The following is a 57671-nucleotide window of genomic DNA, read 5'->3' as shown; positions in this document are numbered from 1 at the left end:
GTCATGGTTGCTTCCTCCTGAATTCAACATGTCCGAATAGTAATTAAGGGTTATCGGCCTCACCTTAAATTTTTGACGCTAAAGCGCGCAAACATGGTCTTTTTTTCAAGAAAAGGCGGGAAAAAGCGGGAAATGCGGACGACATCACACCGGCCTATTAGTAGAAACTGTGAACGCTATCACGTTCATCTTTGCCTTGTTGCCAGCGGCTCATTTTCCTGTCAGTAACGAGAAGGTAGGTCTTTGAGGGCTTTTTTAGACTGTGCGCAATGACTCTAAGAAGGACCTGATTATGACTTTTCGCCATTGTGTCGCGGTTGATCTCGGCGCATCCAGCGGGCGCGTGATGCTGGCGCGTTACGACAGCAAACACCGTACCCTGACGCTACGTGAAATTCACCGTTTTGTGAACTGCCTACAAAAAACAGACGGGTTTGACACCTGGGACATCGACAGTCTGGAAAAGGATATCCGTCTTGGTCTGAAGAAAGTCTGCAATGAAGGCATTCTTATCGACAGCATCGGCATCGACACCTGGGGCGTCGATTATGTCCTGCTGGATAAACAAGGTCAGCGTGTCGGTCTGCCGGTCTCCTACCGCGATAACCGTACCACGGGCATCATGCCGCAAGCGCTGGTCCAGATCGGCAAAAGCGAAATCTATCGCCGCAGCGGGATTCAGTTTCTGCCGTTTAACACCATCTATCAGCTACGCGCGCTGACGAAACAACAGCCTGAGTTAACGGCGCAGGTCGCTCATGCGCTGCTGATGCCCGATTATTTCAGCTACCGCCTGACCGGTGAAATGAACTGGGAATACACCAACGCCACGACCACCCAGTTGGTCAATATCAATACCGATGACTGGGACGATACCCTGCTGGCGTGGACTGGCGCGAAAAAGAGCTGGTTCGGCCGCCCCTCGCACCCTGGCAATGTTATCGGCGACTGGATTTGCCCGCAGGGCAACCGTATTCCGGTGGTAGCCGTCGCCAGCCACGATACCGCCAGCGCCGTTATTGCCTCTCCGCTGGCAAATAAACATAGCGCTTACCTGTCTTCAGGCACTTGGTCGTTGATGGGTTTTGAAAGCAAAATGCCCTACACCACTGACGAGGCGCTGGCTGCCAATATCACCAACGAAGGCGGCGCAGAAGGGCGTTATCGGGTACTGAAAAACATTATGGGTTTGTGGCTGCTCCAGCGTGTGCTGAAAGAACGGCGCATTACCGATCTGCCTGCGCTTATCGCCCAAACAGAAGCGCTGCCGGCCTGCCGTTTCCTGATTAACCCGAATGACGATCGCTTTATCAATCCTGACGATATGCACGCCGAAATCCAGGCCGCCTGTCGCGAGACCGACCAGCCCGTTCCCGTCAGCGATGCCGAACTGGCGCGCTGCATTTTCGACAGTCTGGCGCTGCTGTATGCCGACATTCTGCACGAACTGGCAAATCTGCGCGGCGAAAAATTTACCCAACTGCATATTGTCGGCGGCGGATGCCAAAACGCGCTACTCAACCAGTTGTGCGCCGATGCATGTGGCATTCGCGTGATGGCCGGGCCGGTTGAAGCCTCCACCCTTGGCAATATTGGTATTCAGCTTATGACCCTCGACGAATTAAACAACGTCGATGACTTCCGTCAGGTCGTCAGCGCTAACTACGACCTGACAACCTATATCCCTAATCCTGATAGTGAAATTGCCCGCCACGTTGCGCAGTTTCAACCCAAACGACAGACAAAGGAGCTTTGCGCATGACCACTCAACTGGAACAAGCCTGGGAACTGGCAAAACAACGTTTCGCCGCAGTAGGTATTGATGTCGAGGAGGCGCTGCGCCAGCTCGATCGCCTGCCGGTTTCCATGCACTGCTGGCAGGGCGACGATGTTGCCGGATTCGAGAACCCGGAAGGTTCGTTGACGGGCGGAATTCAGTCGACCGGCAACTATCCGGGCAAAGCGCGTAACGCCACCGAACTGCGCGCCGATCTGGAACAGGCGCTGCGTCTGATCCCAGGACCAAAACGGCTGAACCTGCACGCCATTTACCTTGAGTCGGATACGCCGGTTGCTCGCGACCAGATCAAACCGGAGCATTTTAAAAACTGGGTGGAGTGGGCGAAAGCGAACCGGCTGGGGCTGGATTTCAACCCCACCTGTTTTTCTCATCCACTGAGCGCTGACGGTTTTACCCTCTCTCATCCAGACGCGAAAATTCGCCAGTTCTGGATCGATCACTGCAAAGCCAGCCGCCGCGTCTCGGCATACTTTGGTGAGCAGCTCGGTACGCCGTCGGTGATGAACATCTGGATTCCGGACGGCATGAAAGACATTACCGTCGACCGTTTAGCCCCGCGCCAGCGCCTGCTGGAAGCGCTGGATGAGGTCATTAGCGAGAAATTCGACCCGGCGCACCACATCGACGCCGTTGAGAGCAAACTGTTTGGCATCGGCGCGGAAAGCTACACCGTCGGCTCCAATGAGTTCTACATGGGCTACGCCACCAGCCGTCAGACCGCGCTGTGCCTTGATGCGGGCCACTTCCATCCCACTGAAGTGATTTCCGACAAAATTTCCGCCGCCATGCTCTACGTGCCACGGCTGCTGCTGCACGTCAGCCGCCCGGTACGCTGGGATAGCGACCACGTGGTGCTCCTGGACGATGAAACCCAGGCAATTGCCAGCGAGATCGTCCGTCATAACCTGTTCGACCGTGTGCATATCGGCCTGGATTTCTTCGACGCCTCTATCAACCGTGTCGCCGCGTGGGTTATCGGTACCCGCAACATGAAAAAAGCGCTGCTGCGCGCTCTACTGGAACCCACAGATCAACTGCGTCAGCTTGAGGCCAGCGGCGATTACACCGCGCGTCTGGCGCTGCTGGAAGAGCAAAAATCTCTGCCGTGGCAGGCCGTCTGGGAAATGTATTGCCAGCGTCACGACACGCCGGCTGGCAGCCAGTGGCTGGACAGCGTTCGCGTCTATGAAAAAGAGATCCTGAGTAAACGTAGCTGACAGCGACACCTGATCTGTAGGCCGGATAAGACGCCCGCGTCGCCATCCGGCAATAAATGAAACACGATTGCCGGATGGCGCTGCGCTTATCCGGCCTACGTAAGACCCGAATAACCTTCGGGCAATAAATGGGAACACGAACATGCAAAATATTACCGATTCCTGGTTTGTCCAGGGCATGATTAAAGCCACGTCTGATGCGTGGCTGAAAGGGTGGGACGAACGTAATGGCGGTAACCTGACGCTGCGTCTGGATGAAGCCGATATCACACCGTTTGCGGCTAATTTCCACGAAAAACCGCGCTATATCACGCTAAGTCAACCCATGCCGCTGCTGGCGAATACGCCGTTTATCGTTACCGGTTCCGGCAAATTCTTTCGCAACGTGCAGCTCGATCCGGCAGCCAATTTAGGCGTGGTCAAAATCGACAGCGACGGCGCAGGCTACCACATTCTGTGGGGCTTAACCCACGACGCGGTACCCACCTCTGAACTCCCGGCGCATTTCCTCTCCCACTGCGAACGCATCAAAGCCACCCACGGCAAAGACCGCGTCATTATGCATTGCCATGCGACTAACCTGATCGCCCTCACCTACGTACTGGAAAACAACACTGCGCTGATCACCCGCAAACTGTGGGAAGGCAGCACCGAATGCCTGGTGGTATTCCCGGACGGTGTCGGCATTCTGCCGTGGATGGTGCCAGGCACCGATGAAATCGGCCAGGCCACCGCGCAAGAAATGCAGAAACATTCGCTGGTACTGTGGCCGTTCCACGGCGTGTTCGGAAGCGGACCTACGCTGGATGAAACCTTCGGTTTGATAGATACCGCAGAGAAATCCGCTGAGGTATTAGTCAAAATCTATTCGATGGGCGGTATGAAGCAGACCATCACGCGCGAAGAACTGGTCGCCCTCGGCAAACGTTTTGGCGTGACACCGCTGGCCAGCGCCGTAGCGCTGTACTAATACCTCCCAACTCAACGCCGGATGCGGCTTTGCCTTATCCGGCCTACAGGTCGGTGCGCATTTTACCGTAGGCCCGATAAGCGTAGCGCCATCGGGCAACAGGGAATTTTTTTAAGGAGAATAGTGATGAGCTTTATGTTGGCACTGCCAAAAATTAGCCTGCATGGCGCTGGAGCGATTGCCGATATGGTGAACCTCGTGGCGAATAAGCAATGGGGCAAAGCGCTGATCGTTACCGATGGTCAACTGGTAAAGCTGGGCCTGCTGGATAGCCTGTTTAGCGCACTGGATGAACATCAAATGTCTTACCACCTGTTTGATGAGGTGTTCCCAAACCCGACAGAAGAGCTGGTGCAGAAAGGTTTTGCGGCGTATCAGAGCGCAGAATGTGACTACATTATCGCCTTCGGCGGCGGCAGCCCGATCGATACCGCTAAAGCGGTGAAAATTCTGACCGCCAACCCAGGCCCATCTACCGCCTACTCCGGCGTCGGCAAAGTGAAAAACGCCGGCGTACCGCTGGTAGCGATTAATACTACGGCAGGTACCGCGGCAGAGATGACCAGCAACGCGGTGATTATCGACTCTGCCCGAAAGGTCAAAGAGGTGATCATCGACCCGAATATCATCCCGGATATTGCCGTGGATGACGCCAGCGTTATGCTGGAAATCCCGGCTTCTGTGACCGCCGCAACCGGCATGGATGCCCTGACCCATGCGGTGGAAGCCTATGTCTCCGTTGGCGCGCATCCGCTCACCGACGCTAACGCGCTGGAAGCGATTCGCTTAATCAATGTGTGGCTACCGAAAGCGGTTGACGATGGTCATAACCTCGAAGCCCGTGAGCAAATGGCATTCGGCCAGTACCTGGCGGGTATGGCGTTCAACAGCGCCGGTTTGGGGCTGGTTCACGCGCTGGCGCACCAGCCGGGCGCAACCCACAATCTGCCGCACGGCGTCTGCAACGCTATCCTGCTGCCAATTGTCGAGAACTTTAACCGTCCGAACGCCGTCGCGCGTTTTGCCCGCATCGCACAGGCGATGGGCGTGGAGACGCGCGGTATGTCTGACGAAGCCGCAAGTCAGGAAGCGATTAACGCTATCCGTACGCTGAGCAAACGCGTCGGCATTCCAGAAGGTTTCAGCACGTTGGGCGTCACAAAAGAAGATATCGAAGGCTGGCTGGATAAAGCCCTCGCCGACCCGTGCGCGCCGTGTAACCCGCGCACCGCCAGCCGCGATGAAGTTCGCGAGCTGTACCTGGAGGCGTTATGATCCGCAAAGCCTTTGTGATGCAGGTAAATGCCGACGCGCACGAGGAGTATCAGCGTCGTCATAACCCAATCTGGCCGGAGCTGGAAGCCGTATTAAAATCTCACGGCGCGCATCACTACGCGATTTATCTCGATCAGGAGCGCAATCTGCTGTTCGCCACCGTTGAGATTGAATCCGAGGAGCGCTGGAACGCCGTTGCCAGCACCGACGTTTGCCAGCGTTGGTGGAAACATATGCGTGACGTTATGCCCGCGAATCCGGATAACAGCCCGGTCAGCGCAGAGCTAAAAGAGGTGTTCTATCTGCAGTAAGTCGTGTGCCCGGTGGCGCAAGCTTACCGGGCCTACGGTTTTATTTTTTGTAGGCCGGATAAGGCGGTTACGCCGCCATCCGGCAATTTCAATTCTGCTCCGCTACCAGGATAGCCTGAGTATCCGGTTCCAGCGCTTTAAAGATATGCGCCTGGTCGCCGGGATAACAAATGTAATCGCCCTCCGCCAGCTCTTCCGGCGCCTCGGTTAAGCCGACGAGGGCTTTTCCCTGCGTAACAATAATATGTTCCACCGACCCCGGCGGATGCGGATGAGAGATCCGGTCGGCCCCCGGCTGCGTCAACAGCAGATAGATATCACGCCGCGCGCCGGGCGGACACGCCGCCAGTAATATCGCCTGATAATGCGCCTGCTCCGCCACCACTTTGGTGCCTTCTCCGCGGCGAATCACCTGCGTTTTTTGTACCTGCGGCTCCAGCAGCCTGGCAAAGGGAATGTCGAGCGCGACGCATAGCGACCATAACGTCTCCAGGCTGGGGTTGCCGTTCCCTGCTTCCAGTTGTGAAAGCGTAGATTTAGCGATGCCTGCGCGCCGCGCAATCTCCGCCAGCGACAGTCCGGTTCGCTGGCGTTCGCGTACCAGACTTCTGGCAATGACGCTGATAGGTTGTGTCATAAAGCATCCAACGTTCACTATAACGAACGAAATGTTCGTCTTGTAAAGCAAATCTGTTCCGTTCATTATAATGAAAATTCGTTCGATATGACTAAAGAAGATGAAACACTATTTTTCCTGTCTCAAGGGAGACACGATAAAAGCGATATTTTTAGTGTGCCTGGCCGTGGGCGTCGTCGGCATGTCCTATGGCTCACTGGCGATGGCCTACGGTTTCCCACTGTGGGTGCCGTTTGTCCTCTCTATTTTTGTACTGGCGGGCGCGTCCGAATTTATGTTTATCGGCATTGTTGCCAGCGGCGGCAATCCGTTAGCGGCGGCGGCGGCAGGACTGCTGGTGAATGCGCGCCACGTGCCGTTTGGCGTAACGGTGCGCGATTTGGTTGGCACCCGCGCCGCCAGCTTTTTCGGCTGCCATATTATGAATGATGAGAGCGTGGTGTTCGGCCTGTCGCAAAAAACACCCGAACAACGTAAAGCCGCCTACTGGCTATGCGGTCTGGGCGTCGCCCTATTCTGGCCGATTGGCACACTGATTGGCGCAGGTGTCGGCAAACTGCTCCCGGCCCCAGAAACCATCGGTCTGGATGCCGTATTCCCGGCAATCTTACTGGCGCTGGTGATCCCGGCGTTTAAAAACCGCACCACATTGATTCGTGGTTGCAGCGGCGCCGCGCTGTCGCTTGCCGCCGTTCCCTTTGTGGCTGCCGGATTGCCGGTGTTGCTTTCGCTGCTTGGCCTACTGGCGAGAAAAAAATAATGGGCAATATGACGCTATTTATTATCGGTATTGCTCTTTTATCTGCGGGAACCTATTTGATGCGCCTCGGCGGCGCGAAACTTGGCAGCCGTCTGGCGCTGTCTGAGCGTTCACAGGCGCTGCTCTCGGATGCGGCAACGGTGCTGCTATTCTCCGTCGCGCTGGCGACCACCTTTTACGAAGGCGAACATTTTGCCGGAATGGCGCGCGTTCTTGGGGTTGGCTTCGCCGTATTTTTAGCCTGGCGTAAAATGCCGCTTATTGTGGTGATTATCGCCGCCGCGGTAGTGACCGCGTTATTACGAATGGCGGGTATTAATTAACGTCTTACAGAACAGTTGGACGTGACACCCTATAAGTGATGAAGGCTGGGCCGCCCTATGCTGAAGTGGCCCAGAACTTTCGCATCAGCGGGATAAATGCTTTCCATATAAATGCCGATCCTCAATGACACTACCAGTACCTTCCAGCGTGACGTCAACATCTTGTGATAGCTTCAGATTACTGGTTTTTCTAATAGCTCTCTTTAGTTAATGTTTACGTCAGCTATTTTTACGGATATTGCCTGATGAAGAATACATAAACGAAAAAAGCGCCTGATCGGCGCTTTTTATTGGCGTTATAGCGTAATTTTATAGGCACTTGCGCCAGCCTGCGCGCAGTTAATGTGCCGTCACTCAACGCAGGCGGTTATAATCATCCACCATCTCGTTATAACTTCTCAACGACGCCGGATAAGAATCCGCAACCATCCATCCTGTTGCAGGGTCCTGCACCCGTTTCTTTTCAAAATCAGAATACTCAACATTGTCTCTGATGCGACGAATATATTTTTTAGCTTGTAGCTGATAATCAGCCGCAGAGCTGATGAAAGAAGAATTACGGCCATCAGTATTCACTTCTTTCAATTGCGCAATCATTGTTTCCAGTTCCGCGACTTTTTTCATCATCGCTTCGGCATCAAAGGTATCGGCAGAAATAACCTTGTTGATCTGCTTTGCCGAAATCATGACAGCCAGAGAATAATAGTTAAATGTTTTACCTTCCGCTTCTTCTATTCTCTTCAACTGTGTCAATTGCCGCCTGTCATTTATTTCCTGAATAGCCTCATGATATTTTTCCGAGACGGGTTTAAAATCCTCGATATTCTTCAGTAATGTCTGATGCAGCGCCTTACCTTTAGCAAAGGCATCATCTTTATAGTTTTCCTGGGTATAATATTTTTCCATTTCGTTAATGGTATTACCCAGCGCGGCGGCGCTATCAATATAGCTAACGGCAACGCCATCAATAGGCTCAAGTAATGGCGTTAAGGCGGCCACCTGTTTCATCTCTTTCTGGCAATTCGTTATGTAAGACTCCGTAATACCATAAATGCCATAAACCAGGCTCTCTTTCCCTGTCGGACCTTTTTTAAAGTCTTTCACCCAATCCGCGTAACGCGCCAGACTGCGCTGAACGGGCAATTGAAGTTTATTAAAACAATCGATATAGACATCCATTTTTTCACTATAAACTTCTTCAGCGTCAACCTCCGGCTGAGCTGGCGTTTCTGGCTTCGCCGCCGGGGGCTGAGTTGCCGTTTCTGGCTTCGCTGCTGGGGGCTGCGCTGGACTTTCGCCAGATTGCGTTTCCGGCGTCTGAGAAGGCGCTGGCGTCGCAGGCTGACTGCTGGCGGCCGGCGTCGCCTCGGTTTTAACATTATTGTCATCACATCCTGTTGCGCCCAGGGTCATTAGCGCAATGATTATCGCTGAGGATAATAAATTCCTTTTCATTTAATTGCCTTTTGTATATTTACGTTGGGGTCCTCTTATTTTAACGAACACATTGATATTGATAATGTTAATTATAATGAAATATGGATTAAGTATTTTTTGTGTTGAATAAATCACATACCTGTTTTTTTTCATTAAAATGAATCTGTAAATTTCAATGATATTATTTATAGGTTATTCTAATGAAAAAGGATTTGTTATCATCAATTATTATCGCTATGCTGATGACTGCCGGGCTAAGCGCTTGTGATGAAAAAAAAGCGGACGAACAACCTGTAGCTCAGAGTGCGGATTCATCAGCGAGCAATACACAATCCACATCAGCGGAAAGCGCAGATGCGAACGATGTTCTTAACCAAAAGCTGAATGTTTACATTGATTGTTATAATAATCTCCAGGCAGATATTTACCGTGCTGTAAATCGTTATGCTAACACATTCGACGATTTCCGCACCGGTCCTACCGGTAAGGAAGATGATCCCTCTCCGCTGGTTCCTGTGTATCCTGCATTTATCCAGGACTGCCGGAAAGACATCAAGGCGGCGGCTGAATTAAAGCCGGCGTTTGCCTCTCTGGATAGTGCTGCTCTGGCATTTATTAATGCGGCTGGGCCACTAGCTGAAACAATCAATAGTATGAATAAATACTATGATCAAGATAACTTCAAGGATGATGCCTTTGCTGGCGCTAAAGCGTTCCATAAAACGTTTATAAAACAGTTCGATGAGTTTGATCCCATTGCGAAGAAATATATCGCCGAGATTACCATTATGAGTGGGCAGCATGCGGCTAATGAAATTAAGGCGACCGAGAAGAAAGAAGGTAAATCCATTAAGTACTATACGCTTTTGACGATGCAGGAAGCCGAGACGCTTAATGACGCTGTAGCTGATGATTCTTTTGATGTGGCGGCAGTAAGCAAACAGCTCGCTGATTTTGAAGAGCATACTCAGAAGCTAAACGAGAAGATCAACGTTGATATAGATAAACATCGTAGCTTCCCTGGTTTTATTTCTGAGCTGGAAAAATTCCAGGGCAAGGTGAAAAAACGCATTCGGCGCGTGCGCGATAACGTGGCGTATACCTCGCATGAGCAGGACTACCTCAATAGCGGCAGCGGCGATATGGTAGATGGTTCTTATGAGGCTGTGGTTAAAGCTTATAACGAGCTCATCGATACCTATAATGGCTATCATCTTGAGCGTGAGTTCTAAGCTTTTCACGCTGCAAATCGCGTGCATATGACCGCTGAACTGAGCAAATAAGTCGTTAGCGACTGCCGAAAGAGCGCCCCAGGGGCGCTTTTTTCGTTCGAAGTATTACCGGGTAGCAAGCGCCTCGTGAATGGCTGGAATAAGCTGCGGCCCAGCATAAAAACGATTAAAACCTGTATGGCCTCGCCACTATACGTGATTCCGTTATCAAGAGAGGCTGTAAAATTGAGAAAATATATATTTTACGAAAATGTAGAGGGTACTATTTTAGTCTGCGATTAACCGCTGCGGATGGGTATAAATCGTCGCCCGACCCGGCTTACAGAACCCCACCAGCGTCAGATTGCAGCGTTCAGCCACCTCGACCGCCAGCGTCGTTGCGGCAGAGACGGCAAACAGAATTTCCACACCGCACATCGCCGACTTCTGCACCATTTCGTAACTCGCACGACTGGAAACCAGCGCCGCGCCTTGCCGCCATTCCTCACCCTCCGTGGCGCGGCGGCCGAGCAGTTTATCCAGCGCAACGTGGCGTCCGACATCTTCATGGCCCCCCGCCAGTTCACCCGACGGCATGACCCACGCCGCAGCGTGCGTACAACCCGTCAGCTTACCCGTCGGTTGAAAATCATTCAGATGTTTTAACGCGCGATCAAGGTTACCGAGATTAAACGTTTGGCTAAACGGCAGCGGTTGCACCGGCTTACCGATGTCATTGAGCTGTTCCACGCCACATACGCCGCAACCGGTACGTCCGGCCAGCGCGCGACGACGCGCTTTCAGCCCCATAAATCGACGGCTGGAAAGATCAATCTGCACTTCAAGTCCGTTACAGGACGGTACAACGTCCATGCCATAGATTTCACGCGGGCTGTCAATGATCCCTTCCGACAGAGAAAACCCTATTGCGAAATGCGTCAGATCTTTCGGAGAGGCCATCATAACGACATGCGAAATGCCGTTATACACCAGTGCCACTGGCACTTCCTCGGCAACATCATCAAGTTGGGGGGACTGCAAATCCTCGCGTTTCCAGAGAGTCAACTGGCGTGAGGTTGTGAAATCAGTCACATTTAGGACTTCTTCAGACAGTATATTGTTCACTTTCTTTTAACCATATAAGAACACACACACCAACATTATGGTATTCTGTTACAACTCCTCCCGGATGGAGGAAAATTTATCCAATTCTGAACCTTTGCGGGCCCGTCCGCAAAGAAAAATAACAACCACTCCCTGAGCGTTTCGGATAGAGAAATGTGAAAGAGAAGTGACAATGTCGAAACAAGGAGCAAACCATGCAGGTCAGCAGAAGGCAGTTCTTTAAGATCTGCGCTGGCGGTATGGCAGGCACCACGGCGGCGGCACTGGGCTTCGCGCCCGGCGTAGCGCTAGCGGAAACACGGCAATATAAACTGCTGCGCACCCGCGAAACCCGTAACACCTGCACCTACTGTTCCGTTGGCTGCGGGCTGTTGATGTACAGCCTCGGCGACGGTGCGAAAAACGCCAAAGCATCTATTTTCCATATCGAAGGGGACCCGGATCATCCGGTAAGCCGTGGCGCGCTGTGCCCGAAAGGGGCCGGTCTGGTGGACTTTATCCACTCTGAAAGCCGCCTGAAATTCCCGCAATACCGCGCGCCGGGTTCAGATAAGTGGCAACAGATCAGTTGGGAAGAAGCGTTTGACCGCATCGCTAAACTGATGAAGGAAGATCGCGACGCCAACTATCAGGCGCAGAACGCCGAAGGCGTTACCGTTAACCGCTGGCTCACCACCGGGATGCTGTGCGCTTCCGCATCCAGTAACGAGACGGGTTATTTAACGCAAAAATTCTCCCGCGCGCTGGGTATGCTCGCGGTCGACAACCAGGCGCGTGTCTGACACGGACCAACGGTAGCAAGTCTTGCTCCAACATTTGGTCGCGGTGCGATGACCAACCACTGGGTCGACATCAAGAACGCCAACCTCGTCGTGGTGATGGGCGGTAACGCCGCAGAAGCTCACCCGGTCGGGTTCCGCTGGGCGATGGAAGCCAAAATTCACAACGGCGCGAAGCTGATTGTGATCGATCCGCGCTTTACGCGTACCGCGTCGGTGGCCGATTTCTATGCGCCAATACGCTCTGGTACTGACATTGCCTTCTTGTCAGGCGTGATGCTGTATCTGCTGACCAACGAAAAATACAACCGTGAATACACCGAGGCCTATACCAATGCCAGCCTGATCGTGCGTGAAGATTTTGGCTTCGATGATGGTCTGTTCACCGGCTATGACGCAGACAAGCGGCAGTACGATAAAACCAGTTGGCACTATGAGCTGGACGAAAACGGTTTTGCCAAACGCGATACGACACTGCAACACCCGCGCTGTGTCTGGAATCTGTTGAAACAGCATGTCTCACGCTATACGCCGGACGTGGTAGAAAATATCTGCGGTACGCCGAAAGCGGACTTCCTGAAAGTGTGCGAGTACATTGCAGAAACCAGCGCAAAAGATAAAACCGCGTCGTTCCTGTACGCGCTGGGCTGGACGCAGCATTCCATCGGCGCGCAGAACATCCGTACTATGGCGATGATCCAGCTTCTGCTCGGTAACATGGGGATGGCGGGCGGCGGCGTTAACGCCCTGCGCGGTCACTCCAATATTCAGGGGCTGACCGACTTAGGACTGCTGTCGCAAAGTCTGCCGGGCTACCTGACGCTGCCGAGCGAAAAACAGACCGACCTGCAAACCTATCTGGCTGCCAATACGCCGAAGCCATTGTTGAAGGATCAGGTCAACTACTGGGGCAACTATCCGAAATTCTTCGTCTCAATGATGAAGGCCTTCTTTGGTGATAAAGCGACAGCGGAAAATAGCTGGGGCTTTGACTGGCTACCGAAGTGGGATAAAGGGTACGACGTGTTGCAGTACTTCGAGATGATGAAACAGGGCAAGGTCAACGGCTATATCTGCCAGGGCTTTAACCCGGTGGCCTCATTCCCGAACAAAAACAAAGTGGTCGCGTCGCTTTCCAAACTGAAGTACCTGGTGACTATCGATCCGCTCAACACCGAAACGTCCACCTTCTGGCAAAACCACGGTGAGTCGAACGACGTTGATCCCGCAAAAATCCAGACCGAAGTGTTCCGTCTGCCTTCCACCTGTTTTGCCGAGGAAAATGGTTCCATCGTTAACTCCGGTCGTTGGTTACAGTGGCACTGGAAGGGCGCGGACGCCCCGGGAATTGCCATGACCGACGGCGAAATCCTCGCCGGTATCTTCTTACGCCTGCGTAAGATGTACTCTGAACAGGGCGGCGCCAACCCGGAACAGGTGCTGAATATGACCTGGAACTACACCAAACCATACGAACCTGCCTCTGAAGAAGTGGCGATGGAAAGTAATGGTAAAGCGCTGGCCGATCTTATCGATCCGGCAACCGGCGCGGTGGTGGTGAAGAAAGGCCAACAGCTCAGTTCGTTCGCGCAACTGCGCGATGACGGTACGACGTCCAGCGGCTGCTGGATTTTCGCCGGTAGCTGGACGCCGGAAGGCAACATGATGGCGCGTCGTGATAACGCCGACCCGTCTGGTCTCGGCAACACGCTGGGCTGGGCATGGGCATGGCCGCTTAACCGCCGCATCCTCTATAACCGCGCCTCCGCCGATCCGCAGGGTAATCCCTGGGACCCGAAACGTCAGCTACTGAAATGGGAAGGCGGAAAATGGGCCGGATGGGATATTCCGGACTACAGCGCCGCCGCGCCCGGCAGCGACGTCGGACCGTTTATCATGCAGCCGGAAGGGATGGGCCGCCTGTTTGCTATCGATAAGATGGCGGAAGGGCCGTTCCCGGAACACTACGAGCCGTTTGAAACGCCGCTGGGCACTAACCCGCTGCACCCGAACGTTATCTCTAACCCTGCCGCCCGTATCTTTAAAGACGATGCCGACGCGCTGGGTAAAGCGGATAAGTTCCCGTATGTCGGAACCACTTACCGTCTGACCGAGCACTTCCACTACTGGACCAAGCACGCGTTGCTTAACGCTATCGCCCAGCCGGAACAGTTTGTGGAAATTGGCGAGAAGCTGGCGAATAAGCTCGGCATCGCGCATGGCGATACCGTGAAGGTCTCCTCGAACCGCGGCTATATCAAAGCCAAAGCGGTGGTGACCAAGCGTATTCGCACGCTGAAAGCGGACGGCAAGGATATCGATACCATCGGTATTCCTATTCACTGGGGCTACGAAGGCGTGGCGAAAAAAGGCTTTATCGCCAATACGTTAACGCCTTTCGTCGGTGATGCGAACACGCAAACGCCGGAGTTTAAATCCTTCCTTGTGAACGTGGAAAAGGTGTAACGGAGACGACCTATGGCTTATCAATCGCAAGACATCATTCGTCGTTCCGCCACTAACGGTTTCACCCCCGCGCCCCAGGCGCGGGACCACCAGGAAGAGGTGGCGAAACTCATCGACGTCACCACCTGTATCGGCTGTAAAGCGTGTCAGGTGGCGTGCTCCGAGTGGAACGACATCCGTGATGAAGTGGGCAATAACGTCGGGGTGTATGACAACCCGGCGGACTTAACCGCGAAATCCTGGACGGTGATGCGCTTCTCGGAAGTGGAACAGAACGACAAACTGGAGTGGCTGATCCGTAAGGATGGCTGTATGCACTGCGCCGATCCCGGCTGCCTGAAGGCCTGTCCGGCGGAAGGGGCGATCATTCAGTACGCTAACGGTATTGTCGACTTCCAGTCCGAGCAGTGTATCGGCTGCGGCTACTGTATCGCTGGCTGCCCGTTCAACGTGCCGCGCCTCAACCCGGAAGACAACCGCGTCTATAAATGTACGCTGTGCGTTGACCGTGTGGTGGTCGGCCAGGAACCGGCCTGCGTGAAGACCTGTCCAACCGGCGCCATTCATTTTGGCTCGAAAGAGGATATGAAAACGCTGGCGGGCGAGCGGGTAGCGGAACTAAAAACCCGTGGTTATGACAACGCGGGTCTGTACGATCCGGCGGGCGTAGGCGGTACGCATGTCATGTACGTGCTGCATCATGCCGACAAGCCGAATCTGTATCACGGTCTGCCGGAAAACCCGGAAATCAGCGAAACCGTTAAGTTCTGGAAAGGCGTCTGGAAACCGCTCGCCGCGTTCGGTTTTGCCGCGACCTTTGCCGCCAGCGTCTTCCACTATGTCGGCGTCGGTCCGAACCGCGCGGAAGAGGAAGATGACAACCTGCATGAAGAGAAAGACGAGGTGCGCAAATGAAACGACGTGACACCATCGTGCGCTATACGGCGCCGGAACGCATCAACCACTGGATCGTCGCCTTCTGCTTCGTGCTGGCGGCGGTGAGCGGGCTGGGCTTTTTATTCCCATCCTTCAACTGGTTGATGCATATCCTGGGCACCCCACAACTGGCGCGAATTCTGCACCCGTTTGTGGGCGTGGTTATGTTTGCCTCGTTCATCATCATGTTTTTCCGTTATTGGCACCACAATCTAATCAATCGGGATGATATCTTTTGGGCGAAGAATATTCGTAAGATCGTCGTCAACGAGGAAGTGGGTGACACCGGGCGTTATAACTTCGGTCAGAAATGCGTATTCTGGGCGGCGATTATCTTCCTGGTGCTGCTGCTGGTGAGCGGGGTAATTATCTGGCGTCCGTACTTTGCGCCTGCTTTCTCAATCCCGGTGATCCGATTCGCGTTAATGTTGCATTCTTTTGCCGCAGTAGCGTTAATTGTGGTTATCATGGTGCATATCTACGCCGCCCTTTGGGTGAAAGGCACCATTACCGCGATGGTGGAAGGCTGGGTAACCCGGTCGTGGGCGAAGAAACATCACCCGCGCTGGTACCGAGAAGTCCGCAAGACAACGGAAAAAGAAACTGAATGAGTATTCGCATAATCCCGCAAGATGAGCTGGGGTCGAGCGAGAAACGTACGGCGGATATGATTCCGCCGTTATTGTTCCCCCGACTCAAAAACGTCTACAACCGCCGCGCCGAACGTCTGCGCGAGCTGGCTGAAAATAACCCGCTGGGCGATTACCTGCGCTTTGCCGCGCTTATCGCGCACGCGCAGGAAGTGGTGCTGTACGACCATCCGCTGGAGATGGATCTGACCGCACGTATTAAAGAAGCGAACGACCAGGGCAAGCCGCCGCTGGATATCCACGTGTTGCCGCGTGATAAGCACTGGCAAAAACTGCTGCATTCGTTGATTGCCGAGCTAAAACCCGAGATGAGCGGCCCCGCGCTGGCGGTGATTGAGAACCTGGAGAAAGCCTCAGAGCAGGAGCTGGAGCAGATGGCCAGCGCGCTGTTTGCCTCGGATTTTGCCTCCGTCAGCAGCGATAAAGCCCCGTTTATCTGGGCCGCGCTCTCCCTTTACTGGGCGCAAATGGCCAACTTGATTCCAGGCAAAGCCCGCGCGGAATACGGTGAAGCGCGCCAGTATTGCCCGGTGTGCGGTTCGATGCCGGTCTCCAGCATGGTGCAGATCGGCACCACGCAGGGGCTGCGTTATCTGCACTGCAACCTGTGTGAAACCGAGTGGCACGTGGTGCGCGTGAAGTGCAGCAACTGCGAACAGAGCCGCGACTTACACTACTGGTCGCTGGAAAATGAGCAGGCTGCGGTGAAAGCCGAAAGCTGCGGCGATTGCGGGACTTACCTGAAGATTCTCTATCAGGAAAAAGACCCGAAAGTGGAAGCAGTGGCCGACGACCTCGCCTCGCTGGTGCTGGACGCGCGCATGGAACAGGAGGGCTTCGCCCGCAGTTCCATCAACCCGTTCCTGTTCCCGGGGGAAGGGGAATAAGTTTTTTACTCAGACCGGGCGAAGTTTGCCGTCCGGTCTACAAGTGATACGGTGTGATCACTCCCGGAATATCGGCAAAGTCTTTTGTATTACGCGTCACAAGCTCACAACGATGGACTTGAGCAGTGGCCAAGATGATCGCATCCGGGAGTTTCATGCCATACTCCTGCCTGACAATGACGCTTCGTTCCGCGATTTCCTGTGTTACGCCAATAATATTGAACGCACTTAATGCAATGCGCGTGCGGTTTTCCTGATGATATTTCTTAGCACCCACCATCACTTCCATCCATGTGATAAGGCTAATCGCATTCTGTGGCGGATACGCTTCCAGCGCATGTTTCGCTTCAATTCGACCGCTAAACAGGTCGATGAGGATATTGGTATCAAAAAGCGCAGACCCTTTGACCATTACCATTCCTCACGAAGTTTACGTTGGTATTCAACGCCATCTTCCTCACAGCCTTGCCAGAGCCCCAATGCTTTCGAAATTGTGGTCTCAGCCCGATCCTGTCTTTCCAGATACTGCTCAACGGCCTCCCGCAAGAGTTCTGCACGAGGTAGGTTGCGTTGCACCTTGAGATCGTCAAGCCGTTTAATCACATCGTCTGATAAATCGAGTAAAATTCTGCCCATATCCATCCCAGCCATCATACTCACATATACCTCCAGTATATCATTTGCGCTTATTTTTCAAACAACATACACCTGAGACTGACGAGAAAATAGTTATTACGCGAACGATTTTTATTTTTGCGAGCCGCTTTCCAGAATCGTACGCAGCCCAATTTTCCCATTTTCATTCGTACCAAATCGAGTTATAAAACTGTATATCCATACAGATAAAGGCAATGAAAAATGGCACTGGAAAGCGGGATTGCGCAGTTAGTGGAGGAATTTATCGCGGCGGGACGCCCCTCTTCTCGCGAACAGAATATTGATGACCGGAGGGCGGGCTACATCGCCAGCACGACACTGGCAGGAGAAACAGAAACCCGCGTCCAGGTTGAAGATATTGAACTCGATGCCATGACGTTTCGCGTGGTTTCGCCGCTCAATGCCACAGGGAAATTACCCTGCATCATTTATTATCATGGTGGCTGCTTTGTCAGCGGCGGTTTTGCCACTCACGATAACCAGTTAAGGCAGTTAGCTTTTTACAGCCGTTGTCGCGTGATTGCGGCACAGTACCGACTTGCACCAGAGCACACCTTCCCGGCCGCCCATAACGATGCCGAAACCGGAGCCAATACTATCTGGAAATATGCCCAGAAACTGGGGATAGATCGCGAGAACATTACGCTTGCTGGTGACAGCGCGGGTGGGCATCTGGCGCTGGTCACCGCGCTACGCCTGAAAGCCGCCCGTCAATGGCAACCTGCACAGCTGATTCTGATCTACCCCATGCTGGACGCAACCGCCAGGTTTGCGAGCTACACCTGTAATGGGCTGGATTACATTATCACGCGTGACACGCTGCTTTCAGGCTACGAGATGTATATGCCGCGAACCGATCCACAGCATCCTGAAGCCAGCCCGCTCTGGCGTGAGGACTTCGCCGGACTGCCATCCACGCACATCATTACTGCCGAATTCGACCCACTGCGCGATGAGGGCGAGGCCCTGTATCAACGGTTCCAGGAACAGGGTGTGGAATGCACTTGCCAGCGCTATCTCGGTGTCATCCATGGCTTTTTCCAGCTCGGAGGCGTGAGCCAGGCGGCACGAAGCGCCATGCGAGATGTGGCCTGGCGTGTTGTAAGTCCATCAACAGGCAAAATGACCTAAAATTCAATTTTGTTTTCAACTTGAAAACTGGATAACGTTGCGCTAAATTGTTTTCAGGTTGAAAACTTTGTAATGGAACTACATTGTGTATGTTATCAGCCGAAAACCGTTCAATGAAGCGATGCTCATGTATCCAAACCATGAGCTTGCTCTCACTGAGTTGCTGAATGTTCTGGAGAAAAAAACATTCACTCAGCCTGAAGAGATGAAGCGGTATATTCCTTCACTGGATAATTTTAAGTACAGAGATAAATGGTGGGTGATTGATGTTTCTGGTAACAGCCTGAGACTCATTTCCTACATAGATTTCAGGTTACATAAGATATTTGTGAAACATATCGTTTCCCATGCCGAATATGACAAACTGACCGCATATTATCGGGGTAATAAAGAATGAGAACTCATCGTCAGATGGATGCAACCAGCGCAAAAAAGATCGTTGATACCTTCAGCGATGCGGTAAAAACCGTCCCACTGATGGGGGAAGACCGAAATGACAATGAGTATCGCAGGGCACTAGCGCTAGTGGAGTTTCTGGTCGACCACGACGATCTTGAAAACCCACTATTTGAATTGCTCTGTGCCCGAATCAGTGAATACGAAAAACATGCGCCGGAATTCAAAGCACTCAACCAACACCTGGAGAAAACGCCCCCTGGCGTTTCAGTATTGCGAACGCTCATGGATCAATACGGTCTCAAAGCAGCAGATCTTGCCAACGAACTTGGCTCTAAATCGAACGTCAGCAACATCTTAAATGGCCGCAGAGCACTAACGGTTAATCATATTAAAGCGCTTACACAACGCTTCAAACTACCAGCAGATGCCTTCATCGAGTAGTTGGAGATGTCCAGCTACTCCTCCTCATTCCCGCCCTCTTCATACGGGCCGAACGGTTTCGCAGGTAGTACGATATAAATGCCTTCGAAAATTGCCCCGGCGGTCTCGCCGCCCAACAGTTCAACCTGCAACTGGACACGCGCTTTTTTACCCCGCGCCAGCCTGTCCAAATCACCGCTTAGCGACCCCAAATCAGCCACGGCGTTTGGCTTTCCGCTAATGGGTTTACTGTAGCGAATATGGGCGTCAGCAAGAATAATCGTCCCGCCCAGGTGGCGTTCACGGAGCATCAGCCAGATAAGTCCCCATCCGGTCAGCGTCGCCAGGGAGAACAAGCTGCCGGCAAACACCGTGTGATGCGGATTTTGATTACCGGTTTCCGGCATCGTGGTGATAAATTTTTGCCCGGTGTACTGCTGAATGCGCACCCCCATCTTTTCACTCAATGGAATGTGCTCATACCAGGCCTGCTGAAGCTGCCCGCACCAGTCGCCGCGATGCAGGATATCATCCAGCGATGCTACCGGTTTAATCATCAGAAAATGGCGGATTGGCGTGGTTGTGGGCGTAGTAATCTCCCCCTGATTGACAAATCCGAGTTTGGCAAAGAACTCAACCGCATCTTCGCGCGCGCTGCAGGTGACGCGCTTAACGCCTTCCTGGCGGGCAACAGACTCCAGGGTCATCGCCATTAATGTCCCCAGCCCTTTATCCTGTACCGAGGGATGTACAGCCATAAAACGAATAGACGCCTCGTTATCTGCATTGATATACAGGCGGCCCACTGCAACTAAGTTTCCTTCTTCGTCCACCACCATTTGATGGTGCGCCAACGCATCCCAGCCATCCCGTTCCGACCCTTTCGGCTGGTGCAGCGGTTTACGCAGCATCTCCCAGCGAAACTGGTAGTAACGTTCTAATTCTTCTTCTGTTTGCGGAACTCGAAGGTGATACATAGCCGTACTCTCTCTTGTTATCCGCGGCCACGCCGGAAGCTGACTCATACCTGGAGCCAGAATGTCACGGGACCGTCATTAACCAGCTCAACCTGCATATCGGCAGCGAAGCGTCCGGTTTGCGTGTTTATCGCCTGCTGGCGGCAGCGTTCGACAAAATATTCATAAAGCGCCTGCGCGCGATCCGGCGCAGCCCCGCCAGAAAAGCTTGGTCGCATACCGCGCTCGGTATCTGCCGCCAGCGTAAACTGCGACACCACCAGCACGCTGCCGCCAGCCTGTTGTACATTCAGATTCATCTTGCCGTCAGCATCGCTGAAGATACGGTATCCCAGCACGCGCTCGCACAGACGATTCGCTTTTTGTTCGTCATCTTCTTTTTCGACACCCAATAACACCAAAAGTCCTGGGCCGATTTCACCCGTCACCTCGTCCTCCACGGTGACGCTGGCACGGGTTACGCGTTGAATTAATGCAATCATGGTTGGTCAGCTTCTTCTTGTTCTGCGGCTTGTTTGAGTTTTCGGTATTCCCCGAGAGTGACAGTTATTTCTGCGCCAAGCAAGACTATACACCAGGTCCAGTATACCCAGACAAACAGGATTGGGATCACTGCCAGTACGCCATAAATGAGCTGATATGACGGGAACATGGTGATATAAAGCGCGAAACCTTTCTTTCCGGCCTCGAACAGCAACGCTGCGACAAACGCGCCGACAAGGGCGTCACGGTTCGGTACGCGAGTTGTTGGGACAATACTGTAAAGTAACCAGAATGAGATCCACGAGAGCAGCAGCGGAAGGATGCGCAATACATTGTCGATGACCGTATTCAGATCGCTGGCCCAGCGTAAAGAAAGCAGGTAGGAGCTGATTGCCAGGCTGGCGCCGGCGAGAAGCGGGCCGAGCGTGAGGATCATCCAGTACACCGCAAAAGAGTACACTTTTGGCCGTGTGCGTTTGCTGCGCCAGATAGTGTTTAAGGCGCTATCAATGGCGTACATCAACAGCAATGCCGTCACAATCAGTCCACAGGCGCCCACCGCCGTCATTTTGTTGGAATTAGCGACAAACTGCTCAATATAGCGCTGAATCACATCTCCGGTGGCTGGCATAAAGTTAGCAAAAATAAAATGGCGTAACTGAATGCTGACATCAGAAAACATCGGAAAAGCAGCGAAAAGGGCAAAAACGACGGCAATAAGCGGTACTAAGGAGAGTAATGAGACATAGGCGAGATTTCCTGCCAGAGTCGTCATATTATCCTCATCGATACGCTGCCATAATAGCTTGAGCCAGGCCCGAACAGGGCGCGTATGGCGTCCAGCTTTTTGGTGAACGGTTTTTAGCATAACAGCTTCGCGAAATAGTCAGGGATGGTGGCTTTATCCTTCACCAGAATGCTGGTGATCCCCAACTGGTTGGCCCCTTCTATATTATCGGCATTGTCGTCGAAAAAGACCGCATCGGCAGCGGAAAAACCTTCTTTCTGCAGGACGTGCTGATAAATACGCGCTTCCGGCTTACGCATTCCCAAGTCCTGCGATAAATAGATATGGTCGGCGGCAGCGCGCACCTCCGGGTATTCCTCCGGCCAGAAGTGGGTATGCAGTCGGTTAGTATTGGATAGCACCACCACGCGATGCCCCTGCTCGCGCAGTTTATGCATGATAGCAATCACTTCGGGCCGTAATCCGACAAATACCGCCTGCCAGCCGTGCGCAAATTGTTCATAACTGAGCGATAACGCCATTTCATGACAGAAAGCTTCAGCAAACGCTTCGTCCGTTATCTCACCGCGTTCATGTTGGTGAAAAGTCTCGCCCATCGTAAATTTTTGCTTCAGCGAAGCCAGCGGTACTCGACTCAGATCGCTCCACACACCTAATACGCGGTTAAAGTCGATGTCGACAATCACATTACCTAAATCAAAGATGTAGAGCATGTCATTCTCCTTGCTAACCGGGGATGAATAACTGTAGCGGGAAAGGAGAAGTTTGACTATGTATCCCTTTATAAATCAATTAACAAAAAGACAATAGAAACGCAGACGATGCCCAATATCGCCTGCATCACAGCGCCGTTTTATTGGCCGGATAAAGCGCTGACGCGACCCTCCGGCGCAAGGGCGCTTGTCACGCTGAAACGGCGTCGTCCAGCGAAGGACTCACCTGAACCACTTCGATTTGCTGGGATTGAAGTAAATTCTGTAATGCCGGACCGGGATACTCGTCCGTAAACAGAGCGGTAATCTGTGACACATTGCCGATCTCAACCGCCGCAGAAGCATGGTATTTCGTATGATCGGCGGCCAGCAGAATATGTCGCGAGTGGGCCATCATGGTTTTCACTACGCTGGCTTCGTTGACATCAAACTCCAGTAACGCGCCATCGCTCTCTATCGCGCCTACGCTGGTGACGAGATAGTCAGCCCGGAACCCCGCCACAAACGCCGCCGCGGATGGCCCGATAATGCCGCTATTATGCGGGCGCAGCGTGCCGCCAGGCACCATCACTTCAAAACGAGGGTTATTATAAAGAATGTGCGCGACGCGCAGGCTATTGGTGATAATGCGCAGATGATTATGGTTGAGCAGCGCGCGCGCCACCTGCTCAACCGTCGTTCCAATCGTGATAAATATCGTGGAGCCATCCGGAATATAGTCAGCCACGGCTTCCGCAATGGCTTTTTTCTCTTGCGTCCAGGAGACCTCTCGCTGCTCAAAGGCGGTATTGACCACACTGGACGCTCTGCCAGCGCCGCCGTGATGACGCGTAATCAGCCCCTGCTCGCTTAATTTACGAATATCGCGGCGAACCGTCTGGGTAGAGACCTCCAACAAACTGGCTAACTCATCGATATTCATATAGCCGCGCTCATCAATAAGCATTAACAGCCGATCATGTCGCGGATTACCGGTCAGTTCGGTAAGACTCATGAGCATTCCTCTAAAAGCTTCCTACTGCTCATATTATACAAAAAGTGACAAGAAAGATCGGGTTTGCTCACAATCAGGGATACCCGCCCGGCCACCCGGGCGGGTACACTTCAGCGCGGCAACGCCGCTGGCGAATCTGACAGCCTCTTCGATGGCGTATCCGCTTGCCAGGCCAAATGCCAGTGCGCCATGAAAAACATCGCCCGCGCCGGTAGTATCCACCACCTCCACGGTAAAACCCGGTTGGTGGCGTACCGCCGCTTTTTCCAACCAGTTGCAGCCTTCGCTGCCTCGCGTGACATAGACATGTCCATTTGTGAGCATTTGTGCTTTTTTTAGCGCATCAATGGCTTCGCTCATCCCCGTCAGGCGTGCCAGCCCTGGCTCGGAGAAGGCGGCGTGGTCGCTTAACGCCACCAGCTCGCTAATATCCTGTGGCGTAATATCGCCATCAAGAACAGTCATGACGCCAGCCTGACGCGCCAGCGTAAACGCCTGTTTTGCGCCGTCATGCCAGCGCACATCCGCCAACACCACATCCCACTGCGAAAAATCGATGTCGTTAAGCCAGTCGGCGTCAGGTAATAAATCCGGGCTGGGATAATTAACGATAATCCGCTCTCCTTTGGCATCCACCATAATCGCTGACTGCGACGACATGGCCTGCGTGTAGCGGCGGGTATAGCGGGTATTTACCCCCAGGGATTCCAGTTCCGCCAGCAGGCTGTTTCCGGTGTCGTCATCGCCCACACGGCCAATAAAGTCCACCTGCGCGCCCAATTTCGCCGCAGCCACGGCAGCGGTCGCCGCAGGCCCGCCGCCCACTTCCGTATAGCGCTTCGCCACATATTTACCCCCTTCTGTCGGTAATCCTTCCACGTAATAGATGCGATCCATCACGGTAATACCTACACAAGCAATACGAACCATGGTCATTCCTCAAGCATTTTCGATGTGCTCATTTTAATTTCACGAAATGTTTAAAAAGTGACGGCTGTCAATTTTTTGACTATAAATTACAAATACGATCACAAACAGACAGAAAAATGCTCATTAATGACAAAAAATGACACCACCGTGTTCAGGAGAACGATATGGCAGTTATAGCATTTATCGGGTTGGGACAGATGGGCTCCCCTATGGCGAGCAATCTGCTAAAGCAGGGCCATCAACTCAGCGTCTTCGATGTTAATCCCGACGCCGTACAGCGTCTGGTAGACAAAGGCGCGCAACCTGCAAGCAGCCCGGCTCAGGCAACCATCGGCGCTGAATTTGTTATCACCATGCTCCCGAACGGCGATCTGGTTCGTTCCGTTTTGTTTGGCGAGCAAGGCGTTTGTGAAACCCTTTCCCGTGAAGCGCTGGTCATTGATATGTCCACTATTCATCCGTTGCAAACCGATAAGCTGATTGCCGACATGCAGAGCAAAGGGTTCAGCATGATGGATGTGCCGGTAGGCCGGACATCCGACAACGCGATTACCGGCACATTGTTGCTGCTGGCAGGCGGTACGGCGGAGCAAGTAGAGCGTGCTACCCCTGTTCTGATGGCGATGGGTAATGAGCTGGTCAACACCGGCGGCCCGGGAATGGGTATTCGCGTAAAACTGATCAACAACTACATGAGTATTGCGCTAAATGCGCTCTCCGCCGAAGCCGCCGTGCTGTGTGAAGCGCTGGGGCTTTCTTTCGACGTGGCTTTAAAAGTGATGAGCGGCACTGCCGCAGGCAAAGGGCATTTCACCACCACCTGGCCGAATAAAGTGATGAAAGGAGATCTGTCTCCCGCCTTCATGATCGATCTGGCGCACAAAGATCTTGGCATCGCGTTGGATGTCGCCAATCAACTGCACGTACCGATGCCGCTCGGCGCCGCCTCCCGTGAAGTTTATAACCTGGCGCGGGCCGCAGGCCGCGGTCGGGAAGACTGGAGCGCCATCCTGGAACAGGTGCGCATCAGCGCCGGGCTGACCGCCAACGTAAAAAAGTAACGACTGTATAAAGGAAAATTGAATGAACAACTACACCATCAAAGACATTACGCGAGCGTCCGGCGGGTTTGCCATGCTGGCTGTCGATCAGCGCGAGGCGATGCGTTTAATGTTTGCTGCTGCTGGTGCGAAAACACCCGTTGCCGATAGCGTGCTGACGGATTTCAAAGTGAATGCGGCGAAAATTCTTTCCCCGTATGCCTCTGCCGTTCTGCTGGATCAGCAGTTCTGTTATCGCCAGGCCGTAGAACAAAACGCGGTCGCTAAAAGCTGCGCCATGATCGTCGCGGCGGATGATTTCATCCCGGGCAACGGTATTCCCGTTGATAACGTGGTCATTGATAAAAAAATTAATGCGCAGGCGGTAAAACGGGATGGCGCGAAAGCCTTAAAACTGTTGGTGCTGTGGCGCAGCGACGAAGACGCGCAGCAGCGTCTGGATATGGTCAAAGAATTCAATGAATTATGCCACTCCAATGGTTTGCTGAGCATTATCGAACCGGTTGTACGTCCGCCGCGCTGCGGCGACAAGTTCGATCGCGAGCAGGCGATTATCGATGCGGCCAAAGAGCTGGGCGACAGCGGCGCCGATCTTTACAAAGTTGAAATGCCGCTCTACGGCAAAGGCGCGCGTTCCGATCTTCTTACCGCCTCACAACGCCTGAATGGGCATATCAATATGCCGTGGGTCATCCTCTCTTCCGGTGTGGACGAAAAACTGTTCCCTCGCGCAGTCAGGGTCGCCATGGAAGCTGGCGCATCCGGGTTCCTGGCGGGACGCGCGGTCTGGTCATCAGTGATTGGTCTACCGGATACCGAGCTGATGCTACGTGATGTTTCCGCGCCTAAATTGCAACGTCTGGGCGAGATCGTCGATGAAATGATGGCGAAACGTCGTTAATACGAGGATGAAAGAATGAAATGGTTTAACACGTTGAGCCACAACCGCTGGCTGGAGCAGGAAACCGACCGCATCTTTAATTTCGGTAAAAACGCCGTGGTGCCGACAGGCTTCGGCTGGCTGGGAAATAAAGGGCAAATTAAAGAAGAGATGGGCACCCATCTTTGGATCACAGCGCGTATGTTGCACGTTTATTCCGTGGCGGCGTCGATGGGCCGACCGGGCGCTTATGATCTGGTCGATCATGGCATCAAAGCCATGAACGGCGCGCTGCGCGATAAAAAATACAGCGGCTGGTATGCCTGCGTTAACGATCAGGGCGTGGTGGATGCCTCTAAACAGGGTTATCAACACTTCTTCGCCTTGCTGGGCGCGGCCAGCGCCGTCACGACCGGGCATCCTGAAGCCAGGAAATTGCTGGAGTACACCATAGAAGTGATTGAGAAATACTTCTGGAGTGAAGAAGAGCAGATGTGCCTGGAGTCCTGGGACGAAGCCTTCAGCCAGACGGAAGATTACCGTGGCGGTAACGCCAATATGCACGCCGTCGAAGCGTTCCTGATTGTTTATGACGTTACCCATGACAAAAAATGGCTGGATCGCGCTATCAGAATCGCATCAGTCATTATTCATGATGTAGCCAGAAATAATCATTACCGTGTTAATGAACATTTCGATTCACAGTGGAACCCTATCCGCGACTACAACAAAGATAATCCTGCCCACCGTTTCCGCGCCTACGGCGGTACGCCAGGTCACTGGATTGAGTGGGGCCGTCTGATGCTCCATCTCCATGCTGCGCTGGAGGCCCGCTTCGAAACGCCCCCCGCCTGGCTGCTGGAGGATGCGAAAGGTCTGTTCCATGCCACTATCCGCGACGCCTGGGCGCCAGATGGCGCAGGCGGTTTTGTCTACTCAGTCGACTGGGACGGTAAACCTATCGTACGTGAACGCGTGCGCTGGCCGATTGTGGAAGCGATGGGTACGGCCTACGCCCTCCACACCCTGACGGGCGATAGCCAGTATGAAGAGTGGTATCAGAAATGGTGGGACTACTGCATTAAGTACCTGATGGACTATGAAAATGGTTCCTGGTGGCAAGAGCTGGACGCCGATAACAAAGTGACCACCAAAGTGTGGGACGGCAAGCAAGATATTTACCATCTGCTGCACTGTCTGGTCATTCCTCGTCTGCCACTGGCGCCGGGCCTGGCTCCGGCGGTCGCGGCGGGTCTCCTGGATATCAACGCGAAATAGGTCATGAGGATGGCAGCCATGCACAGCGGTGGAAAAACTATTCAGCTTAATGCGGGCCATTACCAGGCGAAAATCGTCACGGTTGGCGCAGGTCTGGCGGAACTGACCCATCATGGACGCCATGTGGTCATCCCGCATAAACCGGAAGAAATACCCATGGCGCATCTGGGGAAAGTATTGATTCCCTGGCCAAATCGCGTGACAAATGGCTGCTACTCCTATAACGGCAAGGTTTTCCAGCTTGCCGTTAACGACCCGGTTTCGCAGACCGCCATTCACGGTCTGTTAGCCTGGCGAGACTGGCAGATTAATTATCAGTCGGCGACGGAAGCGTCGCTAACGATTTTTCTGCCGCCCTCTTACGGCTATCCCTTTGCGTTGATATCGGAAGTGATTTATCGGTTAGATGCCGCCAGTGGGCTGCACGTATTGATTCGTACGCAAAACATTGGCGATGAATCAGCCCCTTATGGCGCGGGCGCGCATCCTTATTTGACTTGCAATCTGCAAAGCATCGATAGCTGTGTATTAACACTGCCTGCAAGCGAAGAATTGCCCGCAGGCAGGGATTTTTCCGCATCATGCCTGCTCGGCGAAACGCGCCTTGATCATGCGGTTAAGACCGCGACTACCCCGGCTGAGTGGGAGGTCAGACTTACCAGCCCAACGCAGAACATGTCCACATTTTTACGCAGCACCCAGCCCTGGTTACAGATCTATACCGGCGAAAAACTCAGCCGAAAAGGTCTCGCGGTAGAGCCTATGAGCTGCCCGCCCGATGCATTTAATTCCGGGATCGCGCTGATTCATCTTGCCCCAAAAGCGATCCATCAACTGCATTTTTCCATCGGCTGCGACTAGCCCAAATGGATTACCGAATTACCCTACATTCACGGAGATTACAATGAATTCTCTACCACAACGGTCAACCGATTTTGAACTGATAACATCACAGGATGGTTTTGCGCTTAGCTGGCAACAGCGCCTGATTTTACGCCACAGCGCCGAAAACCCCTGTCTGTGGATTGGCGCGGGCGTTGCCGACATTGATATGTTCCGCGGCAACTTCAGCATCAAAGACAAACTTAACGAGAAGATTGCATTAACGGAGGCCACGGTCAGCGAGCTACCCGACGGCTGGCTGGTACAATTCAGCCGTGGCGCAACAATTAGCGCCACCCTTCGCATCTCCGCCGATGAGGCGGGATGCCTGAAGCTGGATCTGCAAAACGACGACCTGCACCATAACCGTATCTGGTTACGCCTCGCGGCTAATCCAGACGACCATATCTACGGCTGCGGCGAACAGTTCTCTTATTTCGATTTGCGCGGCAAGCCGTTCCCGCTGTGGACCAGCGAACAGGGCGTTGGCCGTAATAAAACCAGCTATGTCACCTGGCAGGCAGACTGTAAAGAGAATGCCGGCGGCGACTATTACTGGACCTTCTTCCCGCAACCGACCTTTGTCAGCACGCAGAAGTATTACTGCCACGTCGATAATAGCTGCTATATGAATTTCGACTTCAGCGCGCCGGAGTATCACGAACTGGCGCTGTGGGAAGATAAAACTACGCTGCGTTTTGAGTGTGCCGACACCTACATCGCCCTGCTGGAAAAACTGACTGCGCTGTTAGGTCGCCAGCCGGAGCTGCCGGACTGGGTTTATGACGGCGTCACGCTAGGCATTCAGGGCGGTACGGAAGTTTGCCAGCAAAAACTGGATACCATGCGCAACGCAGGCGTAAAAGTGAACGGTATTTGGGCGCAGGACTGGTCCGGTATCCGCATGACCTCCTTTGGCAAGCGCGTGATGTGGAACTGGAAGTGGAATAGCGACAACTATCCGCAACTGGATAGCCGGATCAAACAGTGGAAAGAAGAAGGCGTACAGTTCCTCTCTTATATCAACCCATACGTCGCCAGTGATAAAGACCTCTGCGCCGAGGCGGCGAAACACGGCTATCTGGCGAAAGACGCCACGGGCGGCGACTATCTGGTCGAGTTTGGCGAATTCTATGGCGGCGTGGTCGATCTGACCAATCCTGAAGCTTACGACTGGTTCAAAGACGTCATCAAAAAGAACATGATCGCACTCGGCTGCAGCGGGTGGATGGCGGATTTCGGCGAATATCTGCCGACCGACACGTATCTGCACAACGGCGTCAGCGCCGAGATCATGCATAACGCCTAGCCTGCGCTGTGGGCGAAATGTAACTACGAAGCGCTACAGGAGACCGGCAAGCTCGGCGAGATCCTGTTCTTTATGCGTGCGGGTTACACCGGCAGTCAGAAATATTCCACCATGATGTGGGCAGGCGACCAGAACGTTGACTGGAGCCTTGATGATGGTCTGGCCTCTGTAGTGCCTGCGGCATTGTCGCTGGCGATGACCGGCCACGGTCTGCATCACAGCGATATCGGCGGCTACACCACCCTGTTTGACATGAAACGCAGCAAAGAGTTGCTGCTGCGCTGGTGCGATTTCAGCGCCTTTACGCCGATGATGCGCACCCATGAAGGCAACCGCCCCGGCGATAACTGGCAGTTCGACGGCGACGCGGAAACTATTGCCCACTTTGCCCGTATGACCACCGTCTTTACCACGCTGAAACCGTATCTCAAGCAGGCGGTGGCGCAAAACGCGGCTACCGGTCTGCCGGTCATGCGTCCGCTATTCCTGCACTACGAGAACGATGCCGCAACCTACACCCTGAAATATCAATATCTGCTCGGTCAGGATCTGCTGGTCGCGCCGGTTCACGAGCAGGGGCGTTGCGACTGGACGCTGTACCTGCCGGAAGATCACTGGGTGAATATCTGGACCGGCGAAGTTCACCACGGCGGTGACATTACCGTGGATGCGCCCATTGGCAAACCGCCGGTCTTCTATCGCGCGAAGAGCGAGTGGGCTTCACTTTTTGCTTCTTTACGGAATATCTAATACGGCTCGCCCGCAGGGAAACCTGCGGGCAGATGGAGAAGAATAATGAGTCAAACATCATCGAATCCGGCAACCCTACGCTTGCCGTTTAAAGAAAAACTTGCCTATGGACTGGGGGATTTAGGTTCCAATATCCTGTTAGATATCGGGACCCTCTATTTACTCAAATTTTATACCGATGTGCTGGGTTTACCAGGGACTTACGGCGGGATCATTTTCCTGATCGCCAAATTTTTTACCGCATTTACCGATATGGGTACCGGCATTATGCTCGACTCGCGGCGTAAAATTGGTCCGAAGGGCAAATTCCGCCCGTTCGTGCTTTACGCGGCATTTCCGGTAACGCTACTGGCGATTGCTAACTTTGTCGGCACACCGTTTGAGGTGACGGGAAAAACCGTCGTCGCAACGATGCTGTTTATGCTGTACGGGCTGGTTTTCAGCATGATGAACTGCTCGTATGGCGCGATGGTGCCCGCGATTACCAAGAACCCGGATGAGCGCGCCTCGCTTGCCGCGTGGCGTCAGGGCGGCGCCACTCTCGGCCTGCTGCTGTGTACCGTTGGCTTTGTGCCGGTCATGAACCTGATCGAAGGCAATGCCCAACTCAGCTATATTTTCGCCGCCACGCTATTTTCATTGTTTGGCCTGCTATTTATGTGGCTGTGCTACGCCGGCGTTAAAGAGCGCTACGTCGAAGTGAAACCTGTCGATAACGCGCAAAAGCCCGGATTATTGCAGTCGTTCCGCGCCATCGCCGGTAACCGTCCGCTGTTTATTCTGTGTATCGCCAACCTTTGTACTCTCGGCGCCTTCAACGTCAAACTGGCGATTCAGGTTTATTACACCCAGTACGTTCTTAACGACCCGATCCTCCTCTCCTGGATGGGCTTCTTTAGCATGGGCTGTATTTTTATCGGCGTCTTTTTGATGCCCGGCGCAGTAAGGCGTTTTGGCAAGAAGAAAGTCTATATCGGCGGGCTGTTAATATGGGTGGCGGGCGATCTGCTCAACTACTTCTTTGGCGGCGGCTCGGTCAGTTTTGTCGCCTTCTCCTGCCTGGCGTTCTTCGGTTCCGCCTTCGTCAACAGCCTGAACTGGGCGCTGGTTTCCGACACGGTGGAGTACGGTGAATGGCGCACCGGCGTCCGCTCGGAAGGGACGGTTTACACCGGCTTCACCTTCTTCCGTAAGGTCTCCCAGGCGCTGGCAGGGTTCTTCCCCGGCTGGATGCTGACGCAAATCGGTTATATCCCGAATGTGGTGCAATCGGCAGGCACCGTCGAAGGCCTACGCCAGTTGATCTTTATTTATCCTTGCGTGCTGGCGGTCATCACCATTATTGCGATGGGCTGTTTCTACAACCTCAACGAGAAGATGTACGTGCGAATTGTGGAAGAGATTGAGGCCCGGAAACATACGGTTTAACAACAATAAAATATAACGCCCTGCGGGGCGTTTTGAGAGGCGATTATGTCTAATCATGATCCGCTAACGCTAAAGTTGAGCCTGCGGGAAAAATGCGCCTATGGCGTGGGCGATTTCGGCTCAAATCTGATGCTGTGTATCGGTACGCTGTATCTACTGAAGTTTTATACCGATGAACTCGGGATGCCTGCATATTACGGTGGAATTATCTTTCTGGTGGCGAAATTCTTCACTGCTTTTACCGATATGCTCACCGGCGTATTGCTGGATTCACGCCGTAATATTGGCGCAAAAGGAAAGTTTCGGCCTTTTATTCTGTATGCGTCATTTCCAGTCGCTCTGGTTGCTACTGCGCAATTCTTTGCCACTCACTTTACTTTACCCGTTAAAACAGCCTTCGCGACGGTGCTGTTTATGTTGTTCGGTCTGTTCTACAGCCTGATGAACTGCTCATACGGCGCGATGGTACCCGCTATTACCAAAAATCCGCATGAGCGGGCCCAGCTCGCCGCATGGCGACAAGGCGGCGCTACCATTGGCCTTCTTCTTTGTACCGTAGGTTTTATGCCCATTCAGGCACTGTTTACCCGTTCCCCTTCGCTGGGTTATCTGGTTGCAGCTGTCATCTTTTCGGTCTGCGGGCTGTTCAGCATGTGGTGGTGCTTTAGCGGGGTGAAAGAACGGTATATCGAAACCGTACCTGACACGCATAAACCCAGCATATTGAAATCCTTCTGCGCGATTTTTCGTAATCCGCCGCTGCTGGTGCTCTGCGTCGCCAATTTGTGCACGCTGGCCGCCTTTAATATTAAGCTGGCCATTCAGGTTTATTACACTCAGTACGTGCTGAACGATATTCATTTGTTGTCATGGATGGGTTTTTTCAGCATGGGCTGTATCCTGATTGGTGTTTTATTAGTACCTGCTGCGGTAAAACGCTTCGGGAAAAAACAGGTTTATCTTGGTGGTCTGATATTGTGGGCCGTTGGCGATATCCTGAATTTTATCTGGGGCGGAACGTCATTCCTGTTTGTTATTTTCTCTTGTATCGCCTTCTTCGGTACCGCTTTCGTCAACAGCCTGAACTGGGCGCTGGTTCCGGATACGGTTGACTACGGTGAATGGAAAACGGGTATTCGCGCTGAAGGCTCGGTGTATACGGGTTATACCTTTTCCCGCAAAATTTCCGCTGCGCTTGCTGGCTTTTTGCCAGGTATTATGCTGACGCAAATCGGTTATATCCCCAACATAGCTCAAAGTGACACCACGTTGCTTGGTTTGCGTCAGCTCATTTTTTTATGGCCTTGCGGTCTTGCCATTATCGCAGCACTAACGATGGGCTTTTTTTATAAGCTCAATGAACAACGTTTCGCTTTTATTATCGAGGAAATTGCCCAACGAAAGAAAACAGGTAATCAAATTGTCGCGACTAATAATAAACAAAGTATTTCTACTGTAAATAATTAAACGACGCTTGCCGCTTTATCCATCCCGATGGATGGCGGCTTCCCTATATTTGAAAAATGGATTTATTATGAAATCTCTGAATACTCTAGTGATATTAACTTCAGTAATATCCACCTCTGTTTTTGCTGGCGCTTATGTAGAAAACCGTGAGGCCTATAACCTGGCGTCTGACCAAATGGAGTTTATGCTGCGCGTCGGCTATAACTCCGATATGGGGGCCGGAATTATGTTGACCAATACCTATACGCTACAGCGTGATGATGAATTAAAGCACGGTTATAATGAGATTGAGGGCTGGTATCCATTATTTAAACCTACAGATAAATTAACCATCCAGCCTGGGGGGTTAATAAACGACAAAAGCATTGGTTCCGGCGGCGCCGTCTATCTGGATGTTAACTATAAATTTACCCCGTGGTTTAATCTTACGGTACGTAACCGATATAATCACAATAATTATAGTTCAACCGATTTGAATGGCGAACTGGATAATAATGACAGCTATGAAATCGGTAACTATTGGAATTTTATCATTACCGATAAATTTTCTTATACCTTTGAACCACACTATTTTTATAACGTTAATGATTTTAATAGTAGTAATGGTACGAAGCATCATTGGGAAATCACCAATACCTTCCGTTATCGTATCAATGAACACTGGTTGCCCTATTTTGAATTACGCTGGTTAGATCGTAACGTGGGCCCCTACCATAGAGAGCAAAACCAGATTCGTATCGGGGCGAAGTATTTCTTCTGATATTATCGCCTCTATTTTTCGAATCTGCATCACAGCGGGTAGTTGTTCTGCCCGCTCATTCATCCTGAATCAGACTCCCGATATCCCGTCTCTAAGCGCCATGATAATATTCGCAAAGCGTTTTACCATATTCATGCTTATAGAGAAGGGAAACAAATGAATAAGCGATTTAATATTGATTGGGACAATGAATTAACCCAGGAACAGCTCATTAATTTGATTTTAACCGATGAAGATCTGCCAAAGCTTCGCTCACTGACCATTGGTAACTGGGGTGATTGTTGGGAAGACGAAACCTGCCAGCCTATTATTGATATGATTGTGGAGAACGCCCCCCGCTTTTCTCACCTGGAATCACTGTTTATCGGTGATATGGAGAGCGAAGACTGCGAGATCTGCTGGATTAAACAAGGTGACTATTCCAGGCTCTATGCGGCGTTACCCAATCTGAAGGAACTGATCATTAAAGGCGCGTCGGATCTGCGACTGGGCGCTATACATCATGAGAAACTGGAGCACCTGGAAATCATTTCCGGCGGCATCCCTTCTAACGTACTTGCCGAACTACAAAATGCGCAGCTCCCTGCATTAAAAACGCTGAAGCTCTTCCTGGGCGTAGAGGGATACGGTTTTGACGGTTCGCTGGATGACGTGATGGCGCTGGCATCGAAAGATCTTTTCCCTCAGCTCACCCATCTGGGGTTGATGAATAGCGAAGAGCAGGATGATATCGCCCGCCGGGTGCTGGAAAGTAATATCCTGCCGCAGCTTAACGTGCTGGAACTCTCATGCGGTACCTTAACGGACAACGGCGCAGAGGCGCTGCTGGAGCATAAAGACCGAATTGCGCATCTGGAAACACTCGATCTCCACCACCACTATTTGACGCCGGAGATGCAGGAAAAGCTAAAAGCCACACTGCCGATAAACCTGAATCTTTCAGAAGCTCTGGAGCCTGATGATTACGATGGCGATATTTATATGAATGCGATGTACACCGAGTGATTGTGTAGGGGAATGTGCACATTCCCCTACTCAACGATAAAGGGATTTATTGTGATTACGCTCATTGGCCCCCGTCAGAGCAAGCGCACGCATTATTTTATGCAGGCTGCCGCCGTACTTGGGGAACCCGTCACGGCGCTGACTCATCCGCAAGCGCTGGACGCTTCGCTGACCTCTGGCATCGTTAAAATCGACCCGCCAGTACACAGTGAAACAGACATCCGCAAAATAAACGCGATCGGTCTGGACTATATCCATTTTTTGCAGAACATGGCGGCGCGTCCTGGCGTCACCTGGCTTAACCATCCGGCGGGCCTCATTCACCTGTTGGATAAAAAACGCTGCAAGCGGCGCTTACTGGAACACGGCATCCCCACGCCGCCGTTGGTAGCGGAAGACGTAAAAAGCTTTGCACAGCTCACCGCTATCATGGAGGAAAAAAAGGTCGCCAGCGTGTTCATTAAGCCCTCGCTGGGTTCTGGCGCGGCGGGCGTTATCGCTTTGCGCCGCCACCCTGATGGCATAAAGCAGGTGCTTTACAGCGCGATTGCCATATCAGGACAACAGCTATTTAACAGCAAAAAAATCCAACAGTATCGTCAGAAAGAAGATATCCAGCTCATTATTGATGGCGTTCTTCAGCAGGAAAACCTCGTCGAACAGTGGCTGCCCAAAGCCAGCGTAAAGCATAAAACCTATGATTTACGCATCGTCTGCCTGGATGGCGAAATTATCTGGCGAGTGGTCAGAACCTCCTCGCAGCCCATTACTAACTTACATCTGCAAAACCAGGCTTGCCGCTTCGAAAGTCTGGAATTATCTGCCGCAAAAGTGACTGAGATTGATACGCTCTGTCAAAATGCCATGCGACTTTTTCCTGGCATTCGCTTAGCGGGTATTGATGTTTTACTTACCACCAGCCTGACGCCGTATATTATTGAAATTAATGGCCAGGGTGATTTGATTTATCAGGATGCGCAGCAGAATAATCTAATTTATCAGGCGCAAATCCGGGCCATGAGGAAGCAAAATGTATAATTCAATGGATGAAGTCCCCGTCTCGCTGCACGCGTCGATTGACACAGGCGATGGCGAATTCGATATGAATACGCTAATTAGTAATAACGCTCATATTCTTTTTATTGTGCTGGACTCGTTACGCTACGATATTGCGCTTCAGGAACAAACCGCCGGAAATACGCCCAACCTTAATCATTATGGACAATGGACGAAATGCGAGGCGGCCGGTAATTTTACCTGGCCTTCGCATCACGCCATGTTTTCAGGTTTTATGCCAAAACCTATTGATGATACCGTTAATCAGACCATGCTGTTTTTCCCAAAAGATATCGGACTTGGTCGTAAAGGGCCGAAAAATGCATTTGCCTTTGATGACGCAACATGGATAAAAAGTCTGGAAAATAAAGGCTACCAGACCATCTGTATTGGCGGCGTCTCTTTCTTTAATAACCGCTCCGGCATGGGAAAAGTGTTCCCGTCGATGTTTAAAGAGAGTTACTGGCATCCACGCTTTGCCTGTACGGTTAAAGAGAGTATGGATAACCAGATCCATTATATCCAGAAAATCATGGCCGAGCGTGCTGGCAGCCAACCGGTCATGATGTATATCAATATCGACACGATTCATTACCCTAACCATTTTTACGTTGAGGGCGCGGCCCCTGGCGATACCGTTGAGACCCATGCCGCCGCGCTACGCTATATCGACGCCCGCATCGACGGATTACTGAACATTTTCCGCCAAACTGGCGGCGAAACGTTCGTTATTGTCTGTTCCGATCACGGTACCTGCTATGGCGAAGACGGGAAATATTTCCATAGTTTTAATCATCCGATCGTTAATACCGTTCCCTATATGCATTTCTTGCTGAGCTGTAATCATTAATATGAATAACAATGATATTTATCGTCAGTATATGTACAGTTATCCGCATAAGACGGCTTATCGGGAGCTGGAGAACGTCAGCTTTAGCGAAGTAAAACCGCGCATTTACGAGCACGACACACATCTGTATGTTCATATGCCGTTTTGTCAAAGTCGCTGCGGGTTCTGTAATTTATTTACCTGCACTGGCGCAGATAATACGTTCATTGATAGCTATATCGACGCGATTATTACCCAGGGCCGACAAATGGCGCTGGTGCCCGTCCACTGGGCAAGCTTTACCGTAGGCGGCGGCACACCTCTGCTATTAAATATTGCGCAATTAGAAAAGTTATTTTTTTCCGTCTTTGATGTGCTCAATGTTGACTGGAATATTTATAAAACAATTGAAACTTCCCCTACGGATACCACAGCAGAAAAAGTAGCGCTATTAAACGCCTTTTCCGTTAATCGCGTCAGTATTGGCATACAAAGTTTTCATGATAGCGAGTTACATACGCTGCATCGCCGCCACAATGCCGCCAGCGCGCACCAGGCGCTGGAATGGCTAAAGGCAGGTCATTTTCCATCACTCAATATTGATATTATTTACGGCATTCCCGGCCAGACTCACGCAAGCCTGACGGAATCGTTACATCAGGCGCTCGTTTATCAACCGGAAGAGCTTTTTCTTTATCCGCTTTATAATATGCCTCGCCAGGAAAATATGCATAGCTACTACGTTTTAGCCCGCGATCTTTTACGCAACGCGGGCTATACCCAAACGTCCATGCGCCGTTTCGTCCTTAATCCAGCGCCATCCGCCGCGGCGGAAAGCTGCGGATTTGAAAACTCACTGGCGCTCGGAGCGGGCGGCAGAAGTTATCTTGGCAATCTGCATTACTGTTCGCCGTGGTCGTCGAACCTGCAGACATCACGAAAAATCATTCAGGCGTTTATCGACAGCCCGGATAAAACCGTCATTAATCACGGTTATCTGCTCCCCCCTGATGAAATGAAACGCCGCTTTATCATTAAAAATCTATTTTTCTGGCAGGGACTTTCTCTTAGCGATTATCAGCAATATTTTGCCAGCGATGCGCTAAGGGATTTCCCCGACCTGGAACGCTTTATACAGCAAGGCTACTGTTATCAGAATAGCAGTCGCCTCCGGCTAACGGAGACCGGTATGGCATTATCCGATTGCCTTGCTCCTGTGTTCGTTTCGCCTGAGGTGATGCTACGGGAGAATCGGCAGAGATGAGCGCCCCCGCCCTGCGCGATATTCACACGCTGTTTTATCGCGGCTATCTTAAATCGTGTAATTATCATTGCGGCTATTGCCCGTTCCATAAACACGCCCGTAACGATAAAAAACGCGACGAAGCCGCGCTATGGCGCATGGTTGACCATTTGCCTCTTTTAGGTACGCCGTTGAATGTGATGATTACGCCTTATGGCGAGGCGCTACGCTTGCGTTATTACATGGCGGCGTTGGCAGAAATTAGCCGCTATCCTCATGTTCAGGCGGTCGGCATACAAACTAACGCCTCTTTTTCGTTAATGTCATTGCTGGAATCATTTCGTGCTGGCGGCGGAGATATCTCAAAGCTTCGGTTATGGTGTTCTTTTCATCCCTCACAAATTACCGCTGAGCGCTTTCTCCAGCAGTGTTTAGCGCTCTCTGCCGCCGGAATAACCTGGTGCGCGGGGGCTGTCGCCAGTATGAAAGATATCGACCAGTTTCGTTGGCTACGCCAGCAGTTGCCTGACCAGAATTATTTTTGGTTTAACGCCAACGAGTGTGCCAATACCCGGCATACCGTTGAGGAAACCATCGCCTTCAGCGAACTCGATCCGCTGTATGTGATTGAAACGCAGCAGTGGCCAGCGCAGCTGGATATCTGTACCGCAGGAAGAAAAAGTATTTTTATGAATGCAGAAGGCGATCTTTTTGCTTGTCATATCAGCAAAATTAAAATGGGTAATTTATATCAGCAACGACTTAATTCTCCCGCCTGCCAGGCAAAACAATGCCACTGTTTTCTCGCTTATCAGCACCGTCTCGATATTCCATTGCTGAATCACCTGGATACCTCACGCTGTTTTAGGATCGGGCGCTCATGCGATATCGTTTAATCGCTTTTGATCTTGATGGAACGCTGCTAAACCGTAATAAACAAATTCTGCCAGAGTCGCTAACCGCTATCCGTCAGATGCAGGACATGGGCTGCCGAATAATGCTTGTCACCGGCCGCTCTCATCGTGAAGCCTATGCGTATTATCAAACGCTGGCGCTCACCGAACCGATGATCTGTTGTAACGGAAGTTATATTTATCAACCGGCTCAACAGCAGGTCCTTCACCCGCTGCCGCTGACGCACTTACAAACGGAAAAAATACTGGCGCGGGTATATCCGCTTAAACCGACAATTCGTGCTGATGATAAAATAATCTTTCAGGCTGATGAGCTAAGCAGTAGGGAGAATATTTGGCAAATCAGCGTCGTTCATCGGCACATAAAACAACTACAAAATATTGCTGAGTTTATACAGCATGAATTACAGCTAAGCTGTACCTGGTCCTGGCATCATCAACTGGATATTCTCCAGAAGGGGTGCAGCAAAGGGCAAAGCCTCGCCAGATATGCACAGCAACAGCATATCGCAATGCGCGAAGTGATGGCGTTTGGCGATAATGATAACGATGCGGAAATGCTACGTTTAGCCGGATTGGGCGTCGCGATGGGGAATGCCAGCGCTCGGGCAAAGATGTATGCGGATAGCGTCATTGGTCGGCATAATACGCCAGCGATTGCTGATTTTTTGGCAACCTTATCCCTTTCTCAACGTGAATAAAAAACCCCGCCGAGTTTTCATTTCGGCAGGGTTTTTATCCGTAAGAGCGTTAATTACTCTTCTTTCTGACCACGGTTCGCACGGCGGCGATCGTTTTCCGTCAGGTGACGTTTACGGATACGGATAGAGGTTGGGGTGACTTCTACCAGTTCGTCGTCATCAATGAACTCCAGCGCTTGCTCAAGGCTCATTTTAATTGGCGGAACCAGAATCACCGCTTCATCCGTACCAGACGCACGCATGTTGGTCAGTTTCTTACCGGTCAGGCAGTTTACCGTCAGGTCGTTGGAGCGACTGTGAATACCAATAATCTGGCCTTCATAAACTTCCGCGCCGTGACCCAGGAACAGCTTACCGCGATCCTGCAAACCGAACAGCGCAAACGCCACCGCTTTACCCTGACCGTTAGAGATCAGTACGCCGTTCTGACGCTGGCCCACTTCACCCGGACGAATATCGTCGTAATGGCTGAAGGTGGAGTACAGCAGACCCGTACCGGAAGTCATGGTCATGAATTCTGAACGGAAACCAATCAGCCCACGGCTTGGGATCACGTAGTCGAGACGTACGCGGCCTTTACCGTCCGGATTCATGTTTTTCAGGTCGCCCTTACGCTCGCCCAGCGCCTGCATGACAGACCCCTGGTGCTGCTCTTCGACGTCCAGCGTCACGTTTTCGTACGGCTCTTGTTTACGACCGTCGATTTCACGGAAGATAACTTTCGGACGGGAAACCGCCAGTTCGAAACCTTCACGACGCATGTTTTCAATCAGCACGGACAGGTGCAGTTCGCCACGACCGGATACACGGAACGCATCCGCATCTTCGGTTTCTTCAACGCGCAGCGCCACGTTATGCACCAGCTCTTTGTTCAGACGGTCAAGAATCTGACGAGAAGTCACAAACTTACCTTCTTTACCGCAGAACGGCGAGGTGTTAACGCAGAAGAACATAGACACGGTCGGCTCATCAACGGACAGCGCCGGCAGCGCTTCAACGTTCTGCGGGTCGCAGATGGTGTCGGAAATGTTCAGCTCGCCCAGACCGGTGATCGCAATAATATCGCCCGCTTCGGCGATATCGCTGTCGATACGCTCCAGACCCAGATGCGTCAGCACTTTACCTACTTTCGCGTTACGGGTTTTCCCTTCACTATCGATGATAGTGACCTGCTGGTTCGGCTTCACTTTGCCGCGTTTGATACGGCCAATGCCGATAACGCCAACGTAGTTGTTGTAGTCCAGCTGGGAGATCTGCATCTGCAACGGACCATCGAGGTCAACGTCCGGCGCCGGAACATGATCAATGATCGCCTGATACAGCGGGGTCATGTCTTCCGCCATATCTTCGTGGTCCAGACCCGCGATACCGTTCAGCGCCGAAGCGTAGATGATCGGGAAGTCCAGCTGTTCGTCGGTCGCGTCGAGGTTAACAAACAGGTCGAATACCTGGTCAACAACCCAGTCAGGGCGCGCGCCAGGACGGTCAACTTTGTTGATAACCACAATGGGTTTCAGGCCATGAGCAAAGGCTTTTTTGGTCACGAAGCGCGTTTGCGGCATCGGGCCGTCAAATGCGTCAACCACCAGCAGCACAGAGTCAACCATGGACATGACGCGCTCTACTTCACCACCGAAGTCAGCGTGCCCGGGAGTATCAACGATGTTGATACGGTAATCATTCCATTTAATAGCGGTGTTTTTAGCGAGGATAGTAATACCACGCTCTTTCTCCAAATCGTTGGAGTCCATCACTCGCTCTTGAGTTTCGGCACGCGCGTCGAACGTACCGGATTGCTGGAGCAGCTTATCAACCAGGGTAGTTTTACCATGGTCAACGTGCGCGATGATGGCGATGTTACGCAAATTTTCGATCACAACTTTGCCTCAGGCATTAGAAATAGCGCGTTATTGTACACGGATTAATCGCACTACAAAACAGGATCACAAACATCCTCCGCAAACAAGTATTGCAGAGTCTCTTTGTGATCGCTTTCACGGAGCGTTAAAAGGGTGGCTTGCGTTCTATTGCACCAATGTGGTGCTTAATGTTCACATTGAAGCACTATTTTGGTGCAACATAGTCACCGTGGTGCAGCCCTTTTGCACGATGGTGCGCATGATAACGCCTTTTGGGGGCAATGTGAAAGTTGGCACAGATTTCGCTTTATATTTTTACGGCGACACGGCCAGCAGAATTGAAGATCTCGTTACCACGACGACCGACCATGACCAATCCGGGAGAGTACAAGTATGTCCGCTGAACACGTTTTGACGATGCTGAACGAGCACGAAGTGAAGTTTGTCGATCTGCGCTTCACCGATACCAAAGGCAAAGAACAGCACGTCACGATTCCTGCTCATCAGGTAAATGCCGAATTCTTTGAAGAAGGCAAAATGTTTGACGGCTCCTCTATCGGCGGCTGGAAAGGCATTAACGAATCCGACATGGTGCTGATGCCCGATGCATCCACCGCAGTGATTGACCCGTTCTTCGCGGACTCTACCCTGATTATCCGTTGCGACATCCTGGAGCCTGGCACTCTGCAAGGTTATGACCGTGACCCACGTTCCATCGCAAAACGTGCGGAAGACTACCTGCGCGCGACCGGTATCGCCGATACCGTCCTGTTTGGGCCGGAACCTGAGTTCTTCCTGTTCGACGACATCCGCTTCGGCGCATCTATCTCCGGCTCACATGTGGCGATTGACGATATTGAAGGCGCCTGGAACTCCTCTACCAAATATGAAGGCGGCAACAAAGGCCATCGTCCGGGCGTGAAAGGCGGTTATTTCCCGGTTCCGCCAGTTGACTCCGCGCAGGATATCCGTTCTGAAATGTGTCTGGTCATGGAGCAGATGGGCCTGGTCGTTGAAGCGCACCACCACGAAGTAGCGACCGCAGGTCAGAACGAAGTGGCGACCCGCTTTAACACCATGACCAAAAAAGCCGACGAAATTCAGATTTACAAATATGTCGTGCATAACGTGGCTCACCGCTTCGGTAAGACCGCGACCTTTATGCCAAAACCAATGTTCGGCGATAACGGTTCCGGTATGCACTGCCACATGTCGCTGGCGAAGAACGGCACCAACCTGTTCTCTGGCGACAAATATGCCGGTCTGTCTGAGCAGGCGCTGTACTACATCGGCGGCGTCATCAAACACGCCAAAGCCATCAACGCCCTGGCGAACCCGACCACCAACTCCTACAAGCGTCTGGTCCCGGGTTACGAAGCGCCGGTGATGCTGGCCTACTCCGCCCGTAACCGTTCCGCCTCCATCCGTATTCCGGTGGTGGCGTCTCCGAAAGCGCGCCGTATCGAAGTTCGCTTCCCGGACCCGGCGGCTAACCCGTATCTGTGCTTTGCCGCCCTGCTGATGGCCGGTCTGGACGGGATTAAGAATAAGATTCACCCGGGCGAAGCCATGGACAAAAACCTGTATGACCTGCCGCCGGAAGAAGCGAAAGAGATCCCACAGGTAGCGGGTTCTCTGGAAGAAGCGCTGAACGCGCTGGACCTGGACCGCGAGTTCCTGAAAGCAGGCGGCGTGTTCACTGATGAAGCGATCGATGCGTATATTGCGCTGCGTCGCGAAGAAGATGACCGCGTGCGTATGACCCCGCACCCGGTAGAGTTTGAGCTGTACTACAGCGTTTAATCGTATATTAAAAATCCGACGAATTTCGCGTTGCTGCAAGGCGGCAACTGAGCACATGCCCAGGAGCATAGATAGCGATGTGACTGGGGTAAGCGAAAGCAGCCAACACAACAGCAGCGTGAAAGGCGTCAGGAGTTTTTGAGTTGCCGTGGAAACTTTCAGCCCATCCCAGGATGGGCTTTTTTCTCCACCAACAATCTGATCTCACGCGCTTTTTAGTGGTAAAAAGCTATAATGCACTAAAATGGTGCAACCTTTTCCAGGAGACTGCTGAATGGCAAGCGGCATACAGCCCGATGCTGGGCAGATCCTCAATTCGTTAATCAACAGCGTGCTGGTGGTCGACGACGCGCTGGCAATCCATTACGCCAATCCTGCCGCGCAGCAGTTGCTCGCGCAAAGCTCACGCAAACTGTTCGGGACGCCGTTACCTGAACTGTTGAGCTATTTTTCGTTAAACATTGACCTGATGCGCGAAAGTTTAGCGGCAGGGCAAGGCTTTACCGATAACGAAGTGACGCTGGTGATTGATAGTCGCTCGCATATTCTCTCTTTGACCGCCCAACGTCTGCCCGACGATTTTATACTGCTCGAAATGGCGCCGATGGATAACCAGCGTCGTCTGAGTCAGGAGCAGTTGCAGCACGCGCAGCAAATCGCCGCCCGCGATCTGGTGCGCGGTCTGGCGCACGAAATCAAAAATCCGCTCGGCGGCCTGCGCGGCGCGGCGCAGCTACTCAGCAAGGCGCTGCCCGACCCGGCGCTAACGGAATATACCAAAGTCATCATTGAACAGGCCGACAGGCTACGCAACCTTGTCGATCGTTTGCTGGGGCCGCAGCACCCGGGAATGCACATTACCGAGAGCATACATAAAGTCGCAGAGCGCGTGGTGGCGCTGGTGTCGATGGAACTGCCGGATAATGTCCGGCTTATCCGCGATTATGACCCCAGTCTGCCAGAACTGCCGCACGACCCGGAACAAATTGAGCAAGTACTGCTGAATATTGTCCGCAATGCCTTGCAGGCGCTGGGGCCGGAAGGCGGCGAAATTACGCTGCGTACCCGTACCGCCTTCCAGTTAACGCTGCATGGCGAACGCTATCGCCTGGCGGCGCGTATAGACGTTGAAGACAATGGGCCGGGCATTCCTCCCCATTTACAGGATACGCTGTTCTACCCGATGGTCAGCGGTCGCGAAGGCGGCACCGGGCTTGGGTTATCTATCGCCCGCAATCTTATCGATCAACACGCCGGCAAAATTGAATTTACCAGTTGGCCAGGGCATACCGAGTTTTCGGTTTACCTGCCGATTCGGAAATAGAGGTGTTTATGCAACGAGGAATAGTCTGGGTCGTCGATGATGATAGTTCCATCCGTTGGGTGCTTGAGCGTGCTCTCGCCGGGGCAGGGTTGACCTGTACCACCTTTGAGAATGGTAATGAAGTACTGGCTGCGCTGGCCAGTAAAACGCCGGACGTCTTGCTGTCGGATATCCGAATGCCGGGAATGGACGGGCTGGCGCTATTAAAGCAGATTAAACAGCGTCACCCGATGCTTCCGGTCATCATTATGACCGCGCATTCCGATTTAGATGCCGCCGTGAGCGCCTATCAGCAGGGGGCGTTTGATTATCTGCCTAAACCGTTTGATATTGATGAAGCCGTCGCTCTGGTCGAGCGCGCGATTAGCCACTATCAGGAGCAGCAGCAGCCGCGTAATATCGAGGTTAACGGCCCGACAACAGACATGATAGGCGAAGCGCCCGCCATGCAGGATGTGTTTCGCATTATTGGTCGGCTGTCGCGTTCTTCGATTAGCGTGCTGATTAACGGCGAATCAGGAACCGGGAAAGAACTGGTCGCCCATGCGCTACATCGCCATAGCCCACGCGCCAAAGCGCCGTTTATCGCGCTCAATATGGCGGCCATCCCGAAAGATTTGATTGAATCCGAACTGTTTGGCCATGAGAAAGGCGCTTTTACCGGGGCGAATACCATCCGGCAGGGCCGTTTCGAGCAGGCTGACGGCGGCACGCTGTTTCTGGACGAAATTGGCGATATGCCGCTGGATGTCCAGACTCGTCTGTTACGCGTGCTGGCTGACGGACAGTTCTACCGCGTGGGCGGGTACGCGCCGGTAAAAGTGGATGTGCGCATTATCGCCGCCACCCACCAGAACCTCGAACGACGCGTTCAGGAAGGGAAATTCCGCGAAGACCTGTTCCACCGCCTGAACGTGATTCGTATCCATCTTCCGCCGTTGCGTGAACGCCGTGAGGATATTCCGCGCCTGGCGCGCCATTTTTTGCAGGTCGCCGCCCGTGAATTAGGTGTGGAAGCCAAATTATTACATCCGGAAACCGAAACGGCGTTAACGCGCCTGGCATGGCCTGGTAACGTGCGTCAGTTAGAAAATACCTGCCGCTGGCTCACCGTCATGGCCGCCGGACAGGAGGTATTGATCCAGGATTTACCGGGCGAACTGTTTGAAGCCTCGGCGCCGGATAGCCCGTCCCACCTGCCGCCGGATAGCTGGGCTACATTACTGGCGCAATGGGCGGACCGCGCCTTGCGATCCGGTCATCAAAACCTGCTTTCTGAAGCGCAGCCAGAACTGGAGAGAACGCTACTGACCACGGCGTTACGCCATACGCAGGGTCATAAACAGGAAGCCGCCAGGCTGCTCGGTTGGGGGCGAAACACCCTAACGCGGAAGTTGAAAGAGCTGGGAATGGAGTAAACATTACCCGCGAGTGTAAAGATTAATAATTGAGCGCAAAACGCTGCTATTTTGCGCTTTACTGTTCCGATGAGTTCAGTATGATCATGCCCGGCAAACGGGGGGATTCATTATGTTAGAATCTATTATTAATCTGGTATCGAGTGGAGCGGTCGACAGCCACACGCCACAAACTGCGCTAGCCGCCGTGTTGTGTGCCGCGCTGGTGGGACTGTTCAGCTGACAATGTGCCGGATGGCGCTAATGCTTATCCGGCCTACAGGTTGTCGCAACGTGTAGGCCCGGTAAGCGCAGCGCCACCGGGCAACCCGGCTAAATGACGCGTGAGAACTGCTGCATCCGCGCTTTCTGGCGCAGATACGCGTCAAAGCACATGCAGATATTGCGGATCAGCAAACGACCTTTCGCCGTCACCTGAATTCCCTTCTCGCTAATATCCACCAGCCCATCTTTCGCCAGCGGCGACAGTAACTGCAAATCTTCGGCAAAATACTCAGCGAAATGCAAACCCCACTGCTGTTCGACAGCGTTAAAATCCAGGCGGAAGTTACAAATCAGCGCCTTGATAACATCGCGACGAATGCAATCATCACGGGTCAGCGTAATACCACGCCATAGCGCATTGCCCCGCTCATCCACTTGCTGGTAATAACGCTTCAGCTCTTTCTGGTTCTGCATGTAGCCATCGCCAATCATGCTGATAGCAGAAACCCCCATCCCCAGCAGATCGGTATCGCCCTGGGTCGTATAGCCCTGAAAATTACGGTGCAGCACGCCTTCGCGCTGCGCGACGGCCAGTTCGTCGTCCGGACGGGCAAAATGGTCCATCCCGATAAACTGATAACCGGCCTGAGTAAGCGATACGATCGTCTCCTGCAAAATATCCAGTTTCTGCTGCGCGCTGGGTAAATCGGCATCTTTAATTTTACGCTGCGCGGCAAAAAGCGTTGGCAGATGCGCATAGTTAAAGACGCTCAAACGATCGGGGTTCAGTTCCGTCACACGCTTCAGCGTGAAAGCGAAGCTTTCCGGCGTCTGTTTCGGTAGACCGTAGATCAAATCGATATTGGTCGAGGTAAAGCCGATATCGCGGGCGTGATTAAGCAACGCAAAGATGAATTCTTCATCCTGCTCGCGGTTAACCAGGCGCTGCACCTCTTTATTAAAGTCCTGCACGCCCATACTCAGGCGGTTAAAACCTTCCGCACGTAAATGATCGAGCACATCCAGCTCAATTTCACGGGGATCGACTTCGATCGAGATTTCCGCGTCGGTATTAAAGTGGAAATTTTCACGCAACAGCGTCATTAAGCGGCTGATTTGCGCTTTATTCAGGTAAGTAGGCGTACCGCCGCCCCAGTGAAGCTGGCTGACATGACGGTCTGCAAACAGCGGCGCGCGATGGCGAATTTCCTGCTCAAGCGCGTCAAGATACTGGTCGGCTTTATGCTGTTGGCGGGTGACAATCTTGTTGCAGCCGCAGAAATAACACAACTTGTGACAAAACGGGATATGCACATACAGCGAGAGCGGACGTTCAGGATAACGCGCCACAGCCTGCAAGAATGCGGCGTCCTCGAAGTCTTCAGAAAACTCCAGCGCGGTTGGGTACGAGGTATATCGTGGCCCGGAATAGTTATATTTCTGGATCAGGGCCAGATCCCAGTCTATTTGCTGTTCAGACATGCTCACTCCTTCCGATGGCGTCTCTGGCGGGTACGGCGTACCGGCTTCACGCCATGACGGGCGGCAAGCCGGCTGCGCAGCCATTTCTGTCGCCGCGACAATCGCTGTAGTTTAACGAATAACCACACCAGATAACATATAACCGGAAGGGTTATAAGCAGGACGGGCAAGCCCACGGTGTAAACCCGTTAGTTGCCGCCTCTTAGCAGGCGCATCATATCTTCCTGCTTCTCGTCCTCTTCGTCGTCTTCTTCGTCGTCATCGTAAGACAGACCAAGCTTCTGCATCAGTTCATCAATACGATCCAGTTTGGCATCTACCCAGGCTTGATCTTCCGCACTCAGGGTTTCGCCCGCTTCCAGACGTTCTAACAGCGCATCCAGGCGCTCATCCGTTTCCAGTAAATCCAACTCCGCCTGCGGTGAAAGCATAGGTTTCTCACTTTTCGGTTTATGCTGTTGGGTCACTTTTTCAGTCACGCCCAATGGAACAGGTGTTTTACTGCCAATACGTGGATCTTTTTGTTGATTCTGATTGCCGCCGCCCGAAGCGGAATTGCCGCCCGCCGCGCGACTTCCCGGCGCATGACCGCGATGTTTTTTCAGGCGTTTACGGTCGCGCGCCTCCTGGTTTAACTCTTCACGCGTTTTACGACGCTGTTTGCCAAAGGCTTTACTGCGCGGTGCAGAGGTTGGTTTTTTCATGATGTCAGATCTTTAAGCCGTTTTATTCAGTATAGAATTGAGGCGGAATCTAGCAGAAAGCAAGCAAAGAAAAAAGGCGACAGAGTAATCTGCCGCCTTTTTTCTTGACTCACGACCCTTAACGGGTTCCACCATCCCTGTTGGCTATCAACACGCCCTGTTTTTCCCTTAGCCTGGAACATTCCATGTTGTTTCCATTTCCTTTTACTAACGTCTCCGGACGTTTGTCTTCCTGACAATCCTGTGTCTTCGCCTCCTGGCGCTCCTGACCCTCATCCTGAGTCGTTGATCCTGTTAGCGTCCTCGCTATGTGCATTACTTTACTCTTTTGGGGTAAACTCACAAGATACCGACACGGCAAATCCCTTTTTTTCAGACAATTACCTTTCTATAAATTCATGATTTAACTATATTAACTGGCTTTGAGCCTGACAACGACTCTGTCATGTCGCATAAGTGCAATGGTCAATGTCTCACAAAGCGTATGGCTTTTACTTACAGCTCCGCCGCGCCGAAAAATCCGTCTTTTGCTGGCGTTCAGGTATAATCGCCACAATGCTTTGACTGACGGAGACGACCGCTTTGACTAACCTGAATTATCAACAGACGCATTTTGTGATGAGTGCGCCTGATATTCGCCATTTACCTTCCGATTGCGGAATTGAAGTGGCTTTTGCTGGCCGTTCCAATGCAGGCAAATCCAGCGCCCTGAACACGTTGACCAACCAAAAAAGCCTGGCGCGCACCTCTAAAACGCCGGGCCGTACCCAATTGATTAACCTGTTTGAAGTCGTAGATGGCAAACGGTTGGTCGACCTGCCGGGCTATGGCTACGCGGAAGTCCCGGAAGAGATGAAACGCAAGTGGCAACGCGCGCTGGGGGAATATCTGGAGAAACGTCAAAGCCTACAGGGCTTAGTCGTTTTAATGGATATCCGCCATCCGTTGAAAGACCTCGACCAACAGATGATCCAGTGGGCTGTAGAGAGCAATATCCAGGTTCTGGTTCTGCTGACCAAAGCGGACAAACTGGCCAGCGGCGCGCGCAAGGCGCAGTTGAATATGGTACGTGAAGCCGTGTTGGCTTTTAATGGCGATGTGCAGGTAGAAGCGTTTTCCTCGCTGAAAAAGCAGGGCGTGGATAAGTTACGTCAGAAGCTGGATAGCTGGTTTAGTGAACTGGCACCGGTCGAAGAAATTCAGGACGGGGAATAATCACCCGCTATGCCGGATGGCGCCGCTGCGCGTCTTATCCGGCCTACGGTGTGAGCGAAACTTTTCTTGCGCACAATAAAAAACGCCCCAGTCATAAACTGACTGGGGCGGCTAAAATATTCAGCCAAATCCGATTACGTGAAGTAAAAGGTCTGAAAGATAGAACATCTTACCTCTGTACCCTACGTGAATAACTTTACTCTTTTTTGAGCAACACAGAAAGACCTTTTCGTAATTTTTTTTCATTCTTTACATAGGGAATTCTAATACCCATCACAAAACCCCCGTGCTTATGTTGCTTAATTACGAAAAAAGCGCGTTATTCCTTAAATGCTTAGTGCGCTTGATCCCAATTTTCTCCGCTACCGACTTCCACCAGCAACGGCACATCAATACGCGTGCAGTTTTCCATCAACTGATGGATACGTTTTGCTACCGCATCTAAGTCGTCTTTATGCACCTCGAACACTAATTCATCGTGTACCTGCATAATCATCCGCACGCGCGGCTGCTCGGCCTGTAGCCAGGCATCGACGGCAATCATGGCGCGCTTGATGATATCGGCAGCCGTTCCTTGCATGGGAGCATTGATCGCTGCGCGTTCCGCCCCCGCGCGCCGCGCCGCGTTGCTGGATTTAATATCCGGCAGGTAAAGGCGGCGTCCCTCCAGCGTTTCCACATAGCCTTGTTCTTTTGCCTGAGCGCGGGTGCGCTCCATATATTCCAGCACGCCAGGATAGCGTTCGAAGTAGAGATCCATATACTTCTGCGCCTCTTTACGCGGAATATTAAGCTGGCGAGAAAGACCGAAGGCGCTCATCCCGTAAATCAGGCCAAAGTTAATGGCTTTCGCACTTCGGCGCTGTTCCCCGGTCACGCTATCCAGCGGCAAGCCAAAGACTTCCGCCGCCGTTGCACGGTGAATATCTTTCCCTTCGGCGAACGCCGTGAGCAGCCCTTTATCACGGGAAAGATGCGCCATAATACGCAGCTCAATCTGTGAATAGTCCGCAGACACGATGAGATAATCCTCAGGCGCAATAAATGCCTGACGAATGCGGCGGCCTTCTTCATTGCGCACCGGAATATTTTGCAGGTTCGGATCGGTGGACGATAAACGTCCCGTCGCCGTTACCGCCTGATGATAGGACGTATGGACGCGCCCGGTTTTCGGGTTAATCATCAGCGGCAGCTTATCGGTATAGGTGGATTTTAGCTTCGCCAGACCACGATACTCCAGAATCACTTTCGGCAGCGGATAGTCCAGCGCCAGCTCTTCCAGCACCTCTTCCGACGTTGACGGCGCGCCGCCAGGCGTTTTCTTCAGCGGCTTAATACCCTGCTTTTCAAACAGGATGGTCTGCAACTGCTTCGTCGAGGACAGGTTGAACGCCTCGCCCGCAATGTCATGCGCTTTCTTTTCCAGTTCCGCCAGACGTAGCGTGATTTCTTCCGAATGTTTGTGCAGGACGGCAGGATCGATTTTTACGCCATTGCGCTCAACGCGTGACAGTACAGGCACCAACGGCATTTCGATGTTTTCGAAAACATTCAGCGGGCCTTTGTGCTGCTGGAGCTCAGGCCACATTTTGAGATGCAACTGTAACGTGACATCCGCATCTTCTGCCGCATAGCGCCCCGCTTCCTCCAGTGCGATCTGGTTAAAGGTGAGCTGGTTTTTACCTTTACCGGCAATGTCTTCAAAGGTGATAGTTTTGTGCTTCAGCCAACGATCGGACAAACTGTCCATATCATGGCGTCCGGCGACGCTGTTCAGAATGTAAGACTCAAGCATGGTATCGAAGGCGATACCGCGCAGCTCAATACCGTAATTTTGCAAGACGCCGCGATCGTACTTGAGGTTTTGCCCCACTTTGCGCACTTTTTCATCTTCCAGCAGCGGCTTCAGCAGTTCCAGAGCACGCTGGCGGGAGATTTGATCCGGAGCGTCCAGATAATCATGCGCGACAGGTACATACGCGGCAACGCCAGGTTCGATAGCAAACGAGAGGCCCACCAGGTTGGCGGCGATATTATCCAGACTGTCGGTCTCCGTGTCGAAAGCAAAAACTGGCGCTTTTTTCAGCTTTTCAATCCAGCTTTCCAGCGTAACGTCGTCCAGAATCGTGACATAATTTTCATAAGAGAGCGCCGCTGCCGGTTCGCTGGGCGATTCATCAATAACGACCGTTTCCTGCGGTTTGGCCGCCGGTTTCGCGCCCTTTGCCTGTAGCCACTTGCCTGACTCAACGTCCGCCGTCCAGCGCTTAAACTCATATTTTTTAAACAGGCCCAGCAGTTCATCCGCAATCGGCTGCTGCACTTCAAGCTGTTCGCAGGTCAGCTCCAGCTCAACATCCGTTTTAATGGTGGCGAGTTTATAAGACAGGTACGCTACGTCTTTATTCTGCGCTAATTTACCGGCCATCGTTTTGGCGCCGCGGAAAGTGAGACCGGCAATTTTTTCCGGCTCGGCGTACAGCGTATCCAGGCCGCCCAATCCCTGAAGCAAGGCTTGCGCCGTCTTCTCACCCACGCCTGGTACGCCTGGAATATTATCCGAGGAGTCCCCCATCAGCGCCAGAAAGTCGATAATCAGCTCAGGCGGCACGCCATACTTATTAACGACTTCATCCGGGCCGAGGATGGTGTTAGTCATGGTGTTGATCAGCGTAATATTCGGCGTCACCAACTGTGCCATATCTTTATCGCCGGTGCTGATTAATACCGGACGCCCCACCTTCTCCGCTTCTCGCGCCAGTGTACCGATAACGTCATCCGCTTCTACGCCAGAGACCGCCAGCAGAGGTAACCCCATGGCTTTAACCATGGCATGTAACGGCTCTATTTGCGCACGCAGATCATCCGGCATCGGAGGACGATGCGATTTGTAATGTTCAAAGAGCTCATCACGGAAGGTTTTTCCTTTGGCGTCAAACACCACCGCAGCATGCGTCGGCTGATACTGCATGATCAGGCTGCGCAACATGTTGAGGACACCATACATTGCGCCCGTAGGTTCTCCCGCGCTGTTGGTTAACGGCGGAAACGCATGATAGGCGCGATAGAGATAGGATGAGCCATCTACGAGAATAAGTGGGTTTTCTGGGATCTGAACCATAATGTCCGTGCCTGTTTAACAGATTATGGTTAAAGGATGCCACATACAGGAGGAAAACTTGAGTTTTTCGCCGCATTTGCGGAAAAGTTTTGTCGATCTTCAGGATCGCTCGCAAAACAACCTGTGGATAACTTTGTGTGTAAATTCTTACCATTACTTTAAAATCAGCGCGATAGCCTTCTCATCTTAATAATTAACCATTATTTTCAATGAGTTGTTAACATCACGTTTTTCTGATTATCTGATTCATGCCGTTATCATAATGTGGATAGTTGTTACGAGTGTTTCTATTTCACTCAGCGCCATCATTAGCATCGTTTTCTGATAGAATCAGCCTCTTGCGCCCTTTTCGCGCACCGTTTATGGCTAACTTTTGAATAATTTATTATGACGAGAATACTCGCGGCTATCACGCTCCCATTGAGTATCGTATTGACCATCCTGGTCACTATTGTTTGCTCAGTACCGATCATCGTTGCCGGTATGGTAAAGCTTCTTTTGCCTGTTCCCGGTATCTGGCGCAAGGTCTCCATTTTCTGCAATTTCATGATGTATTGCTGGTGTGCTGGTCTTGCAGCGCTGTTACGCCTTAATCCGCACTTGCAATGGGATGTAGAAGGGTTAGAAGGGCTGAGAAAGAAAAATTGGTATTTACTGATTTGTAATCATCGCAGCTGGGCCGATATCGTTGTGCTTTGCGTTCTGTTCCGCAAGCATATCCCAATGAATAAGTACTTTCTTAAACAGCAATTGGCCTGGGTGCCGTTCATCGGCCTGGCGTGCTGGGCATTAGATATGCCGTTTATGAAGCGCTACTCCCGTAGCTACCTGCTCCGACACCCCGATCGACGCGGCAAAGATGTTGAAACAACTCGTCGCTCTTGCGAAAAGTTTCGTCGGTATCCTACCACTATCGTTAACTTTGTTGAAGGCTCGCGATTTACGCATGAGAAACGTCAGCAAACGCATTCACCTTATCAACATCTGTTGCCGCCAAAAGCAGCCGGTATTGCAATGGCGATTAATGTTTTAGGCTCACAGTTCGATAAGCTGCTTAATATTACGTTGTGTTACCCAAACAACGATCGCCACCCTTTCTACGATATGCTAAGCGGTAGGCTGACGCGTATTGTTGTTCGGGTGCAACTGGAACCCATAAATGAAGAACTGCACGGCGATTACGTGAACGACAAAACATTCAAACGCCGTTTTCAACGTTGGCTTAATACGCTGTGGGATAAGAAAGATATACAGATAGAAGAGATTAAAACATCTTATAAAAACGCCGGTCAGTGACCGGCGTTCTTTTTATTTTTTATCAACCAAATATTTCACAGTATCAGCATACTGCTGAACAAAAACATCCATGCTGCTGGTATCCATGCCTTGTGGGTTAATCTGGTATTTGCCATTGACGAACATCGCCGGAACGCCCTGCAGTTGCAGGTCAGCCGCGGCTTTCTCCTGTTGCGCAACCAGTGATTTCACCACGAAGCTGTTCCATGCCGCATCGTAATCTTCGCCTTTGACGCCCGCATCAACGAACACTTTACGGATATCCGCGGCAGATTGTACTGTCTGGGTTTTCTGTACGGCTTCAAACAGCGGGACCGTGACTTTATCTTCTACACCCAACGCCATCGCCACCGCCCATGCCTGGGTGAGCTCCTTGCCCAACGGCCCCAGGAACTCAACGTGGTACTTGGTCATTTTGGTGCCTTCCGGCAGCTTTTTCTTCACATTGTCAGACACATGAAGCACTTCTTCAAACTGATAACAATGTGGGCAGTAGAAGGAGAAAAACTCCAGTACCTGGGGTTCGCCAGCGACCGGTTTATCCAGCGTGATATACTGTTTACCGTCGCTGATCTGTGCTGCCGAGGCGCTAAAAGCTAAAACCATACCAGCCAGCGCCAGCCAAATCTTTTTCATGATCAACTCTCTCCGATTAATACATTGGCGTTAATTGTAAAGGGGGTTCGTGCAAAATTTTAGTCTGCTCAATAAAAGTCGTTGTCTGTCGCTGCCAGTAATCTTCCCCTGTTAACCAGGGAAAGTTTTTTGGAAACGCAGGATCGCCCCAACGACGAATCAACCAGGCAAGATAATAAACTAAACGCATGGCGCGTAAAGGTTCAATGAGACCAATTTCAGCCGTATCGAACTCACTAACTTCTTCATAAGCTTCAATAATGGTTTCAAGCTGCATTCGCTGTTCGGCTTTGTCGCCGTTCAGCAGCATCCATAAATCCTGTATCGCCGGACCGTTACGGGCATCATCTAAATCGACAAACAGCGGTCCATCACGCCATAGAATGTTGCCGGCATGACAATCGCCGTGCAATCGCAGCGTGGCGAAATCGGTGCGCCAGCATTCGGTAACTGCAGACAGTAGAGTATCAGTGGCTTTCAGGAAAGCCGCTTTTTGCCCGGAGGGAATCAGTGCGGCATCTTCGAATACCTGGCGAGGTTCAAAAAGATACTCTGCAAGCCCAATGTCAGGCCGGAAAGTGAAAGGACGTTTTCGCCCCGTCTGATGCAATCGGCCAAGATAACGCCCTACCGCCTCCATCTGATCGATATTGTCTGCTTCAAACTGACGACCGCCTACGCTGGGGAAAATGGCATAATGATAGCCCTGATGCGCTAACAGTGTCTGGCCATTAAACGCGAGCGGAGCAGCAACCGGAACCTCATCCTTCACCAGTTCAAGCGCGAATTGGTGTTCTTCCCGAATTTGATCAACAGACCAGCGTTCAGGTCGATAAAACTTAACGACAAAACGTCGACGGTCTTCATCCTGAAACTGATAGACGCGGTTTTCATAACTGTTTAGTGGAGTCAGCCCGGAATCCACCCTGATCCCCTGTTCAAACAGCGCATCCATGATGGTTTCCGGGTGTAGCGTCTGGAAAGTAAAAGCGTTGTCGTTCATCCCATCATCCGGAAAATACTACGAATGATTCAGGATATCATTTCGTGGCGATTTCGGTGGCGCCGCTTACAAGGTTTTACTCTTTAATAACGCCGCGGGCGCGTAAAAGCGCCGTTTTAAAGTCCTCTTCATAGTCTTTTTGAATCCCTGGAATGGCGGCGTCTTTGGCGGAATCGCGCATTTTCAGATGGTAGATCAGGATATCATCAGTTAAATCTTCCAGTTTGCCGTCAAAACCTGACTCTTTCGCCAGTTTCTGCAAAAATTGCGTCAGATTAAGATCAGGCTCTTTCTGCCAGGCTGGCTGGAGGAGTTCAATGACTTCATTCAGGCGTTTACATTTCATAGCTGTGCTCCTTATTCTTGATACAGACACGGTAGCAGGGTCAATCCCACAATAAAAGAGGCGATATCGGTGAATCTGGATGAAGTAATAACCGGCGTGGTGCTGGCAGGCGGTAAAGCCCGACGGATGGGAGGTGTGGATAAAGGTCTGCTTGAACTGAACGGTAAACCGCTCTGGCGGCACGTTGCCGATGCGCTCGCGCCGCAACTGGCTACGGTCGTCATTAGTGCTAATCGCCATCTGGATATCTACCAGGCCAGCGGCCTGAAAGTCATTCCGGATTCAATCGCTGACTTTCCCGGTCCTCTGGCGGGTATGCTTTCCGTTTTTCAGCAGGTAGCAGGCGACTGGTTTCTGTTTTGCCCCTGTGACAATCCCTGTATCCCCCACACCCTGGTCGATCGTTTAGCAACGCAGCGTCATGGCGCACCCGTGGTTTGGGTTCATGATGGAGAGCGCGATCATCCAACGATCGCGTTGATTAATCGTGCCGTTGAGCCCCAGTTGACAGCTTATTTGCAAGCAGGCGAGCGGCGGGTAATGATTTTTATGCGCCAGGTAGGCGGACACGCCGTTGATTTCAGTGATTGTAAAGAGGCATTTGTGAACGTCAACACGCCGGAGGAACTCGCGCAATGGCAAAAGAGACCATGATACCGCTACTCGCCATTGCCGCGTGGAGCGGCACGGGAAAAACAACACTGCTGAAAAAACTGATCCCAGCACTTTGTGCGCACGGTATTCGGCCAGGGCTGATTAAGCATACCCATCATGATATGGATGTTGATAAACCGGGTAAAGATAGCTACGAATTACGTAAGGCCGGGGCGGCACAAACGCTGGTTGCCAGTCAGCAGCGCTGGGCGTTAATGACTGAAACGCCGGGGCAAGAAGAGTTGGATCTGGCATGGCTGGTGAGCCGGATGGATGCATCAAAGCTGGATATGGTGCTGGTAGAAGGGTTTAAACACGAGGCAGTTGCGAAGATCTTACTTTTTCGTCAGGGATGTGGGCACAGCGAGGAAGAATTAATTCTTGATGAGCATGTTATTGCGGTTGCCAGTGATATTCCACTTGCCGTAGCGGTACCCGTTTTGGATCTTAATGATGTATCGCAGATTTCTGCCTTCATTTTGCGGTGGTTAGAGAAAGCACGTTCCTTGTAGGCCGAATAAGGCGGAGCCGCCATCCGGCGGTGCCGGTTGCCTGATGGCGCTGCGCTTATCAGGCCTACGGTTTTACAGTTACCGCACACGCAAAAAAGCCCGTCCAGACGGACGGGCTTCTTCACTAAATTGATGCCTGGCAGTTTATGGCGGGCGTCCTGCCCGCCGCCCTCCGGGCCGTTGCTGCGCAACGAGTGCTCACCGACAGACCACAGATAAAACAAAAGGCCCTGTCTTCCGACAGGGCCCTTCGTTTTATTTGATGCCTGGCAGTTCCCTACTCTCGCATGGGGA

The 57671-nt window shown here is 52.1% G+C and carries 56 protein-coding genes and 1 pseudogene (1 of these 57 running past the window's edge); 37 read left to right on the top strand and 20 right to left on the bottom strand.

The annotated features are described in order from the left end of the window. On the bottom strand, positions 1–5 hold the beginning of the coding sequence (rhaS, locus tag ACLJQJ_RS21110) for an HTH-type transcriptional activator RhaS (protein WP_000217109.1). 832 nt of this gene lie to the left of the window's left edge; the window shows 5 of its 837 coding nt (coding positions 1–5); it begins with the start codon at positions 3–5; its stop codon lies beyond the left edge, outside the window. 287 nt (positions 6–292) lie between these two features. Between rhaS and rhaB the strand changes: the two genes are divergently transcribed. The 5 genes from rhaB (at position 293) to rhaM (ending at position 5574) form a co-directional block, all read left to right on the top strand. After that, on the top strand, positions 293–1762 hold the full coding sequence (rhaB, locus tag ACLJQJ_RS21105) for a rhamnulokinase (protein WP_001621393.1): 1470 nt from the start codon (positions 293–295) through the stop codon (positions 1760–1762). Continuing rightward, positions 1759–3018: an L-rhamnose isomerase gene (gene rhaA / locus ACLJQJ_RS21100; RefSeq protein ID WP_000211470.1), complete on the top strand. Its 1260-nt coding sequence runs from the start codon at positions 1759–1761 to the stop codon at positions 3016–3018. The genes rhaB and rhaA overlap by 4 nt, the downstream gene beginning before the upstream one ends. Positions 3019–3160: 142 nt before the next feature. After that, the gene (gene rhaD, locus ACLJQJ_RS21095) at positions 3161–3988 is read left to right on the top strand and encodes a rhamnulose-1-phosphate aldolase (RefSeq protein WP_063809156.1); all 828 of its coding nucleotides are present in this window, start codon (positions 3161–3163) and stop codon (positions 3986–3988) included. Between the two features lie 126 nt (positions 3989–4114). Continuing rightward, a complete protein-coding gene (fucO, locus tag ACLJQJ_RS21090) occupies positions 4115–5263 on the top strand; it encodes a lactaldehyde reductase (RefSeq protein ID WP_000009254.1) in 1149 nt (382 codons plus the stop codon). Further along, positions 5260–5574, top strand: coding sequence for an L-rhamnose mutarotase (gene rhaM, locus ACLJQJ_RS21085; protein ID WP_000619478.1), 315 nt, complete (start codon positions 5260–5262; stop codon positions 5572–5574). Before fucO ends, rhaM begins: the two co-directional genes overlap by 4 nt. Positions 5575–5662: 88 nt before the next feature. Here rhaM and ACLJQJ_RS21080 read toward each other — a convergent pair whose 3' ends face one another. Beyond that, a complete protein-coding gene (locus ACLJQJ_RS21080; protein WP_001517951.1) occupies positions 5663–6211 on the bottom strand; it encodes a helix-turn-helix domain-containing protein in 549 nt (182 codons plus the stop codon). A 100-nt stretch (positions 6212–6311) separates the two neighbouring features. Between ACLJQJ_RS21080 and ACLJQJ_RS21075 the strand changes: the two genes are divergently transcribed. Beyond that, positions 6312–6971, top strand: coding sequence for an AzlC family ABC transporter permease (locus ACLJQJ_RS21075; protein WP_000683586.1), 660 nt, complete (start codon positions 6312–6314; stop codon positions 6969–6971). Then, positions 6971–7294 carry an AzlD domain-containing protein gene (locus ACLJQJ_RS21070; RefSeq protein ID WP_000527677.1) on the top strand — a complete coding sequence of 108 codons (324 nt, stop codon included), beginning with the start codon at positions 6971–6973 and terminating at the stop codon, positions 7292–7294. The genes ACLJQJ_RS21075 and ACLJQJ_RS21070 overlap by 1 nt, the downstream gene beginning before the upstream one ends. A 354-nt stretch (positions 7295–7648) precedes the next feature. Here the strand turns inward: ACLJQJ_RS21070 and ACLJQJ_RS21065 are convergent, their stop codons facing one another. Continuing rightward, on the bottom strand, positions 7649–8749 hold the full coding sequence (locus tag ACLJQJ_RS21065) for a YiiG family protein (RefSeq protein ID WP_000828048.1): 1101 nt from the start codon (positions 8747–8749) through the stop codon (positions 7649–7651). Positions 8750–8931: 182 nt separating this feature from the next. Between ACLJQJ_RS21065 and ACLJQJ_RS21060 the strand changes: the two genes are divergently transcribed. Then, positions 8932–9963, top strand: coding sequence for a YiiG family protein (locus ACLJQJ_RS21060; RefSeq protein WP_000710967.1), 1032 nt, complete (start codon positions 8932–8934; stop codon positions 9961–9963). 267 nt (positions 9964–10230) lie between these two features. Here the strand turns inward: ACLJQJ_RS21060 and fdhD are convergent, their stop codons facing one another. Continuing rightward, positions 10231–11067, bottom strand: a complete 837-nt coding sequence (fdhD, locus tag ACLJQJ_RS21055) for a formate dehydrogenase accessory sulfurtransferase FdhD (protein ID WP_001059740.1) — start codon at positions 11065–11067, stop codon at positions 10231–10233. Between the two features lie 194 nt (positions 11068–11261). On the opposite strand from fdhD, the gene fdnG reads away from it, so the two are divergent. The 4 genes from fdnG to fdhE are packed head-to-tail and all read left to right on the top strand — an operon-like array spanning position 11262 to position 16785. Next, the gene (gene fdnG / locus ACLJQJ_RS21050; protein ID WP_077248424.1) at positions 11262–14312 is read left to right on the top strand and encodes a formate dehydrogenase-N subunit alpha; all 3051 of its coding nucleotides are present in this window, start codon (positions 11262–11264) and stop codon (positions 14310–14312) included. A 12-nt stretch (positions 14313–14324) separates the two neighbouring features. Then, positions 14325–15227: a formate dehydrogenase subunit beta gene (fdxH, locus tag ACLJQJ_RS21045; protein ID WP_000331364.1), complete on the top strand. Its 903-nt coding sequence runs from the start codon at positions 14325–14327 to the stop codon at positions 15225–15227. After that, entirely contained in the window at positions 15224–15859 is a 636-nt protein-coding gene (gene fdoI / locus ACLJQJ_RS21040; RefSeq protein WP_000829025.1) for a formate dehydrogenase cytochrome b556 subunit, read from the top strand. Before fdxH ends, fdoI begins: the two co-directional genes overlap by 4 nt. Beyond that, positions 15856–16785 (top strand): formate dehydrogenase accessory protein FdhE, encoded by a 930-nt coding sequence (gene fdhE / locus ACLJQJ_RS21035; protein ID WP_063809157.1) that lies wholly within the window; start codon positions 15856–15858, stop codon positions 16783–16785. Before fdoI ends, fdhE begins: the two co-directional genes overlap by 4 nt. 37 nt (positions 16786–16822) lie before the next feature. Here fdhE and ACLJQJ_RS21030 read toward each other — a convergent pair whose 3' ends face one another. Both ACLJQJ_RS21030 and ACLJQJ_RS21025 read right to left on the bottom strand, forming a co-directional pair. Then, positions 16823–17197, bottom strand: a complete 375-nt coding sequence (locus ACLJQJ_RS21030) for a type II toxin-antitoxin system VapC family toxin (protein ID WP_000238494.1) — start codon at positions 17195–17197, stop codon at positions 16823–16825. Next, positions 17197–17439, bottom strand: a complete 243-nt coding sequence (locus tag ACLJQJ_RS21025) for a CopG family transcriptional regulator (protein ID WP_001523745.1) — start codon at positions 17437–17439, stop codon at positions 17197–17199. The genes ACLJQJ_RS21030 and ACLJQJ_RS21025 overlap by 1 nt, the downstream gene beginning before the upstream one ends. Positions 17440–17643: 204 nt before the next feature. On the opposite strand from ACLJQJ_RS21025, the gene ACLJQJ_RS21020 reads away from it, so the two are divergent. From ACLJQJ_RS21020 to ACLJQJ_RS21010, 3 genes are all read left to right on the top strand, one after another. Next, complete coding sequence (locus ACLJQJ_RS21020; protein WP_063809158.1) at positions 17644–18573, top strand: alpha/beta hydrolase; 930 nt, start codon at positions 17644–17646, stop codon at positions 18571–18573. Between the two features lie 85 nt (positions 18574–18658). After that, positions 18659–18970, top strand: coding sequence for a type II toxin-antitoxin system HigB family toxin (locus ACLJQJ_RS21015; RefSeq protein ID WP_063809159.1), 312 nt, complete (start codon positions 18659–18661; stop codon positions 18968–18970). After that, positions 18967–19413 (top strand): type II toxin-antitoxin system HigA family antitoxin, encoded by a 447-nt coding sequence (locus ACLJQJ_RS21010; protein ID WP_001259011.1) that lies wholly within the window; start codon positions 18967–18969, stop codon positions 19411–19413. The genes ACLJQJ_RS21015 and ACLJQJ_RS21010 overlap by 4 nt, the downstream gene beginning before the upstream one ends. Positions 19414–19427: 14 nt before the next feature. Here the strand turns inward: ACLJQJ_RS21010 and fabY are convergent, their stop codons facing one another. From fabY to ACLJQJ_RS20980, 6 genes are all read right to left on the bottom strand, one after another. Further along, positions 19428–20369, bottom strand: coding sequence for a fatty acid biosynthesis protein FabY (gene fabY, locus ACLJQJ_RS21005; protein WP_001518251.1), 942 nt, complete (start codon positions 20367–20369; stop codon positions 19428–19430). A 44-nt stretch (positions 20370–20413) separates the two neighbouring features. Further along, positions 20414–20851, bottom strand: coding sequence for a D-aminoacyl-tRNA deacylase (gene dtd, locus ACLJQJ_RS21000; RefSeq protein WP_000560969.1), 438 nt, complete (start codon positions 20849–20851; stop codon positions 20414–20416). Continuing rightward, positions 20848–21720 (bottom strand): virulence factor BrkB family protein, encoded by an 873-nt coding sequence (locus tag ACLJQJ_RS20995; RefSeq protein ID WP_000921423.1) that lies wholly within the window; start codon positions 21718–21720, stop codon positions 20848–20850. Before ACLJQJ_RS20995 ends, dtd begins: the two co-directional genes overlap by 4 nt. Beyond that, entirely contained in the window at positions 21714–22313 is a 600-nt protein-coding gene (gene yihX / locus ACLJQJ_RS20990; protein ID WP_000965695.1) for a glucose-1-phosphatase, read from the bottom strand. Before yihX ends, ACLJQJ_RS20995 begins: the two co-directional genes overlap by 7 nt. A gap of 190 nt (positions 22314–22503) precedes the next feature. Then, a complete protein-coding gene (locus ACLJQJ_RS20985; protein ID WP_000059693.1) occupies positions 22504–23307 on the bottom strand; it encodes a DeoR/GlpR family DNA-binding transcription regulator in 804 nt (267 codons plus the stop codon). A 33-nt stretch (positions 23308–23340) separates the two neighbouring features. Beyond that, positions 23341–24237, bottom strand: coding sequence for a sugar kinase (locus ACLJQJ_RS20980; protein ID WP_001520529.1), 897 nt, complete (start codon positions 24235–24237; stop codon positions 23341–23343). A gap of 164 nt (positions 24238–24401) precedes the next feature. Between ACLJQJ_RS20980 and yihU the strand changes: the two genes are divergently transcribed. From yihU to ACLJQJ_RS20910, 14 genes and pseudogenes are all read left to right on the top strand, one after another. Continuing rightward, positions 24402–25298, top strand: coding sequence for a sulfolactaldehyde 3-reductase (gene yihU, locus ACLJQJ_RS20975; protein WP_000268248.1), 897 nt, complete (start codon positions 24402–24404; stop codon positions 25296–25298). 22 nt (positions 25299–25320) lie between these two features. Continuing rightward, entirely contained in the window at positions 25321–26199 is an 879-nt protein-coding gene (gene yihT, locus ACLJQJ_RS20970) for a sulfofructosephosphate aldolase (protein ID WP_001067413.1), read from the top strand. Between the two features lie 15 nt (positions 26200–26214). After that, a complete protein-coding gene (gene yihS, locus ACLJQJ_RS20965) occupies positions 26215–27456 on the top strand; it encodes a sulfoquinovose isomerase (RefSeq protein WP_063809160.1) in 1242 nt (413 codons plus the stop codon). Between the two features lie 3 nt (positions 27457–27459). Continuing rightward, on the top strand, positions 27460–28317 hold the full coding sequence (locus ACLJQJ_RS20960) for an aldose-1-epimerase (RefSeq protein ID WP_001675468.1): 858 nt from the start codon (positions 27460–27462) through the stop codon (positions 28315–28317). Positions 28318–28360: 43 nt separating this feature from the next. Then, positions 28361–30397: pseudogene (locus tag ACLJQJ_RS20955) on the top strand (alpha-glucosidase). A gap of 45 nt (positions 30398–30442) precedes the next feature. After that, on the top strand, positions 30443–31825 hold the full coding sequence (locus tag ACLJQJ_RS20950; RefSeq protein WP_000084250.1) for an MFS transporter: 1383 nt from the start codon (positions 30443–30445) through the stop codon (positions 31823–31825). Positions 31826–31870: 45 nt separating this feature from the next. Then, entirely contained in the window at positions 31871–33292 is a 1422-nt protein-coding gene (locus ACLJQJ_RS20945) for an MFS transporter (RefSeq protein WP_058116643.1), read from the top strand. 67 nt (positions 33293–33359) lie between these two features. Then, positions 33360–34052: a porin OmpL gene (ompL, locus tag ACLJQJ_RS20940; protein ID WP_000838828.1), complete on the top strand. Its 693-nt coding sequence runs from the start codon at positions 33360–33362 to the stop codon at positions 34050–34052. A gap of 156 nt (positions 34053–34208) precedes the next feature. Then, the gene (locus tag ACLJQJ_RS20935; RefSeq protein WP_063809162.1) at positions 34209–35057 is read left to right on the top strand and encodes an STM4015 family protein; all 849 of its coding nucleotides are present in this window, start codon (positions 34209–34211) and stop codon (positions 35055–35057) included. Between the two features lie 12 nt (positions 35058–35069). Beyond that, positions 35070–36095, top strand: coding sequence for an STM4014 family protein (locus ACLJQJ_RS20930; protein ID WP_077949399.1), 1026 nt, complete (start codon positions 35070–35072; stop codon positions 36093–36095). Next, positions 36088–36963 (top strand): STM4013/SEN3800 family hydrolase, encoded by an 876-nt coding sequence (locus tag ACLJQJ_RS20925; protein WP_000282799.1) that lies wholly within the window; start codon positions 36088–36090, stop codon positions 36961–36963. Before ACLJQJ_RS20930 ends, ACLJQJ_RS20925 begins: the two co-directional genes overlap by 8 nt. Before the next feature lies 1 nt (position 36964). Then, positions 36965–38206, top strand: a complete 1242-nt coding sequence (locus tag ACLJQJ_RS20920; RefSeq protein WP_063809163.1) for an STM4012 family radical SAM protein — start codon at positions 36965–36967, stop codon at positions 38204–38206. After that, complete coding sequence (locus ACLJQJ_RS20915) at positions 38203–39081, top strand: STM4011 family radical SAM protein (protein WP_063809164.1); 879 nt, start codon at positions 38203–38205, stop codon at positions 39079–39081. The genes ACLJQJ_RS20920 and ACLJQJ_RS20915 overlap by 4 nt, the downstream gene beginning before the upstream one ends. Further along, positions 39066–39800: a Cof-type HAD-IIB family hydrolase gene (locus ACLJQJ_RS20910; protein ID WP_063809165.1), complete on the top strand. Its 735-nt coding sequence runs from the start codon at positions 39066–39068 to the stop codon at positions 39798–39800. Before ACLJQJ_RS20915 ends, ACLJQJ_RS20910 begins: the two co-directional genes overlap by 16 nt. 53 nt (positions 39801–39853) lie before the next feature. Here ACLJQJ_RS20910 and typA read toward each other — a convergent pair whose 3' ends face one another. Beyond that, positions 39854–41677 (bottom strand): ribosome-dependent GTPase TypA, encoded by a 1824-nt coding sequence (typA, locus tag ACLJQJ_RS20905; RefSeq protein ID WP_000572060.1) that lies wholly within the window; start codon positions 41675–41677, stop codon positions 39854–39856. A 375-nt stretch (positions 41678–42052) separates the two neighbouring features. Between typA and glnA the strand changes: the two genes are divergently transcribed. The 4 genes from glnA (at position 42053) to ACLJQJ_RS20885 (ending at position 46427) form a co-directional block, all read left to right on the top strand. Further along, the gene (gene glnA, locus ACLJQJ_RS20900) at positions 42053–43462 is read left to right on the top strand and encodes a glutamate--ammonia ligase (RefSeq protein ID WP_001271699.1); all 1410 of its coding nucleotides are present in this window, start codon (positions 42053–42055) and stop codon (positions 43460–43462) included. 274 nt (positions 43463–43736) lie between these two features. Beyond that, positions 43737–44786, top strand: a complete 1050-nt coding sequence (glnL, locus tag ACLJQJ_RS20895) for a nitrogen regulation protein NR(II) (RefSeq protein ID WP_000146194.1) — start codon at positions 43737–43739, stop codon at positions 44784–44786. Positions 44787–44794: 8 nt separating this feature from the next. Then, the gene (gene glnG / locus ACLJQJ_RS20890; RefSeq protein WP_001188782.1) at positions 44795–46204 is read left to right on the top strand and encodes a nitrogen regulation protein NR(I); all 1410 of its coding nucleotides are present in this window, start codon (positions 44795–44797) and stop codon (positions 46202–46204) included. A gap of 112 nt (positions 46205–46316) precedes the next feature. Next, complete coding sequence (locus ACLJQJ_RS20885) at positions 46317–46427, top strand: YshB family small membrane protein (protein ID WP_001578131.1); 111 nt, start codon at positions 46317–46319, stop codon at positions 46425–46427. Between the two features lie 89 nt (positions 46428–46516). Here the strand turns inward: ACLJQJ_RS20885 and hemN are convergent, their stop codons facing one another. The 3 genes from hemN to ACLJQJ_RS20870 form a co-directional block, all read right to left on the bottom strand. Beyond that, on the bottom strand, positions 46517–47890 hold the full coding sequence (gene hemN / locus ACLJQJ_RS20880; RefSeq protein WP_000003520.1) for an oxygen-independent coproporphyrinogen III oxidase: 1374 nt from the start codon (positions 47888–47890) through the stop codon (positions 46517–46519). Positions 47891–48078: 188 nt separating this feature from the next. After that, positions 48079–48594: a Der GTPase-activating protein YihI gene (gene yihI / locus ACLJQJ_RS20875; RefSeq protein WP_000743292.1), complete on the bottom strand. Its 516-nt coding sequence runs from the start codon at positions 48592–48594 to the stop codon at positions 48079–48081. Between the two features lie 118 nt (positions 48595–48712). Continuing rightward, complete coding sequence (locus tag ACLJQJ_RS20870; RefSeq protein WP_001541209.1) at positions 48713–48937, bottom strand: hypothetical protein; 225 nt, start codon at positions 48935–48937, stop codon at positions 48713–48715. Positions 48938–49176: 239 nt separating this feature from the next. Between ACLJQJ_RS20870 and yihA the strand changes: the two genes are divergently transcribed. Beyond that, positions 49177–49809, top strand: a complete 633-nt coding sequence (yihA, locus tag ACLJQJ_RS20865) for a ribosome biogenesis GTP-binding protein YihA/YsxC (RefSeq protein ID WP_000183327.1) — start codon at positions 49177–49179, stop codon at positions 49807–49809. A 334-nt stretch (positions 49810–50143) separates the two neighbouring features. Here yihA and polA read toward each other — a convergent pair whose 3' ends face one another. After that, on the bottom strand, positions 50144–52930 hold the full coding sequence (polA, locus tag ACLJQJ_RS20860) for a DNA polymerase I (RefSeq protein WP_000249972.1): 2787 nt from the start codon (positions 52928–52930) through the stop codon (positions 50144–50146). Between the two features lie 387 nt (positions 52931–53317). Here polA and ACLJQJ_RS20855 point away from each other — a divergent pair, with 387 nt between their 5' ends. Beyond that, a complete protein-coding gene (locus ACLJQJ_RS20855; protein ID WP_063809167.1) occupies positions 53318–54226 on the top strand; it encodes an acyltransferase in 909 nt (302 codons plus the stop codon). A gap of 12 nt (positions 54227–54238) precedes the next feature. On the opposite strand, the gene dsbA is transcribed toward ACLJQJ_RS20855, so the two are convergent. The 3 genes from dsbA to ACLJQJ_RS20840 all read right to left on the bottom strand — a co-directional run bounded on the left by dsbA (position 54239) and on the right by ACLJQJ_RS20840 (position 56211). Next, positions 54239–54862 (bottom strand): thiol:disulfide interchange protein DsbA, encoded by a 624-nt coding sequence (gene dsbA, locus ACLJQJ_RS20850; RefSeq protein ID WP_000725364.1) that lies wholly within the window; start codon positions 54860–54862, stop codon positions 54239–54241. Positions 54863–54878: 16 nt separating this feature from the next. Beyond that, the gene (locus ACLJQJ_RS20845) at positions 54879–55865 is read right to left on the bottom strand and encodes a serine/threonine protein kinase (RefSeq protein ID WP_000999264.1); all 987 of its coding nucleotides are present in this window, start codon (positions 55863–55865) and stop codon (positions 54879–54881) included. A 76-nt stretch (positions 55866–55941) separates the two neighbouring features. Next, the gene (locus ACLJQJ_RS20840; protein WP_000649858.1) at positions 55942–56211 is read right to left on the bottom strand and encodes a YihD family protein; all 270 of its coding nucleotides are present in this window, start codon (positions 56209–56211) and stop codon (positions 55942–55944) included. Positions 56212–56280: 69 nt separating this feature from the next. On the opposite strand from ACLJQJ_RS20840, the gene mobA reads away from it, so the two are divergent. Further along, a complete protein-coding gene (mobA, locus tag ACLJQJ_RS20835) occupies positions 56281–56865 on the top strand; it encodes a molybdenum cofactor guanylyltransferase MobA (RefSeq protein ID WP_061380398.1) in 585 nt (194 codons plus the stop codon). Continuing rightward, positions 56862–57377 (top strand): molybdopterin-guanine dinucleotide biosynthesis protein MobB, encoded by a 516-nt coding sequence (gene mobB / locus ACLJQJ_RS20830; RefSeq protein WP_010989085.1) that lies wholly within the window; start codon positions 56862–56864, stop codon positions 57375–57377. Before mobA ends, mobB begins: the two co-directional genes overlap by 4 nt. The last annotated feature ends 294 nt before the right edge of the window (positions 57378–57671 follow it).

It is taken from the genome of Salmonella sp. SAL04202 (genome assembly GCF_046550775.1).
GTDB classification, from domain to species: Bacteria; Pseudomonadota; Gammaproteobacteria; order Enterobacterales; family Enterobacteriaceae; genus Salmonella; species Salmonella enterica.
This window is presented reverse-complemented; position numbering and strand designations above follow the sequence as displayed.

Bases quoted from the DNA above. Each gene is read 5' to 3' on its own strand.
- rhaB (WP_001621393.1), top strand. From the start codon at position 293: ATGACTTTTCGCCATTGTGTCGCGGTTGATCTCGGCGCATCCAGCGGG.
- rhaA (WP_000211470.1), top strand. From the start codon at position 1,759: ATGACCACTCAACTGGAACAAGCCTGGGAACTGGCAAAACAACGTTTC.
- rhaD (WP_063809156.1), top strand. From the start codon at position 3,161: ATGCAAAATATTACCGATTCCTGGTTTGTCCAGGGCATGATTAAAGCC.
- fucO (WP_000009254.1), top strand. From the start codon at position 4,115: ATGAGCTTTATGTTGGCACTGCCAAAAATTAGCCTGCATGGCGCTGGA.
- rhaM (WP_000619478.1), top strand. From the start codon at position 5,260: ATGATCCGCAAAGCCTTTGTGATGCAGGTAAATGCCGACGCGCACGAG.
- ACLJQJ_RS21080 (WP_001517951.1), bottom strand. From the start codon at position 6,211: ATGACACAACCTATCAGCGTCATTGCCAGAAGTCTGGTACGCGAACGC.
- ACLJQJ_RS21075 (WP_000683586.1), top strand. From the start codon at position 6,312: ATGAAACACTATTTTTCCTGTCTCAAGGGAGACACGATAAAAGCGATA.
- ACLJQJ_RS21070 (WP_000527677.1), top strand. From the start codon at position 6,971: ATGGGCAATATGACGCTATTTATTATCGGTATTGCTCTTTTATCTGCG.
- ACLJQJ_RS21065 (WP_000828048.1), bottom strand. From the start codon at position 8,749: ATGAAAAGGAATTTATTATCCTCAGCGATAATCATTGCGCTAATGACC.
- ACLJQJ_RS21060 (WP_000710967.1), top strand. From the start codon at position 8,932: ATGAAAAAGGATTTGTTATCATCAATTATTATCGCTATGCTGATGACT.
- fdxH (WP_000331364.1), top strand. From the start codon at position 14,325: ATGGCTTATCAATCGCAAGACATCATTCGTCGTTCCGCCACTAACGGT.
- fdoI (WP_000829025.1), top strand. From the start codon at position 15,224: ATGAAACGACGTGACACCATCGTGCGCTATACGGCGCCGGAACGCATC.
- fdhE (WP_063809157.1), top strand. From the start codon at position 15,856: ATGAGTATTCGCATAATCCCGCAAGATGAGCTGGGGTCGAGCGAGAAA.
- ACLJQJ_RS21030 (WP_000238494.1), bottom strand. From the start codon at position 17,197: ATGGTCAAAGGGTCTGCGCTTTTTGATACCAATATCCTCATCGACCTG.
- ACLJQJ_RS21025 (WP_001523745.1), bottom strand. From the start codon at position 17,439: ATGATGGCTGGGATGGATATGGGCAGAATTTTACTCGATTTATCAGAC.
- ACLJQJ_RS21020 (WP_063809158.1), top strand. From the start codon at position 17,644: ATGGCACTGGAAAGCGGGATTGCGCAGTTAGTGGAGGAATTTATCGCG.
- ACLJQJ_RS21010 (WP_001259011.1), top strand. From the start codon at position 18,967: ATGAGAACTCATCGTCAGATGGATGCAACCAGCGCAAAAAAGATCGTT.
- fabY (WP_001518251.1), bottom strand. From the start codon at position 20,369: ATGTATCACCTTCGAGTTCCGCAAACAGAAGAAGAATTAGAACGTTAC.
- dtd (WP_000560969.1), bottom strand. From the start codon at position 20,851: ATGATTGCATTAATTCAACGCGTAACCCGTGCCAGCGTCACCGTGGAG.
- ACLJQJ_RS20995 (WP_000921423.1), bottom strand. From the start codon at position 21,720: ATGCTAAAAACCGTTCACCAAAAAGCTGGACGCCATACGCGCCCTGTT.
- yihX (WP_000965695.1), bottom strand. From the start codon at position 22,313: ATGCTCTACATCTTTGATTTAGGTAATGTGATTGTCGACATCGACTTT.
- ACLJQJ_RS20985 (WP_000059693.1), bottom strand. From the start codon at position 23,307: ATGAGTCTTACCGAACTGACCGGTAATCCGCGACATGATCGGCTGTTA.
- ACLJQJ_RS20980 (WP_001520529.1), bottom strand. From the start codon at position 24,237: ATGGTTCGTATTGCTTGTGTAGGTATTACCGTGATGGATCGCATCTAT.
- yihU (WP_000268248.1), top strand. From the start codon at position 24,402: ATGGCAGTTATAGCATTTATCGGGTTGGGACAGATGGGCTCCCCTATG.
- yihT (WP_001067413.1), top strand. From the start codon at position 25,321: ATGAACAACTACACCATCAAAGACATTACGCGAGCGTCCGGCGGGTTT.
- yihS (WP_063809160.1), top strand. From the start codon at position 26,215: ATGAAATGGTTTAACACGTTGAGCCACAACCGCTGGCTGGAGCAGGAA.
- ACLJQJ_RS20960 (WP_001675468.1), top strand. From the start codon at position 27,460: ATGAGGATGGCAGCCATGCACAGCGGTGGAAAAACTATTCAGCTTAAT.
- ACLJQJ_RS20950 (WP_000084250.1), top strand. From the start codon at position 30,443: ATGAGTCAAACATCATCGAATCCGGCAACCCTACGCTTGCCGTTTAAA.
- ACLJQJ_RS20945 (WP_058116643.1), top strand. From the start codon at position 31,871: ATGTCTAATCATGATCCGCTAACGCTAAAGTTGAGCCTGCGGGAAAAA.
- ompL (WP_000838828.1), top strand. From the start codon at position 33,360: ATGAAATCTCTGAATACTCTAGTGATATTAACTTCAGTAATATCCACC.
- ACLJQJ_RS20935 (WP_063809162.1), top strand. From the start codon at position 34,209: ATGAATAAGCGATTTAATATTGATTGGGACAATGAATTAACCCAGGAA.
- ACLJQJ_RS20930 (WP_077949399.1), top strand. From the start codon at position 35,070: ATGTGCACATTCCCCTACTCAACGATAAAGGGATTTATTGTGATTACG.
- ACLJQJ_RS20925 (WP_000282799.1), top strand. From the start codon at position 36,088: ATGTATAATTCAATGGATGAAGTCCCCGTCTCGCTGCACGCGTCGATT.
- ACLJQJ_RS20920 (WP_063809163.1), top strand. From the start codon at position 36,965: ATGAATAACAATGATATTTATCGTCAGTATATGTACAGTTATCCGCAT.
- ACLJQJ_RS20915 (WP_063809164.1), top strand. From the start codon at position 38,203: ATGAGCGCCCCCGCCCTGCGCGATATTCACACGCTGTTTTATCGCGGC.
- ACLJQJ_RS20910 (WP_063809165.1), top strand. From the start codon at position 39,066: ATGCGATATCGTTTAATCGCTTTTGATCTTGATGGAACGCTGCTAAAC.
- glnA (WP_001271699.1), top strand. From the start codon at position 42,053: ATGTCCGCTGAACACGTTTTGACGATGCTGAACGAGCACGAAGTGAAG.
- glnL (WP_000146194.1), top strand. From the start codon at position 43,737: ATGGCAAGCGGCATACAGCCCGATGCTGGGCAGATCCTCAATTCGTTA.
- glnG (WP_001188782.1), top strand. From the start codon at position 44,795: ATGCAACGAGGAATAGTCTGGGTCGTCGATGATGATAGTTCCATCCGT.
- ACLJQJ_RS20885 (WP_001578131.1), top strand. From the start codon at position 46,317: ATGTTAGAATCTATTATTAATCTGGTATCGAGTGGAGCGGTCGACAGC.
- hemN (WP_000003520.1), bottom strand. From the start codon at position 47,890: ATGTCTGAACAGCAAATAGACTGGGATCTGGCCCTGATCCAGAAATAT.
- yihI (WP_000743292.1), bottom strand. From the start codon at position 48,594: ATGAAAAAACCAACCTCTGCACCGCGCAGTAAAGCCTTTGGCAAACAG.
- polA (WP_000249972.1), bottom strand. From the start codon at position 52,930: ATGGTTCAGATCCCAGAAAACCCACTTATTCTCGTAGATGGCTCATCC.
- ACLJQJ_RS20855 (WP_063809167.1), top strand. From the start codon at position 53,318: ATGACGAGAATACTCGCGGCTATCACGCTCCCATTGAGTATCGTATTG.
- dsbA (WP_000725364.1), bottom strand. From the start codon at position 54,862: ATGAAAAAGATTTGGCTGGCGCTGGCTGGTATGGTTTTAGCTTTTAGC.
- ACLJQJ_RS20845 (WP_000999264.1), bottom strand. From the start codon at position 55,865: ATGAACGACAACGCTTTTACTTTCCAGACGCTACACCCGGAAACCATC.
- ACLJQJ_RS20840 (WP_000649858.1), bottom strand. From the start codon at position 56,211: ATGAAATGTAAACGCCTGAATGAAGTCATTGAACTCCTCCAGCCAGCC.
- mobB (WP_010989085.1), top strand. From the start codon at position 56,862: ATGATACCGCTACTCGCCATTGCCGCGTGGAGCGGCACGGGAAAAACA.